General features: G+C 36.7%; 51 protein-coding genes, 2 tRNA genes and 2 rRNA genes. 54 read left to right on the forward strand and 1 reads right to left on the reverse strand.

The window, feature by feature from the left end:
• Window positions 1–8: 8 nt before the first annotated feature.
• The 10 genes from rrf (at window position 9) to rsmI (ending at window position 6,948) form a co-directional block, all read left to right on the forward strand.
• Window positions 9–124, forward strand: a 5S ribosomal RNA gene (gene rrf, locus WAX78_RS24415).
• Window positions 125–449: 325 nt separating this feature from the next.
• Window positions 450–599 (forward strand): sigma factor G inhibitor Gin, encoded by a 150-nt coding sequence (locus WAX78_RS24420; RefSeq protein ID WP_413789237.1) that lies wholly within the window; start codon window positions 450–452, stop codon window positions 597–599.
• Window positions 600–681: 82 nt separating this feature from the next.
• On the forward strand, window positions 682–2,091 hold the full coding sequence (locus WAX78_RS24425) for an aminotransferase class I/II-fold pyridoxal phosphate-dependent enzyme (RefSeq protein ID WP_336484590.1): 1,410 nt from the start codon (window positions 682–684) through the stop codon (window positions 2,089–2,091).
• Between the two features lie 18 nt (window positions 2,092–2,109).
• Window positions 2,110–2,736 carry a dTMP kinase gene (gene tmk, locus WAX78_RS24430; protein ID WP_336484591.1) on the forward strand — a complete coding sequence of 209 codons (627 nt, stop codon included), beginning with the start codon at window positions 2,110–2,112 and terminating at the stop codon, window positions 2,734–2,736.
• 32 nt (window positions 2,737–2,768) lie between these two features.
• Window positions 2,769–3,752, forward strand: coding sequence for a DNA polymerase III subunit delta' (gene holB / locus WAX78_RS24435; protein ID WP_336484592.1), 984 nt, complete (start codon window positions 2,769–2,771; stop codon window positions 3,750–3,752).
• Between the two features lie 4 nt (window positions 3,753–3,756).
• Window positions 3,757–4,584, forward strand: a complete 828-nt coding sequence (locus tag WAX78_RS24440; protein ID WP_336484593.1) for a PSP1 domain-containing protein — start codon at window positions 3,757–3,759, stop codon at window positions 4,582–4,584.
• 14 nt (window positions 4,585–4,598) lie between these two features.
• A complete protein-coding gene (gene yabA / locus WAX78_RS24445) occupies window positions 4,599–4,949 on the forward strand; it encodes a DNA replication initiation control protein YabA (RefSeq protein ID WP_336484594.1) in 351 nt (116 codons plus the stop codon).
• A 146-nt stretch (window positions 4,950–5,095) separates the two neighbouring features.
• On the forward strand, window positions 5,096–5,836 hold the full coding sequence (locus WAX78_RS24450; RefSeq protein ID WP_336484595.1) for a tRNA1(Val) (adenine(37)-N6)-methyltransferase: 741 nt from the start codon (window positions 5,096–5,098) through the stop codon (window positions 5,834–5,836).
• Window positions 5,823–6,113 (forward strand): GIY-YIG nuclease family protein, encoded by a 291-nt coding sequence (locus tag WAX78_RS24455; RefSeq protein WP_336484596.1) that lies wholly within the window; start codon window positions 5,823–5,825, stop codon window positions 6,111–6,113. Before WAX78_RS24450 ends, WAX78_RS24455 begins: the two co-directional genes overlap by 14 nt.
• On the forward strand, window positions 6,082–6,948 hold the full coding sequence (gene rsmI / locus WAX78_RS24460; RefSeq protein WP_336484597.1) for a 16S rRNA (cytidine(1402)-2'-O)-methyltransferase: 867 nt from the start codon (window positions 6,082–6,084) through the stop codon (window positions 6,946–6,948). The genes WAX78_RS24455 and rsmI overlap by 32 nt, the downstream gene beginning before the upstream one ends.
• 28 nt (window positions 6,949–6,976) lie before the next feature.
• On the opposite strand, the gene WAX78_RS24465 is transcribed toward rsmI, so the two are convergent.
• The gene (locus WAX78_RS24465) at window positions 6,977–7,261 is read right to left on the reverse strand and encodes an AbrB/MazE/SpoVT family DNA-binding domain-containing protein (protein ID WP_098305010.1); all 285 of its coding nucleotides are present in this window, start codon (window positions 7,259–7,261) and stop codon (window positions 6,977–6,979) included.
• A 368-nt stretch (window positions 7,262–7,629) separates the two neighbouring features.
• On the opposite strand from WAX78_RS24465, the gene metG reads away from it, so the two are divergent.
• From metG to WAX78_RS24685, 44 genes are all read left to right on the forward strand, one after another.
• Complete coding sequence (gene metG / locus WAX78_RS24470) at window positions 7,630–9,618, forward strand: methionine--tRNA ligase (RefSeq protein ID WP_413789238.1); 1,989 nt, start codon at window positions 7,630–7,632, stop codon at window positions 9,616–9,618.
• A 178-nt stretch (window positions 9,619–9,796) separates the two neighbouring features.
• Window positions 9,797–10,564, forward strand: a complete 768-nt coding sequence (locus tag WAX78_RS24475; protein WP_336484599.1) for a TatD family hydrolase — start codon at window positions 9,797–9,799, stop codon at window positions 10,562–10,564.
• Between the two features lie 132 nt (window positions 10,565–10,696).
• Entirely contained in the window at window positions 10,697–11,893 is a 1,197-nt protein-coding gene (locus WAX78_RS24480) for a ubiquitin-like domain-containing protein (protein ID WP_336484600.1), read from the forward strand.
• Between the two features lie 125 nt (window positions 11,894–12,018).
• A complete protein-coding gene (gene rnmV / locus WAX78_RS24485; RefSeq protein ID WP_336484601.1) occupies window positions 12,019–12,576 on the forward strand; it encodes a ribonuclease M5 in 558 nt (185 codons plus the stop codon).
• Window positions 12,573–13,448: a 16S rRNA (adenine(1518)-N(6)/adenine(1519)-N(6))-dimethyltransferase RsmA gene (gene rsmA, locus WAX78_RS24490; protein WP_336484602.1), complete on the forward strand. Its 876-nt coding sequence runs from the start codon at window positions 12,573–12,575 to the stop codon at window positions 13,446–13,448. Before rnmV ends, rsmA begins: the two co-directional genes overlap by 4 nt.
• A gap of 108 nt (window positions 13,449–13,556) precedes the next feature.
• Window positions 13,557–14,420, forward strand: coding sequence for a sporulation peptidase YabG (gene yabG, locus WAX78_RS24495; protein ID WP_336484603.1), 864 nt, complete (start codon window positions 13,557–13,559; stop codon window positions 14,418–14,420).
• A 139-nt stretch (window positions 14,421–14,559) separates the two neighbouring features.
• Window positions 14,560–14,835, forward strand: a complete 276-nt coding sequence (veg, locus tag WAX78_RS24500; RefSeq protein ID WP_336484604.1) for a biofilm formation stimulator Veg — start codon at window positions 14,560–14,562, stop codon at window positions 14,833–14,835.
• Window positions 14,836–14,930: 95 nt separating this feature from the next.
• Entirely contained in the window at window positions 14,931–15,110 is a 180-nt protein-coding gene (sspF, locus tag WAX78_RS24505) for an acid-soluble spore protein SspF (protein WP_001985066.1), read from the forward strand.
• Window positions 15,111–15,295: 185 nt separating this feature from the next.
• Entirely contained in the window at window positions 15,296–16,165 is an 870-nt protein-coding gene (ispE, locus tag WAX78_RS24510; RefSeq protein ID WP_336484605.1) for a 4-(cytidine 5'-diphospho)-2-C-methyl-D-erythritol kinase, read from the forward strand.
• Window positions 16,166–16,219: 54 nt separating this feature from the next.
• Window positions 16,220–17,068 carry a pur operon repressor gene (purR, locus tag WAX78_RS24515; RefSeq protein WP_154712997.1) on the forward strand — a complete coding sequence of 283 codons (849 nt, stop codon included), beginning with the start codon at window positions 16,220–16,222 and terminating at the stop codon, window positions 17,066–17,068.
• A 374-nt stretch (window positions 17,069–17,442) separates the two neighbouring features.
• Window positions 17,443–17,817 carry a RidA family protein gene (locus tag WAX78_RS24520; RefSeq protein WP_098304990.1) on the forward strand — a complete coding sequence of 125 codons (375 nt, stop codon included), beginning with the start codon at window positions 17,443–17,445 and terminating at the stop codon, window positions 17,815–17,817.
• 153 nt (window positions 17,818–17,970) lie between these two features.
• Window positions 17,971–18,264: a septation regulator SpoVG gene (gene spoVG, locus WAX78_RS24525; protein WP_000454042.1), complete on the forward strand. Its 294-nt coding sequence runs from the start codon at window positions 17,971–17,973 to the stop codon at window positions 18,262–18,264.
• A 359-nt stretch (window positions 18,265–18,623) separates the two neighbouring features.
• Window positions 18,624–20,003, forward strand: a complete 1,380-nt coding sequence (glmU, locus tag WAX78_RS24530) for a bifunctional UDP-N-acetylglucosamine diphosphorylase/glucosamine-1-phosphate N-acetyltransferase GlmU (RefSeq protein WP_336484606.1) — start codon at window positions 18,624–18,626, stop codon at window positions 20,001–20,003.
• An 18-nt stretch (window positions 20,004–20,021) separates the two neighbouring features.
• Window positions 20,022–20,975: a ribose-phosphate diphosphokinase gene (locus WAX78_RS24535; protein ID WP_336484607.1), complete on the forward strand. Its 954-nt coding sequence runs from the start codon at window positions 20,022–20,024 to the stop codon at window positions 20,973–20,975.
• A 69-nt stretch (window positions 20,976–21,044) separates the two neighbouring features.
• A complete protein-coding gene (pth, locus tag WAX78_RS24540) occupies window positions 21,045–21,605 on the forward strand; it encodes an aminoacyl-tRNA hydrolase (protein WP_336484608.1) in 561 nt (186 codons plus the stop codon).
• 71 nt (window positions 21,606–21,676) lie between these two features.
• Window positions 21,677–21,901 carry an anti-sigma-F factor Fin family protein gene (locus WAX78_RS24545; protein ID WP_154713001.1) on the forward strand — a complete coding sequence of 75 codons (225 nt, stop codon included), beginning with the start codon at window positions 21,677–21,679 and terminating at the stop codon, window positions 21,899–21,901.
• A 231-nt stretch (window positions 21,902–22,132) separates the two neighbouring features.
• The gene (mfd, locus tag WAX78_RS24550) at window positions 22,133–25,663 is read left to right on the forward strand and encodes a transcription-repair coupling factor (RefSeq protein ID WP_336484609.1); all 3,531 of its coding nucleotides are present in this window, start codon (window positions 22,133–22,135) and stop codon (window positions 25,661–25,663) included.
• A gap of 135 nt (window positions 25,664–25,798) precedes the next feature.
• Window positions 25,799–26,335, forward strand: coding sequence for a stage V sporulation protein T (spoVT, locus tag WAX78_RS24555; protein WP_336484610.1), 537 nt, complete (start codon window positions 25,799–25,801; stop codon window positions 26,333–26,335).
• Window positions 26,336–26,560: 225 nt separating this feature from the next.
• Window positions 26,561–28,162 carry a putative polysaccharide biosynthesis protein gene (locus tag WAX78_RS24560; protein WP_336484611.1) on the forward strand — a complete coding sequence of 534 codons (1,602 nt, stop codon included), beginning with the start codon at window positions 26,561–26,563 and terminating at the stop codon, window positions 28,160–28,162.
• A gap of 11 nt (window positions 28,163–28,173) precedes the next feature.
• Window positions 28,174–29,637, forward strand: coding sequence for a bifunctional methyltransferase/pyrophosphohydrolase YabN (gene yabN, locus WAX78_RS24565; protein ID WP_336484612.1), 1,464 nt, complete (start codon window positions 28,174–28,176; stop codon window positions 29,635–29,637).
• Between the two features lie 12 nt (window positions 29,638–29,649).
• A complete protein-coding gene (locus WAX78_RS24570; protein ID WP_336484613.1) occupies window positions 29,650–29,931 on the forward strand; it encodes an RNA-binding S4 domain-containing protein in 282 nt (93 codons plus the stop codon).
• A 54-nt stretch (window positions 29,932–29,985) separates the two neighbouring features.
• Window positions 29,986–30,294 carry a sporulation protein YabP gene (gene yabP / locus WAX78_RS24575; RefSeq protein ID WP_098304970.1) on the forward strand — a complete coding sequence of 103 codons (309 nt, stop codon included), beginning with the start codon at window positions 29,986–29,988 and terminating at the stop codon, window positions 30,292–30,294.
• Complete coding sequence (yabQ, locus tag WAX78_RS24580) at window positions 30,291–30,944, forward strand: spore cortex biosynthesis protein YabQ (protein ID WP_336484614.1); 654 nt, start codon at window positions 30,291–30,293, stop codon at window positions 30,942–30,944. The genes yabP and yabQ overlap by 4 nt, the downstream gene beginning before the upstream one ends.
• A complete protein-coding gene (gene divIC / locus WAX78_RS24585; RefSeq protein WP_336484615.1) occupies window positions 30,941–31,300 on the forward strand; it encodes a cell division protein DivIC in 360 nt (119 codons plus the stop codon). Before yabQ ends, divIC begins: the two co-directional genes overlap by 4 nt.
• An 87-nt stretch (window positions 31,301–31,387) precedes the next feature.
• Window positions 31,388–31,885, forward strand: coding sequence for a S1 domain-containing RNA-binding protein (locus WAX78_RS24590; RefSeq protein ID WP_336484616.1), 498 nt, complete (start codon window positions 31,388–31,390; stop codon window positions 31,883–31,885).
• A 166-nt stretch (window positions 31,886–32,051) separates the two neighbouring features.
• Window positions 32,052–32,125 (forward strand) — tRNA-Met (locus WAX78_RS24595).
• Between the two features lie 10 nt (window positions 32,126–32,135).
• Window positions 32,136–32,207: transfer RNA gene (locus WAX78_RS24600), tRNA-Glu, on the forward strand.
• 265 nt (window positions 32,208–32,472) lie between these two features.
• Window positions 32,473–34,950: a stage II sporulation protein E gene (spoIIE, locus tag WAX78_RS24605; protein WP_336484617.1), complete on the forward strand. Its 2,478-nt coding sequence runs from the start codon at window positions 32,473–32,475 to the stop codon at window positions 34,948–34,950.
• A 326-nt stretch (window positions 34,951–35,276) separates the two neighbouring features.
• Window positions 35,277–36,707, forward strand: a complete 1,431-nt coding sequence (gene tilS, locus WAX78_RS24610) for a tRNA lysidine(34) synthetase TilS (RefSeq protein WP_336484618.1) — start codon at window positions 35,277–35,279, stop codon at window positions 36,705–36,707.
• Window positions 36,704–37,246, forward strand: coding sequence for a hypoxanthine phosphoribosyltransferase (gene hpt, locus WAX78_RS24615; protein ID WP_098304960.1), 543 nt, complete (start codon window positions 36,704–36,706; stop codon window positions 37,244–37,246). Before tilS ends, hpt begins: the two co-directional genes overlap by 4 nt.
• An 85-nt stretch (window positions 37,247–37,331) precedes the next feature.
• A complete protein-coding gene (ftsH, locus tag WAX78_RS24620) occupies window positions 37,332–39,251 on the forward strand; it encodes an ATP-dependent zinc metalloprotease FtsH (RefSeq protein WP_336484619.1) in 1,920 nt (639 codons plus the stop codon).
• 280 nt (window positions 39,252–39,531) lie between these two features.
• Window positions 39,532–40,320: a type III pantothenate kinase gene (locus WAX78_RS24625; RefSeq protein WP_336484620.1), complete on the forward strand. Its 789-nt coding sequence runs from the start codon at window positions 39,532–39,534 to the stop codon at window positions 40,318–40,320.
• Between the two features lie 6 nt (window positions 40,321–40,326).
• The gene (gene hslO / locus WAX78_RS24630) at window positions 40,327–41,202 is read left to right on the forward strand and encodes an Hsp33 family molecular chaperone HslO (protein WP_336484621.1); all 876 of its coding nucleotides are present in this window, start codon (window positions 40,327–40,329) and stop codon (window positions 41,200–41,202) included.
• A gap of 116 nt (window positions 41,203–41,318) precedes the next feature.
• The gene (gene cysK / locus WAX78_RS24635; protein ID WP_230576381.1) at window positions 41,319–42,242 is read left to right on the forward strand and encodes a cysteine synthase A; all 924 of its coding nucleotides are present in this window, start codon (window positions 41,319–41,321) and stop codon (window positions 42,240–42,242) included.
• A 338-nt stretch (window positions 42,243–42,580) separates the two neighbouring features.
• A complete protein-coding gene (trpE, locus tag WAX78_RS24640) occupies window positions 42,581–43,978 on the forward strand; it encodes an anthranilate synthase component I (RefSeq protein WP_336484622.1) in 1,398 nt (465 codons plus the stop codon).
• A gap of 5 nt (window positions 43,979–43,983) precedes the next feature.
• Window positions 43,984–44,571, forward strand: coding sequence for an aminodeoxychorismate/anthranilate synthase component II (gene pabA, locus WAX78_RS24645; RefSeq protein ID WP_336484623.1), 588 nt, complete (start codon window positions 43,984–43,986; stop codon window positions 44,569–44,571).
• Window positions 44,565–45,437, forward strand: a complete 873-nt coding sequence (pabC, locus tag WAX78_RS24650; protein ID WP_336484624.1) for an aminodeoxychorismate lyase — start codon at window positions 44,565–44,567, stop codon at window positions 45,435–45,437. Before pabA ends, pabC begins: the two co-directional genes overlap by 7 nt.
• A gap of 1 nt (window position 45,438) precedes the next feature.
• Window positions 45,439–46,263, forward strand: coding sequence for a dihydropteroate synthase (folP, locus tag WAX78_RS24655; RefSeq protein WP_413789239.1), 825 nt, complete (start codon window positions 45,439–45,441; stop codon window positions 46,261–46,263).
• A gap of 5 nt (window positions 46,264–46,268) precedes the next feature.
• Complete coding sequence (gene folB / locus WAX78_RS24660) at window positions 46,269–46,631, forward strand: dihydroneopterin aldolase (RefSeq protein ID WP_336484626.1); 363 nt, start codon at window positions 46,269–46,271, stop codon at window positions 46,629–46,631.
• Window positions 46,628–47,143, forward strand: coding sequence for a 2-amino-4-hydroxy-6-hydroxymethyldihydropteridine diphosphokinase (gene folK / locus WAX78_RS24665; RefSeq protein WP_336484627.1), 516 nt, complete (start codon window positions 46,628–46,630; stop codon window positions 47,141–47,143). Before folB ends, folK begins: the two co-directional genes overlap by 4 nt.
• Window positions 47,095–47,298: a helix-turn-helix domain-containing protein gene (locus WAX78_RS24670; protein WP_154713024.1), complete on the forward strand. Its 204-nt coding sequence runs from the start codon at window positions 47,095–47,097 to the stop codon at window positions 47,296–47,298. The genes folK and WAX78_RS24670 overlap by 49 nt, the downstream gene beginning before the upstream one ends.
• A 23-nt stretch (window positions 47,299–47,321) precedes the next feature.
• Window positions 47,322–48,320, forward strand: a complete 999-nt coding sequence (gene dusB, locus WAX78_RS24675) for a tRNA dihydrouridine synthase DusB (protein ID WP_336484628.1) — start codon at window positions 47,322–47,324, stop codon at window positions 48,318–48,320.
• A 164-nt stretch (window positions 48,321–48,484) separates the two neighbouring features.
• A complete protein-coding gene (lysS, locus tag WAX78_RS24680; protein ID WP_336484629.1) occupies window positions 48,485–49,984 on the forward strand; it encodes a lysine--tRNA ligase in 1,500 nt (499 codons plus the stop codon).
• Between the two features lie 288 nt (window positions 49,985–50,272).
• Window positions 50,273–50,396 (forward strand): 16S ribosomal RNA (locus WAX78_RS24685); the annotation flags it as partial.

Genomic DNA, 50,396 nt, shown 5'->3' on the forward strand with positions numbered 1-50,396 from the left:
TTCATAAGTCTGGTAATGATGGCAGAGAGGTCACACCCGTTCCCATACCGAACACGGAAGTTAAGCTCTCTAGCGCCGATGGTAGTTGGGACTTTGTCCCTGTGAGAGTAGGACGTTGCCAGGCAAACGAAAGACGAGTCATTGGACTCGTCTTTTTATTTTTACCCTGCTATTCTTGACGTAAGATGTACTCTTTAAGAAACAACTGGGAGATTCAACTATTTCTCAGACAGACACTTCGCCTAGAAATGATTCATACAATAAAAGTATAAAAGGACGTATATATTTTTAAAAAGTGTTAACGCTTATAAATGTATTGTTTCATTTCATATAGAGGGGAGGGAAAGCTTAATTATCGTTTGTCTAGTTTTATATAATGATGGTTAGATAGACTACGATAAATAGGCGAACATATGGGGCATGCTACAATAAAAGAAGAGGTTTGTATTGTGTGTGAACATAAGAAGGATAGTGGCATTCATTTGTATACGAGTTTTATATGTGAATCATGCGAGCGAGAAATGATAGAAACAAATACAAATGATCCGAAGTATATGTTTTATTTACAGCAATTGCGGAAGATACAAGTATCAAGTTAGAAAATAGGCATATTTGCCTATTATTTTTTTTGTACAAAACTCGGTATAATGTAGAGAGAATGAATAATAAGGAAGAGTGAGTATGGATCAAAGAAAAATGCCCTTATATGAAGCGTTAAAGACTTTTGCAAATAAGAAGCCAATATCCTTTCATGTTCCAGGTCATAAAAATGGAACAAATTTTCCACATGAGGCACAGAAGTATTTTCATGATATACTTTCTATTGATGTAACAGAGCTTAATGGACTTGATGATCTTCATAGTCCATTTGAATGTATAGAAGAAGCACAGCAATTATTAGCAGAGTTATATGAAGTGCAAAAAAGTTATTTTTTAATTAATGGTTCAACCGTTGGAAATTTAGCTATGCTATTGGCATGCTGTAATGAGCATGATACGGTTCTTGTACAACGAAATGCTCATAAATCCATTATGAATGGTCTTAAATTAGCTGGAGCATCCCCTGTTTTTCTAGAGCCATGGATTGACGAAGAATATGGTGTACCCGTTGGTGTTCCTCATGAAGTGATTGAAGCTGCAATTCAAAAATATCCGCAAGCAAAAGCTCTTATTTTAACACATCCAAATTATTATGGTATGGGTGTAGATTTAGAAAAGAGCATTGCGTTAGCACATGCATATCGTATTCCTGTTTTAGTAGACGAGGCACATGGAGCTCATTTTTGTGTTGGAGATCCTTTTCCAATATCAGCGCTTGTGTATGGAGCTGATATTGTTGTTCATTCTGCACATAAAACATTACCAGCAATGACAATGGGTTCATACCTACATGTAAATAGCACTCTCGTTGACGAAGAAAAAATTTCTTCTTATTTAAGTATGTTGCAATCTAGTAGTCCGTCTTATCCAATAATGGCTTCATTAGATATAGCTCGTTTTACATTAGCGAAAATAAAAGAAGAAGGTTGTAAGGAGATTTCTACATTTACTCAGCAATTTCGTAAAGCATTAAGTCGTATTCCACAATTTGCTGTTTTAGATTATCCAATACAAGATGCATTAAAAGTAACTGTACAAACACGTTGTAAACTTTCTGGATATGAATTACAACGCGTATTTGAAGAGATTGGTATCTATGTTGAAATGGCAGATCCATATAATGTTTTACTTATTTTACCGCTCCAAGTAGATGAGGAATATATAAAGATAATCGATAAGCTAGAGGTTGCACTAAGCTCATATGATGTAGAAAATAGTAAACCATGTATTCGCTATCCTTATAAAGAAAGTTTGTCTTCTTTATCATTTACATATAAGCAACTGGAGAAGTATAAGAAAAAAATTGTACCGTTAGAAGAGGCGGTAGGCATGATTACGGCTGATATGATTATACCGTATCCACCAGGGATTCCATTGCTCATGTATGGAGAAGAAATTACGTTAGAGCATATAAATCAAATTTCTTATTTAGAAGAGACGGGTGCACGTTTTCAAGGAAATACAAAAAATATTACTGTATATGATATATAAAGAAAGAAGGTTTTGCAGATGAAGGGATTGTTTGTAACAATTGAAGGACCTGAAGGATCAGGAAAATCTACATTAATTACAAAATTACTGCCGTACTTTGAGAAGAAGGAACAAAAGGTAATGGCAACACGTGAACCAGGTGGTATTAAGATTTCAGAAGAAATTCGTACCATTTTACATAAAAAAGAGCATACAATGATGGAAGCACGTACAGAAGCTTTATTATATGCTGCGGCACGAAGACAACACTTAGTAGAAAAAGTTATACCAGCTTTAACAGATAATTATATTGTAATATGCGATCGTTTTATTGATAGCTCTCTTGCTTATCAAGGATATGCAAGGGGGCTTGGCGTTGATAAAGTATTTGCAATTAATCGTTTTGCGACAGAAGATTGTATGCCGGATATTACTATTTATTTAGATATTGAGCCAGAGGTTGGACTAGCTCGTATTAGAAAAGATGGTAATAGGGAAGTAAATCGCTTAGATTTAGAAAGTATGGAATTTCATAAACGTGTTCGTGAAGGATACTTACAATTAGTAGATCGCTTTGCAGATCGCATCATCGTTGTAAATGCAGATCAACCAATAGACAGTGTTATAGAAGAAGTTACTCAGATTATTGAACAAAAGTTGTTATAATAGAAGAAAGTATAAAAAGTGAGGTATAAAACATGACGAAGACGTGGGAACAACTGTCTCTTATACAACCCATTGTTGTAAAAATGTTAATGAATAGTATTGCAAAAGAGCGGATATCCCACGCTTATTTGTTAGAAGGGCCAAAAGGAACAGGAAAGATTGAAACAGCTATGCAAATGGCGAAAAGCTTTCTTTGTTTGCAGCGAAATGGGGTAGAGCCCTGTCATACATGTACGAATTGCCGGCGTATTCATTCGGGCAATCACCCAAACGTATATACCGTTACACCAGATGGATTATCAATTAAGAAACAGCAAATCCATGAATTACAAGAAGAATTTTCTAAAACGGGTCTAGAAGCAACTAAAAAAATATATATTATTGAGCATGCAGATAAGATGACGCCAAATGCTGCAAATACATTACTTAAATTTTTAGAGGAACCGAGCAGTGACACAACGGCTATTTTGTTAACTGAGCAAAGTCATCAAATTTTAAGTACCATTTTATCACGATGTCAAATTGTTACGTTTCGATCTCTTCCAAAAGATGCACTGATAAATCGTTTACAAAAGGAAGAAGTAAGTATCTCTTTAGGGAATCTTGCGGCTGAACTTACAAATAGTTTTGATGAAGTGTTATCGTTTTGCAGTGATGAATGGTTTGCACAAGCACGAACTTTAGTGATAAAATTATGTGAAGCCCTAGAGAAAGATACCACGTCTCTTTTTTTTGTACAGGAGAAGTGGATAAAGCATTTTGGAGAGAAAGAACAATTACAGTTAGGATTAGATATGTTGCTCCTTATTTATAAGGATTTATTATATGTTCAATTGGGAGAAGAAGATCGTCTCGTTTTTCAGGACCAAAAAGGGTTATTCCAATCTTTTTCCTATTCTCAAAAGCGCATTGTATCGGCTCTTTTCAATATATTAGAAGCAAAAAATAGAATCAACGCTAATGTAAATGCGCAGCTTGTGTTCGAACAGTTAGTGTTGCGGTTGCAGGAGGGATGACCGTTTGTATGATGTAGTAGGTGTTCGTTTTAAGAAGGCCGGAAAAGTGTATTACTTTGACCCAAATCAATTTGATATCTCAGAAAATGAATTTGCGATCGTGGAAACAGTACGGGGAATCGAATATGGGAAAGTTGTCATCACAAAGAAGCAAGTCGATGAAAATGATGTTGTACTACCATTAAAGAAAGTCATTCGTATAGCAGATGAAAATGATCGTACAATTGTTGAGGAAAATAAACGTGCAGCAAAGGAAGCATATCAGGTTTGTCAGCAGAAAGTAATCGAGCATGAGCTTGATATGAAACTTGTTGACGTGGAATATACATTTGATCGCAATAAGGTTATTTTTTATTTTACGGCGGACGGCCGTATTGATTTTCGTGATCTTGTAAAAGACTTAGCGGCTATTTTTCGGACAAGAATCGAGTTAAGACAGATTGGTGTTCGGGATGAAGCAAAAATGCTTGGCGGTATTGGTCCATGCGGTCGAATGCTGTGCTGTTCTACTTTTTTAGGGGATTTTGAACCTGTATCCATTAAAATGGCAAAAGATCAAAATTTATCGTTAAATCCTGCGAAAATCTCTGGGTTATGTGGTCGACTGATGTGTTGTTTAAAGTATGAAAATGATGAATATGAAGCAGCAAAAGAGCAGCTTCCAGATTTAGATGAAAAGATACAAACACCGCATGGTCTTGGTCGTGTAATCGGATTAAATATTTTAGAAAGATTAATTCAAGTGGAATTAGTAGACAAGGAACGGATAGTAGAATATACGTTAGATGAATTAATAAATAAAGGGGTCGTTTCGAGTCAAACCACAGATTAATGAGGTGGGTGCTTGTGGAGAAAAAAGATATTTTTGCAGCGGTTTCCAGTATGGAAGAGCAAATTGGACATCTCTATAAACAGTTGGGAGAGTTAAAGCAGCATCTCGCAGAGCTACTTGAAGAAAACCAACATATTAAAATGGAAAATGAAAATTTGCGAAAGCGTTTTGAAGAAGTTCAGAATAAACAGAAACAAAAGTCGAATAAACGAAAAGAGATAAAACCTAAAATAGATATTGGTGAAGGATATGATAATTTGGCGCGCCTGTATCAAGAGGGTTTTCATATTTGCAATTTGCATTATGGAAGTGTACGTAAAGAAGGGGATTGTTTATTCTGTTTATCGTTTTTAAATAAAAAATAAAGTTACCTTTCCAATAAATTGGAAAGGTAATTTTTTGTACATATAAACAAAATATAAGTAAAGCAGATTAGGCTGTTATGAACATGACATAGATTGTCTTAACGTCTGTTAAAATAAGTTTAAATGATAAGGAAGGAAAGAAATATATGCAGTTGTATGGAGATGAACGTTTAGATTATTTACTATCAAAAGATATGAAAATTATTCAAAGTCCGTCAGTATTTAATTTTTCATTAGATGCAGTGTTACTGGCGAATTTTGCGTGGGTGCCAATTCAGAAAGGAAATATATTAGATTTGTGCACAGGAAATGCAGTGATTCCTCTTTTATTAAGTTCTCGTACAAAAGGGAAGATTACGGGGGTTGAAATACAAGAGCGCATTTACAACATGGGTGTTAGAAGTGTTCAATATAATGATTTAGAAGGGAGAATACAGCTTATTCATGGTGATTTAAAGCATATGCCTGAGCAAATAGGGCGACATCAGTTTGATGTTGTTACATGTAATCCACCATACTTTCAAACACCAAAACCATCTGAACAGAATTTAAATGAGCATTTAGCGATTGCTCGTCACGAAATTATGTGTACGTTAGAGGACGTTGTACGCGTTAGCAGCCAGCTTGTTAAACAAGGGGGAAAGGTTGCCTTTGTACATCGTCCTGGTCGTTTGCTTGATATTGTAACGCTTATGAGAAAATATAAAATTGAACCAAAACGCCTCCAATTTGTATATCCAAAAGTAGGTAAAGAGGCCAATACGTTATTAATTGAAGGTATTAAAGATGGGAATGCCGATTTGAAAATTTTGCCGCCTCTTTTTGTATATGAAGATAATAACGAATATACGAAAGAAATGAATGCGATTTTATATGGAGCAGAATAAGCATTATTTTTATGTAGTTGAATGCGCTGATGGGAGCTACTATGCAGGATATACAAACCATTTAGAGAAGCGAATTAAAGCTCATAATAGCGGAAAAGGAGCACGCTATACAAGAGCAAGGCGTCCTGTTATGTTAAAATACTTTGAAACTTATGAAGAAAAAAGGACTGCAATGCAGGCAGAATATCGTTTTAAGCAGTTAAAAAGGAAACAAAAAGATGAGTATATACAAAAAGGAGACTATTATGTGGCAGCAAAAAAGCTTTCAAATGAATGAGAGAGGCATATTATATTTAGTTCCAACTCCAATTGGAAATTTAGAAGATATGACATTTCGTGCGATTCGTATATTAAAAGAGGCAGACTTTATTGCAGCAGAAGATACAAGGCAAACGAAAAAACTATGTAATTATTTTGAAATTGAAACACCGGTAATGAGTTATCATGAACATAATAAAGAAGTGAGCGGGCGAAAGATTTTAGATATGTTAGAACAAGGAAAAACAGTGGCGATTGTCAGTGATGCAGGTATGCCGTGTATCTCAGATCCTGGTTATGACATCGTTGTACAAGCAGTAGATCAGCAGTATTCAGTTGTGCCTCTTCCTGGTCCAAATGCTGCGCTTACAGCATTAATTGCATCTGGATTAGAGACAAAGCACTTTTATTTCTATGGATTTTTACAGAGACATAAAAAAGAGCGTAAAGCAGAATTAGAGAAGTTGCGTTATATTCAAAATACAATGATGTTTTACGAAGCGCCACATCGATTAGGAGAAACATTAATTTCTATGAAAGATGTATTAGGGAATAGAAATGTTGTATTATGTCGCGAGCTTACGAAGAAATTTGAAGAATTTATTCGTGGCTCCTTAGAGGAAGTCATTCATTGGGCAAAGGAAAATGAAGTACGCGGAGAATTTTGTGTTCTAGTAGAAGGTTCTACGGAAGAAGAGACAGATGAAGAAATGTGGTGGGAAACATTAACGGTTGAGGGACATGTCGAATACTACATAGAGGAGAAAGGTCTTTCTTCTAAAGAAGCAATTAAAATGGTTGCAAAAGATCGAAATATGTCGAAACGAGATGTATATCAAGCATACCATGTTTAAAAATAAAGCTTCTCTTTTAGAGAAGCTTTTATTTTGCTGCTGCGATGAATTGTTGTAACTCTTTTAAGATTTGTTCTGCGCCTTCTGGGCTTAAAATGATTTTACCTTCAGCTAATGAAAGGTTGCTATCAGAAACCTCACCTGTTACTTGGCAAGTCATGTTTGGCTTATATTTTTTTAAGATGATCTTCTCATCGTCAACGTAGATTTCAAGAGCATCCTTTTCTGCAATACCTAGTGTGCGACGTAATTCAATTGGAATTACAACGCGGCCTAACTCATCAACTTTACGAACGATACCAGTAGATTTCATATTTGTTTCTCCTCCTCATATTCTGCAAGTTTGTAAGTCTATTTCAATTCGTCATTTTTCGACAAAATACCCTATGCACATATGATACCAATCATTGACATTTCCGTCAATTCTTTAATTATAAAATTTATAAAAGTTTTGTAGATTTTCGCATCTATTTATTATATATACTAAAAAATAATAGATGTATAGAGAGATTTACTTTATTATCTTAATTTTATTGATAATTCTGAAGTGTTAAAACGTATATTTTTTCTTAATATGAGTAATAGATGATAAAAGATATAGAGCATTCACTCGTTTTTATACGTAAGTTTTTGATATACTGTTTATAAATACATATGAGGTCATTTGGGAGGTTCAAAACGATGACAGAGGAAAATAAGACCTTTTACATTACAACTCCGATTTATTATCCAAGTGGAAAACTTCACATCGGACATGCTTATACGACGGTAGCGGGAGATGCGATGGCACGCTATAAGCGTATGCAAGGATATGATGTCTACTATTTAACAGGCACTGATGAACATGGACAAAAGATTCAAAAGAAAGCAGAAGAATTAAATGTTACACCACAAGCGTATGTTGATAACATTGTAGCAGGAATTAAAGAATTGTGGAGTAAAATGGATATTTCTTATGATGATTTTATCCGTACAACAGAAGATCGTCATAAAGAAGTTGTAGAAAAAATCTTTAAGCAACTTGTTGATCAAGGTGATATTTATCTTGATGAATATGAAGGCTGGTATTCTGTACAAGATGAAACATTCTATACAGAGCATCAACTTGTTGACCCAGTGATGGAAAATGGAAAAGTAATTGGTGGAAAGAGTCCAGATAGTGGTCACCAAGTAGAACTTGTTCGTGAAGAATCATATTTCTTTAGAATGGGGAAATATGTAGATCGACTATTAAAGTTCTATGAAGATAATCCACACTTCATTCAACCGGAATCACGCAAAAATGAAATGATTAATAATTTCATTAAACCAGGATTAGAAGATTTAGCTGTTTCTCGTACTTCTTTTGACTGGGGTGTCCGTGTACCGGGTAATCCGAAGCATGTCATTTATGTATGGGTAGATGCATTATCTAACTATATTACGGCATTAGGTTATGGAACAGCGAATGAAGAAAAGTATAAAAAATACTGGCCAGCAGATGTTCATTTAGTAGGAAAAGAAATTGTTCGTTTCCATACAATTTATTGGCCAATCATTTTAATGGCCCTTGATTTACCACTTCCGAAAAAAGTATTTGCACATGGTTGGATTTTAATGAAAGACGGAAAAATGAGTAAATCAAAAGGAAATGTAGTAGATCCTGTCACGTTAATTAATCGTTATGGTTTAGATGCACTTCGTTACTACTTACTTCGTGAAGTACCATTTGGATCAGATGGCGTATTTACACCAGAAGGATTCGTTGAGCGCATTAACTTTGATCTTGCGAATGATTTAGGAAACCTATTAAATCGTACAGTAGCAATGATTGATAAATATTTTGGCGGAGAAATTCCAGCTTATAAAGCAAATGTAACAGAATTTGATGAAGCTTTAGTAACATTTGCAAAAGATACATTGCAAAAAGTAGAAGCTTCAATGGAAAACATGGAGTTTTCAGTGGCACTAAGCACAATTTGGCAATTTGTTAGTCGTACAAATAAATATATCGATGAAACACAACCTTGGGTATTAGCAAAAGATGAAAGTGATCGTGAGAAACTCGCTTCTGTTATGGCGCATCTCGCAGAAGCGCTTCGTCAAACAGCGATTATGTTAATGCCATTTTTAACAGAAACACCAGGAAAAATCTTTGAACAAATTGGGATTGCAGATGAAGAGTATAAAACTTGGAATAGCCTTTCTGCAATTGGCTGCATTCCAACTGGTACCAAAGTTGCCAAGGGTCAGCCTGTATTCCCGCGTTTAGAAGTAGAAGTAGAAGTAGAATATATTAAAGAACAAATGAAAGGTTCTGCTCCAAAAGTAGAAGAAAAGAAAGAAGCGGAGCCAGAGGCAGAAGCAGAAGAAATTACAATTGACGATTTCTTTAAAGTAGATCTGCGTGTAGCAGAAGTGTTAGAGGCAGAACCTGTGAAAAAGGCAGACAAGCTGTTAAAGATACAACTTGATTTAGGCACAGAAAAAAGACAAGTCGTATCTGGAATTGCCAAATTTTATTCTCCAGAAGAATTAAAAGGGAAAAAGGTTATTTGTGTTACAAACTTAAAACCGGTAAAACTACGTGGTGAACTATCACAAGGTATGATTTTGGCAGGTGAAGAAAACGGAAAATTATCGTTAGCAACAGTTGACCAAAACTTACCAAATGGTACAAAAATTAAGTAATAACGACAAAATGAGAGATGTTTCACGTGTAACATTCGTGAAACATCTTTTTTCTTGTCGAAAATCTTTCTAAAATTTCCTTTTTTGTATCAAAATTGTAATATGGTTGTTATTACGTTGTTAGGAAAGTAATTTTTACCTATGATAGAATTTATTTCAAATAAAAGGAGTTATTGTTATGTTGTTTGATACACATTCACATTTAAATGCAGAACAATTTGAAGAGGATTTACAGGAAGTAATTGCAAGAATGAAAGAAGCAGGTGTTTCTTATACAGTTGTAGTTGGCTTTGATGAAGTGACAATCAAAAAAGCAATCGAATTAGCAGAAACATATGACTTTATTTATGCAGCTGTTGGTTGGCATCCTGTTGATGCAATTGATATGACAGAAGAGCATCTAAAATGGTTAGAAGAGTTAGCAAATCATCCGAAAGTTGTTGCACTTGGTGAGATGGGCTTAGATTATCACTGGGACAAGTCTCCGAAAGATGTGCAAAAGGAAGTATTTCGTAAACAGATTAGGCTAGCGAGAAAGGTAAAATTACCAATCATCATACATAATCGCGATGCAACGCAAGACATCGTAGATATTTTAAAAGAGGAAAACGCATCTGAAGTAGGGGGAATTATGCATTGTTTTAGCGGTAGCGTTGAAGTAGCAAAACATTGTATTGATATGAATTTCCTTATTTCATTAGGTGGGCCAGTAACCTTTAAAAATGCAAAGAAACCAAAAGAGGTTGCAATGGAAATTCCAATGGAGCAACTTTTAATCGAAACAGATTGTCCGTATTTAACTCCTCACCCGTTTCGTGGAAAACGAAATGAACCGAGCTACGTAAAGCTTGTTGCGGAGGAAATTGCAAATTTAAAAGGACTATCTTATGAAGAAGTAGCAGCAAAAACAACAGAAAATGCAAAAAAACTATTTGGCATTCAATAATGAGAAATAGAGGAGGAATTCCTCCTCTATTTCTTCCTTCACCTATGTTTACCTTCAGATAAGTAACACTACTAGAAATAGTAGGAGAATGAGAGTTAATAATTCTGATCTAGACAGGGAGGGCGCTTTATTGTGATTGTAAATGCAAGAAACTTATTATCGAGGTTAGAAGCAAGCAAAAAATTAGTAGTAAAAATTACGAGTGCATTAATCATTTCGGGGTCTGTTGGAACTGTAGCTTATGCAGGGACAACGGATAAAATAGTTGTTGAAGTAGATGGAAAGAAACAAGAAATTTATACGCATGCAAATACTGTAAGCGAGTTGTTGCAAGAAGAAAAGATTCAAGTAACAGAAAAAGATCATATATATCCAGCACCTTCTACAAAAATTAAGGGTGAAATGAAGGTGGTTGTAGAAAAGGCGAAGCCATTTATGATTATGGTAGATGGAAAAGAGAAACAAGTACAATCAACAGCAAAGACAGTACAGGATTTGTTAATAGAAGAACATATTGAAATTAGTGAACATGACAAGGTGTATCCTAGTTTACATACAAATTTAGAGAATAATCGAAAGGTCATCGTTCAAAAAGCATTCCCAGTTACATTATATGTTGGCGGTCAAGAGCAGCAAGTATGGTCAACTTCGACTACTGTCGCTGACTTTTTGAAAGAACAGCAAGTATCACTAAGTGAAATGGATAAAACAGAACCTGCTTTACAGGAAGTGATGCAAAAAAATATGAAGGTCAAAGTGATTCGAGTAGAAAAAGTCAGCGATGCAGTGGAAGAACCAATTCCTTTTACAGAAGTAAGACAAGAGGATTCTTCACTCTTAAAGGGAACTGAAAAAGTGATTCAAGAAGGAATAGACGGAAAAAAGAAGAAAATATTTGAAGTTGTAAAAGAGAACGGAAATGAAGTCTCAAGAAACTTGCAGAAAGAAGAAGTGGTGCAAGAAGTAAAAAATCGTATTGTAGCTGTTGGTACAAAACAAGAAGAGGAGCATACTTCAGGTGATGAAGAAGGTGTAGCCGTCAAAGAATTCTATGTACAAGCAACAGCATATTCTCCGTACTGTGGGGGCTGCGAAGGTGTAAGTGCAGGAGGTTATAATTATAAGGAAAATCCCAATATGAAACTAATTGCAGTAGATCCGAGTGTTATTGCTCTTGGAACAAGGGTATGGGTAGAAGGATACGGGTATGCAGTTGCTGGTGATACGGGCGGAGCGATTAAAGGAAATCGTATCGATGTTCTTATGCCAACGGAATCACAAGCAGAATCATGGGGAAGAAAACAGGTAAAAATTAAGGTGTTACAATAAGATTGTAAGCAGAGGAATTTTTTCTCCTCTGCTTTTTAAATTGCATTAATAGGAAAATAATAATGGAAAAGTAGGCGTTTTTTTGTTTTACTAATTAGAGATGTGAAATGAGTGTGGAGGAAGTTATGAAGATTAAAGAAATAATTGTTGTAGAAGGTAAGGATGATACAGTTGCCATTAAGCGTGCAGTAGATGCAGATACAATTGAAACGAACGGTTCGGCAATTGGAGATCATGTTATTGAACAGGTGAAATTGGCACAGCAAACACGAGGTGTGATTATTTTTACAGATCCTGATTACCCAGGAGAGCGTATTCGTAAAATTATTTCTGAGAAAGTGCCGGGGTGCAAACACGCCTTTTTACCGAAAGAAGAAGCGTTAGCGAAGCGAAAGAAGGGTGTTGGAATTGAACATGCCTCTAATGAATCTATTCGACGCGCCTTAGAAAATTTACACGGAGAGATGGAAGCATACACGAGCGAAATTGATTGGATTGATTTAGTAGAAGCCGGACTCGTTGGTGGAGAAAAAGCAAAAAGTCGCAGAGAACGAATGGGTAAGCTATTAAAGATTGGCTATACAAACGCCAAACAGTTACATAAACGTTTGCAAATGTTCCAAATTTCAAAGCAGGATTTTGCAAAAGCGTATGAGCAAGTATTACAGGAGGAAAAGAAATGAAAGATATCGCAACGCCAAATCGTACGAAAGATATTGTTGAGAAGTATGGATTTTCATTTAAAAAGAGTTTAGGGCAAAACTTTTTAATTGATACAAATGTGTTAAATCGTATTGTGGATTACGCGGAAATTGGACCTGAGAGTGGAGCAATTGAGGTTGGGCCTGGTATTGGAGCGTTAACAGAACAATTGGCAAAACGTGCTAAGAAAGTTGTAGCGTTTGAAATTGATCAACGTCTTTTACCTATTTTGGAAGAGACATTAGCTCCTTATAATCACGTGACGGTAATTAATAAGGATATTTTAAAAGCCGATGTAAATGGAGTATTTGAAGAGCAGTTTACCGAAGGTCAAGATGTAATGGTTGTAGCAAATTTACCTTACTATGTGACAACACCGATTTTATTTAAGCTATTAGAAGAGCAATTACCAGTGCGTGGTTTTGTGGTTATGATGCAAAAAGAAGTAGCAGATCGCTTAGCGGCTCGCCCGGGAACAAAAGATTATGGTTCGTTATCAATTGCCATTCAATATTATACAGAACCTGAAACGGTGATGACAGTTCCGCGTACAGTATTTGTACCACAACCCAATGTAGATTCAGCAGTTATTCGTTTATTAAGACGTCCAAAGCCGCTTGTAGAAGTAAAAGATGAAGCATTCTTCTTTGAAGTGGTGAGAGCTAGCTTTGCGCAGCGACGTAAAACATTAATGAATAACTTATCTAATAATTTAAGTGGTTTTCCAAAGGATAAAGTATTATTTGAGCGTATATTAGCGGAAGTTGAAATTGACCCGAAACGAAGAGGGGAAACATTATCAATTGAAGAGTTTGCAAAACTAAGCAACGCTTTATTTTCATATAAAATGTAAAAGGTAGCTCGTTCTGAGCTACCTTTTTTGTCACCTTTTTTCTATAAGTTCATAGGCTAAAACAGAACGTAGTGAGTTATATGTCCCTACGAGTTTGGAGGTAGAAGAATGGCTGTACACGTTGGAGATTTAGTGGAGAGGAAGTCTTATCAGCGCGACCTTCTTTTTCGAGTAACAGAAATAAAAGATACGATAGCAATTTTGTTTGGGGAAGAATTTCGGCTCGTAGCAGATGCACCAATAGAAGATTTAGTTCTTGTTGATCAACGAGATTATACGAAAAGAGTGAAGCAGGAACGGGAAACAATGGAAAAGACATATCGTTTATTTCAACAGGATTACGTATTAATGAGGCAGCGTAATGAATATCAATCAACAGGTGGTTATACAAATGAAGTAAATTACTTTCAAATGCCAGGCAAAGTGCTTCACCTTGATGGGGACCCTTTGTATTTAAGAAAATGTTTAGATCTATATGCGAAAATCGGTGTGCCAGTACAGGGTATTCATTGTAAAGAAACAGAGATGCACGAGAAGGTTCTAGATTTAATTGAACATGTTCGTCCTGATATCTTAGTGATTACTGGGCATGATGCCTATACAAAGTCAAAAGGAGAAATGGGAGAGTTAGCAGCTTACCGTCATTCTAAGCACTTTGTACAGGCTGTACGTACAGTACGAAAGAAGTATCCCTCATTAGATCATCCTGTTATTTTTGCTGGGGCGTGTCAATCGCATTTTGAAGCTCTTATTCGAGCTGGAGCCAATTTTGCCAGTTCTCCGTCTCGGATTAATATTCATGCATTAGATCCGGTATATGTTGTAGCAAAAGTGAGCTTTACTTCTTTTATGGAACGGGTCAATGTATGGGATGTTATACGCAATACAGTAACTGGTGAGAAGGGGCTTGGCGGAATTGAGACGAAAGGGATTTTACGAACAGGATTGCCGTTTCAATATTATGACGAATAAGCAAGGTAAGCATTTACCTTGCTTTTCATATGCCTGCTTTTGGGAATTTGGATAAAAAAGTATAAGAACGTACAGACTATACATATATGATTTATATTTTTATACTTTCTATCCCAATTACAGCGAGGTGTAGCATGATATGTCGAAACGTTTAGATGAAATCAAAATTGCACTGGACCATCATCTTGGTCAGAGGCTTATGCTAAAAGCGAATAGTGGACGAAGAAAAACGATCGAACGATCTGGTGTGTTAGCAGAAACATATCGTTCTGTTTTTGTAGTTCAACTTGACCAGCAAGAAGATACATTTCAACGTGTTTCTTATAGTTATGCAGACGTATTAACAGAAACAGTTGAGCTTACGTTTTATGATGCACAAGATAATGAAATCATGTTAGGAGAACAGTCTGTTTAAGAATAGTCTTTGTTTGATTACATATATTTTCCGGAATTGAAGAAAGTGGTAGTGTCACATACTAAATGTACCGTAGCTATAAAGGGGGGCTTGCGTTGAGTAGACGAAGAGGAGTCATGTCAAATCAATTTAAAGAAGAGCTTGCAAAAGAGCTTGGATTTTATGATGTCGTGCAAAAAGAAGGATGGGGCGGAATTCGTGCGAAAGATGCTGGTAACATGGTCAAGCGTGCAATTGAAATTGCAGAGCAGCAATTAATGAAACAAAACCAGTAACGGTAAGATACTTCTATGCTACGGTGGCCGAGGAGATGCTCCTCGGCTTTTTGCACGCGAAAAAGTGGTATAAGTAGTTTCATTCTTGATGCTTTTCGTTATAATTAGGGAAGTGTCATCGTTCTACTATAAATTTATGGTAAAATAAACGATAAAAGATTGAGTACATAGAGTAGGTGAATAGATTGAAGCTACTAGTTAAAGCACCAGCAAAAATTAATTTGTCGTTAGATGTACTAGGAAAAAGGCCAGACGGTTATCATGAAGTTAAAATGATTATGACAACAATTGATTTAGCGGATCGGTTAGAACTAACAGATTTATCTGAAGACCGGATTGAAATCGTGTCTCATAATCGTTATGTCCCAGACGACCAAAGAAATTTAGCTTATCAAGCGGCAAAGCTGTTAAAGGAACGATTCCAAATACAAAGAGGAGTATCCATTGCAATTGAAAAAGTAATTCCAGTTGCAGCGGGACTTGCAGGTGGGAGCAGTGATGCGGCTGCAGCGTTGCGAGGTCTGAATCAACTATGGAATCTTGGACTTACAATTGATGAACTTGCAGAATTAGGTGCCGAAATTGGATCAGATGTATCATTTTGTGTATATGGTGGAACTGCCATTGCAACAGGCCGTGGAGAGAAAATTGAACATATTAAGACACCGCCTTCTTTCTGGGTTATTTTAGCAAAGCCGCATATTGGTGTATCAACAGCGGACGTATATGGAAATTTACGATTAGATCGTGTAACACACCCAGATGTAGATCGTATGGTGGAAGTGATTCAAAATGGTGACTATGAAGGAATTTGTCATACAGTCGGTAATGTATTAGAAGATGTAACATTTTCAATGCACCCTGAGGTTGCACATATTAAAGCACAGATGAAACGTTTCGGTGCAGATGCAGTCTTAATGAGTGGTAGTGGACCAACAGTTTTTGGTTTAGTTCGTCACGATTCACGCATGCACCGTATTTATAACGGATTAAAAGGATTTTGTGATCAAGTATATGCAGTACGTTTATTAGGAGAGCGAGAAAGTCTTGAATAAAGACGTATAATAAGTTATGATTTGTTTAAAATATTCGTAATTTGAGGTGAGAGCGTGAAAATCAGACGAAGTACAAGGTTGGTCGATATGACTTATTATTTGCTTCAAAATCCTCGTCAGTTAGTTTCTCTCACTTTTTTTGCTGAACGGTATCAATCTGCTAAATCTTCGATTAGTGAAGACTTAGTCATCATTAAACAAACGTTTGAACAACAAGGAGTCGGCACATTACAAACGGTACCAGGTGCAGCAGGAGGAGTGAAATATATCCCATATATAAGTCAGGAGGAAGCGACGCAAATTATTAATGAGCTTTGTAAATTATTTGAGAATCCTGATCGCATCCTTCCAGGCGGTTATTTATATATGACGGATCTTTTAAGTAACCCGCGCTACATTAATGGTGCAGGGAGACTCTTTGCTTCTGTATTTGCAAGACAGTCAATTGACGCTGTTATGACGGTTGCAACGAAAGGAATTCCTTTGGCATATGCAGTAGCCAATTACCTAGATGTCCCAGTTGTGATTGCTAGAAAAGATAATAAAGTAACAGAGGGTCCAACGGTAAGTATTAATTATGTATCAGGTTCTTCTAAGCGTATACAAACAATGACATTAGCGAAGCGCAGTCTTCCAGAAGGCGCGAATGTATTAATCATTGATGATTTTATGAAGGCTGGCGGAACTGTACAAGGTATGATGAGTATGCTTGAGGAGTTTAATGCAAATGTAGTGGGTATTGGTGTGTTAGTGGAATCAAGTGATATTGAGGAAAGACTTGTTGATAACTTTGTTTCATTAATTCGCTTGTCTGAAGTAGATGTGAAAGAAAAGACGATTCAAGTGGAAAAAGGGAATTACTCTTTGAGTCCGTTTGCTGATATGATTGTAGATACTGAGTGAGGTAAAGTGAAACTTTTATTAGTAGAGGGTTTTTAGCCCTCACTGGCGAAAAACTCTTACCAATCGGGTGGCAAGTAGCAGGATAAATAATCTTCTTAATAGAGTGGTTTAAAAAAGATGCTATGCGCTAGAGTAGGGAAAAGATAAAGCAACTGCTTTATCTTTTTTTATAAAGTGAAGATAGTTTTTCTTTATTGATAATAAGCCCCTACCTAATTTTTTTGTTTTGGGTATTCCTGATGCATTTCAATAGATATGTTTTAGCAGACGGTAGGCTCCCGATTTTTAGGGGGGTTACCGCCTGCTAAAACTACAGTTTCCCTGTTGGGATTAGTTTGCGAAAGTGGGAAAAAAATATAAAAGGGTGAAAAAGGATGAAAGTAGTTCAAACAAATGAAGCACCGCAAGCAATCGGCCCATATTCACAAGGTATGATTGTAAATAATATGTTTTACAGTTCAGGACAAATTCCTTTAACAGTAGCTGGTGAACTTTTGACTGGTGATGTAAAGGAACAAACAGAGCAAGTATTTCGAAACTTACAGGCAGTATTAACAGAAGCTGGAGCATCGTTTGAGACAGTTGTAAAAACCACTGTATTTTTAAAAGATATGAATGATTTTGATGCAGTAAATGAAGTATACAGTACATATTTTTCTGTACATAAACCGGCACGTTCTTGTGTACAAGTAGCAAAATTACCGAAAGATGTATCAGTTGAAATCGAAGTCATTGCCCTTGTGAAATAAGAATTTGTAAGCGATAACGTCTATTTATTTCCATATTCAATTAAATTAAAAATTTTTATCTTAAAAATTTTTAAAAAATTGAAGGAGAAATAGAAAATTTGTGGAATTTATAGAAATATATCGCTTATTTAGAAAAAGGGTGGTGAACACAAGATGGAAGTGACTGACGTAAGATTACGCCGCGTAAACACAGAGGGACGCATGCGAGCGATTGCTTCTATTACACTAGACCATGAGTTTGTTGTTCATGATATTCGTGTAATTGATGGCAATAATGGATTATTTGTAGCAATGCCAAGTAAACGTACTCCAGATGGAGAATTCCGTGATATTGCTCATCCGATTAATTCTAATACTCGTTCTAAAATTCAAGATGCAGTTTTAACTGAGTATCACCGTTTAGGCGAGTTAGAAGAAGTTGAGTTTGAAGAAGCTGGAGCTTCGTAAAATTCGAATAAGAAGGGCTCTATAATAAGGGCTCTATAATTTTGGCAAACTCCTGTAAGTATTTACGGGAGTTTGTTTTTGTTTACCCCGCTATTCGCAGACGATAAGACTTCGATTGGCTTAACCATTAGTGGGTGGTGAAAAAACTCCTATTAATGGAAATTTCACGTTATATACTTTCTTCCTCAATCTTCCTTTAAAAAGAAATAGTATAGCTTATTTCATAAAAAAGATACTAAATACTAAAACATTACATAAAAGTTATGGTAAAATTTAATAGTTATGCAGTGTTTCTTGAAATATATAATTATTTAAGATAATATCTTTAATGGATAAATAGGTTGCGATGGAGGGTCTATATGTCAAAAAGATTTGCAGTGATTCTTGCTGCAGGAAAAGGTACGCGTATGAAGTCAAGTTTATACAAAGTACTTCATCCTGTATGTGGGAAACCGATGGTGCAGCATGTAGTTGATCAAGTCTCTCAGCTAGAAGTACAGAAACTTGTTACGGTTGTTGGACACGGCGCTGAAAAGGTACAAGATCAATTAGGAAGTGCAAGTGAATTTGCATTGCAAACAGAGCAGCTAGGAACAGCGCATGCCGTTATGCAAGCAGCTGATGCACTGGGGAACGAAGAAGGAACAACATTAGTAATTTGTGGTGATACGCCTCTTATTACAGCAGAAACAATGGAAGCTCTGTTAAAACAGCATGAAGAAGCAGGTGCAAAGGCAACAGTACTAACGGCCTGCATAGAGGAACCAACTGGTTATGGACGAATTGTTCGTAATGAAAATGGTCATGTTGAAAAAATTGTCGAACATAAAGATGCAAATGAAGTAGAGAGAGCTATTAAAGAAATTAATACAGGTACGTATTGTTTTGATAATAAAGCGCTATTTTCTTCTCTTTCTAAAGTTTCTAATGAAAATGTGCAAGGGGAATATTACCTTCCAGATGTAATTGAGATTTTGAAAAATGAAGGTCATATTGTATCTGCCTACCAAACGGAGCATTTTGATGAAACGTTAGGAGTTAACGACAGAGTCGCTCTATCGCAAGCGGAAGACATTATGAAAAAACGTATTAACCGTAAACACATGGTGAATGGTGTTACAATTATTGATCCGAACAACACGTATATTTCTGTCGATGCAAAAATCGGTAATGATACGGTTATTTATCCGGGGACAATTATTGAAGGTTATACTGTTATTGGGTCAAATTGTGAAGTTGGACCGCATACAGTAATCCGTGATAGTGAAGTGGGAGATAATACAACAATTCGCCAGTCTACAGTTCATGATAGTAAGATTGGTACTGATGTTGCAATTGGGCCATTTGCTCATATCCGCCCGCAATCTGTTATTGGTAATGAAGTACGCGTTGGAAACTTCGTAGAAATTAAAAAGACTGTTTTCGGAAACGGAAGTAAAGCTTCTCACTTAAGTTATATTGGCGATGCACAAATTGGAGAAGGTGTAAACCTTGGTTGTGGTTCTATTACGGTAAACTACGATGGCCAGAATAAGTTTAAAACTGTGATCGGAGACGGCGTATTTATTGGTTGTAATTCAAACCTTGTTGCTCCTGTAACAGTTGGAGATGGTGCTTATGTTGCGGCGGGTTCTACAATCACAGAAGATGTACCAGCAAAAGCATTATCAATTGCACGTACACGTCAAACAAACAAAGAAGACTATGTTGATCAATTGCTGAACAAGAAAAATTCATAATGTGGAGGGTTAATCTAGATGTCTAATCAATATCTAAATTCTAATTTGAAAGTGTTTTCTTTAAACTCTAATACGGGGCTCGCTGAGCAAATTGCAAAGCACATTGGAGTAGAATTAGGAAAATGTTCTGTTGCGCGTTTTAGTGATGGAGAAATTCAAATTAACATTGAAGAAAGTATCCGTGGTTGCGATGTATTTATTATCCAATCTACAAGTTTCCCAGTAAACGAGCATATTATGGAATTACTTATTATGATTGATGCATTAAAACGTGCATCTGCGAAAACAATTAACATTGTTATTCCTTATTATGGCTATGCACGTCAAGATCGTAAAGCGCGTTCTCGTGAGCCGATTACAGCGAAGCTTGTTGCGAACTTACTTGAAACAGCGGGTGCTACTCGTGTAATTACTCTAGATTTACATGCTCCACAAATTCAAGGATTCTTTGACATTCCAATCGACCATTTAATGGGTGTACCTATTCTTTCTGATTACTTTGAGAAGAAAGGTCTTAAGGATATCGTAATTGTATCTCCTGACCATGGCGGTGTAACACGCGCGAGAAAAATGGCAGATCGTTTAAAAGCACCAATTGCTATTATTGATAAACGCCGTCCGCGTCCAAACGTAGCAGAAGTAATGAATATCGTAGGTAATATCGAAGGTAAAACAGCAATTTTAATTGATGACATCATTGATACAGCTGGTACAATTACATTAGCAGCAAACGCTCTTGTAGAGAACGGTGCTTCTGAAGTATATGCTTGCTGTACACACCCAGTTTTATCTGGTCCAGCAATTGAACGTATTCAAAATTCAAACATTAAAGAGTTAGTTGTAACAAACTCTATCGTATTACCAGAAGAGAAGAAAATTGATAAAGTACAAGAACTTTCTGTTGCTCCATTAATTGGAGAAGCAATTATTCGTGTTTACGAAGAAGAATCTGTAAGTGTACTATTTAATTAATTGGATAGAATGAGGCGTAACCAATTTTGGTTACGTCTTTTCGTATCGAAAAAAGAAAGTGGTGTTACAATGAAATTAATAGTAGGACTTGGTAACCCAGGGAGAGAATATGAATTAACAAGGCATAACATTGGGTTCATGGCTATCGATGAATTGTCTAAACGCTGGAATATCCCGTTAAATGAACAGAAATTTAAAGGATTATTTGGTGCGGGTTTTGTAAATGGAGAGAAAGTTATTTTATTAAAGCCCCTTACATATATGAATTTATCTGGAGAAAGTATTTGTCCACTTATGGATTACTATAAAATTGATATTGAAGATTTTGTAGTGATGTACGATGATTTAGATATTCCAGTTGGCAAATTACGACTTCGTATGAAAGGTAGCGCTGGAGGGCATAACGGTGTAAAATCAACGATTGCACATTTAGGAACGCAGGAATTTCAACGTATTCGTATGGGGATCGATCGTCCTAAAAATGGGATGAAGGTAGTTGATTATGTGTTAGGTCGTTTTACAGTAGATGAGATGCCAGAAGTAGAGCGAGCAATTGAAAAAAGTGCAGATGCATGTGAAGAATGGCTGAAAACTCCATTTTTACAGGTTATGAATACTTTTAATAATTAACGTTTGGGAAATGGAATATTTTCCTGTACTTATATCCATAATAGTAATAGTTGTACGGCTAGGAGGAATATATGGACGGACATTATCACTGCAGACATTGTGGATGTAAGATAGGTAGTATTACGGCAGAAAAAGTATATGGCTTTGTATTGGGTCAACTAACAGAGCAAGAGCGATTAGAAATGATTCATTTTGATGAAAACGGAAATATATATATAAAAACAATTTGTGAATCGTGTCAAAAAACGCTCGCATCCTATCCTGAGTACTATGAATATGAATTGTTCTTACAATAGAGTGAAACTTCCATCAGTGGTTCTTCCCCCCACTGATGGTTAGTTGAACGATTATGAGTAAACTTCTATCCTCCTTTTTAAAAATATGGAGATGGAAGGCCTATTGCTTATAGAGGATGGGATGCAATGTTTTCGCTTTGGCTTGTCCAAAGCATTTTTCTGTTTTCTTTTTCCAAAATATTTGCATAAAATATAGTAGCTTGCTCTTTATGTTGAGAGGAGTTTTGAAAAATGATAGGTTTACTAGAGCAGTTTTACGAAAATAAAGAAATACAATCGATTATAGATGGGTTAGAAGAAGGATTAAAAGAACAGCTTATCTCGGGTATGGCAGCCTCTTCTCGTTCATTATTAATAGCTAGTTTATATAAAAAAACACAGCAGTCACAACTTGTCGTAACACATAATTTATACCAAGCGCAAAAAGTATATGAAGATTTAGTTTCATTAATTGGAGAGCAGAATGTTTGGTTATATCCTGTAAATGAATCTATTGCATCAGAAATCGGTGTTGCAAGTCCAGAACTGAAGGCGCAGCGTATTGAAGTATTGAATCGTTTAGCGGCTGGAGAAAAGGGGATTATTGTGGCTCCTGTTGCTGGTTTGCGTCGTTTTCTACCAACAAAAGAGATGTGGAAGAAACAGCAAATTGAATTGAAAATGGGACAAGAAATTGATCTTGATGAATTGCTTCATGTGTTAACGACTATGGGATATGAACGTAAATCTATGGTAGAAGCACCTGGAGAATTCAGTGTTCGTGGTGGGATATTAGATATTTATCCATTAACGGAAGAATTGCCAATTCGTATTGAATTTTTTGATACAGAAGTAGATTCTATCCGTTCCTTTACTGTAGAAGAGCAGCGTTCGCAAGAGAAGATAGAGAGCGTATCATTTGGCCCAGCTACGGAATTTGTATTTTCTAAAGAAGAACTTGAACTTGGTGTGCAGAAGCTAGAATCAAGCTTAGCTAATACACTAAAAAAAGTATCTGATGAGAAATTAAAAACAACCATATTAGAAACGGTAACATATGAGCTGGAATTACTGAAAAATGGACAGACTATCGAGCAGATGTTTAAATATTTATCTTTATTTTATAATGAACCTGCTAGTCTAATAGAATATTTACCGGAAAATGGTGTTGTCATTCTAGATGAGATTTCTCGAATTCAAGAAACAGCAGATCATTTAGAAGCAGAAGAAGCAGAGTGGTATATATCACTTCTTGGAGATGGTGCAATTGTTCAAGATTTATCTTTTTCTCATGATTTTGCGCAATTTTTACATCATAAAAAACGAAGTTTCTTATACTTGAATCTGTTTTTACGCCATATTCCGAACACGCATCCGCAAAATATTGTGAATTTGACATGTAAAACAATGCAAGATTTTCATGGCCAAATGAATTTATTAAAAACAGAAATTGATAGATGGACGAAAAGTCGCTTCACAACGGTTGTACTAGGCGCAAATGAAGAGCGAACGAAGAAATTGCAACATATTTTAAATGATTATGATATTGAAGCAGATATAATTGAAGGAACGGATGTATTGCTTCCGGGGCGTGTCCAGATTGCGGTAGGTGACTTACATGCAGGTTTTGAAATGCCGATGCAAAAGCTTGCGATTATTACCGAAAAAGAGTTATTTAATAAAAAGGTAAAAAAATCACAGCGTAAACAAAAACTTTCAAATGCAGAGAGAATTAAAAGTTACTCTGAATTAAAAGTTGGTGATTATGTTGTTCATGTAAATCATGGTATTGGTAAATTTTTAGGAATTGAAACACTAGAAATTAATCGTGTTCATAAAGATTATTTGCATATCAAATATCAAGGAAACGATAAATTATACGTCCCAATTGAGCAAATTGACCAAGTCCAAAAGTATGTAGGATCTGAAGGGAAAGATCCGAAAGTCTACAAACTTGGTGGAAATGACTGGAAAAAAGTTAAGACAAAGGTAGAAAAATCTGTTCAAGATATTGCGGATGATTTAATTAAATTGTATGCAGAGCGTGAGGCTTCAAAAGGATATGCCTTTACTCCGGATACTTCTGAGCAACAGGAATTTGAATCATCTTTCCCTTATCAAGAAACAGAAGATCAGCTGCGTTCGATTACGGAAATTAAAAAGGATATGGAGCGCGGTCGCCCAATGGATCGCCTACTTTGCGGTGACGTTGGTTACGGAAAAACAGAAGTGGCAATTCGTGCTGCTTTTAAAGCAATTATGGATGAAAAGCAAGTTGCAATTTTAGTACCAACGACAATTTTAGCGCAGCAGCATTATGAAACAATTCGAGAGCGTTTTCAAGACTATCCAATTAATATTGGATTATTAAGTCGCTTCCGTACGAGAAAGCAGCAAAATGAAACAATTAAGGGATTAAAAGATGGTACTGTTGATATTGTTATCGGCACACATCGCCTTCTATCAAAAGATGTCATATATAAAGATTTGGGATTACTTATTATTGATGAAGAACAACGATTTGGTGTAACACATAAAGAAAAAATTAAACAACTAAAGGCTAATATCGATGTACTAACATTAACAGCAACGCCAATTCCACGTACGCTTCATATGTCTATGTTAGGTGTTCGTGATTTATCCGTTATTGAAACACCGCCAGAAAATCGTTTTCCAGTGCAAACGTACGTTGTAGAATATAATCCAGCGTTAATGCGTGAAGCGATTGAACGTGAGCTTGCACGAGGTGGTCAAATATACTTTTTATATAATCGCGTTGAAGATATTGAGCGAAAAGCAGATGAAATTTCGATGCTTGTCCCTGATGCACGGGTAACCTTTGCGCATGGAAAGATGAATGAAAGTGAATTAGAATCTGTTATGCTTTCCTTCTTAGAAGGGCAACATGATGTACTTGTAAGTACAACGATTATTGAAACGGGTGTTGATATTCCGAATGTAAATACATTAATCGTATTTGATGCAGATCGTATGGGATTATCGCAGTTGTATCAATTGCGTGGTCGGGTAGGACGCTCAAATCGCGTTGCCTATGCATATTTCACTTATAAACGCGATAAAGTGCTATCTGAAGTTGCAGAAAAACGTTTGCAAGCCATTAAGGAATTTACAGAGCTCGGGTCTGGATTTAAAATTGCAATGCGCGATTTATCTATCCGTGGGGCTGGTAATCTATTAGGTGCAGAGCAGCATGGCTTTATTGATTCTGTTGGTTTTGATTTATATTCACAAATGTTAAAAGATGCAATCGAGCAGCGTAGAGGTACAAACATGGAAGAGCAAGTGCTTGATATTGAAATTGATCTAGAAGTAGATGCATACTTACCAGATGCGTATATTTCTGATAGCAAGCAGAAAATTATGATGTATAAGCAATTTAGGGGCGTTTCTACTATTGAGGATATTGAGGAATTACAAGAAGAAATGATTGATCGCTTCGGTGATTATCCGCAAGAAGTTGGGTACTTACTTCAAATTGCAAATATTAAAGTGTTAGCGATGCAAGAGAAAATTGAATTAATTAAACAAACGAAACAAGAAGTTACGATGCTATTCTCTGAAAAGGCTAGTCAAAATATTGATGGTGGAAAATTATTTATGCTTGGTAGCAGTTTTGGACGTATGATTGGTCTTGGTATGGAAGGTTCTCGTTTGAAAATTGTGATGAACGTTCGTGAAATAGAAACATCAAGGTGGCTCACAATTGCCGAAAATTTACTAAAAGGCTTAAAAGATGTGAAAAAAGAAGAGATAAATGCCTAAATGAGGATAAAAAATACAATTCCACGTGTATAGAAGAACTAATGTGTAAAATACTATGTTTAATAGTTGGTGATTTTTACATGAACAGGTAAAATCACGACTTTTATCATCAGTAGAAAGTGAGGCAGCATTAGAATGAAAGCAACTGGAATTGTACGTCGAATTGATGATTTAGGAAGGGTTGTTATCCCGAAAGAAATTCGTAGAACTCTCCGTATTCGGGAAGGTGATCCGTTAGAAATTTTTGTTGATCGCGATGGAGAAGTTATTTTAAAGAAATATTCTCCGATTAGCGAATTAGGTGATTTTGCTAAAGAATATGCAGATGCTTTATACGATAGCTTAGGACATAACGTGCTTGTTTGTGACCGTGATTCAATTATTGCTGTCGCCGGCGTGTCAAAAAAAGAATACTTAAATAAAAGTGTTGGCGATCTAATTGAGAAAGCAATGGAAGATCGCAAATCAGTCGTAATGACAGATGAAAGTGAAATTTCCATTATCGATGGAGTAACAGAAAAGGTACAATCTTATACAATTGGTCCAATTATCGCAAATGGTGATCCAATTGGAGCAGTTATCATTTTTTCAAAAGAAGCAGTCATTAGTGATGTAGAACACAAATCTGTTGATACAGCAGCAAGCTTTCTAGCGAAACAGATGGAGCAATAAAGTGACGTTCTTCTTACTGAAAGTTAGTCCGCAAATTGGGCTCATACAGGCGGCCGTGCTTTGTGATACATCTAAACATACCGCCTGTTGAAATGAAATTATATATTTTTGTAAAGGTAGCATTTTGCTACCTTTTTTACGTGATAGCTTTTAATGTCGCAAGCTGCTTTTTTCTTTGTGATATAATACGTAGGATGAGTATAGAAAAAGGGAGATTGCATGGTCATGGAGACGAAGAAGTATCACGCTTTTTGGCGCGGCGCGATTATATTAACAATTGCAAGTTTTGTTACAAAAGTATTAAGCGCTTTTTACCGTATTCCATATCAAAATATAGCTGGTGATATTGGCTTTTATATTTATCAGCAAATTTACCCGTTTTACGGGTTTTGTTTAATTTTAGCGACATATGGTTTCCCAATCATTATTTCAAAAATGATTGCAGAACGCTTAGAACGAGGAGAACATAAAGAAGCAGAGTCCGTTATATGTGTTTCTTTTTGGTTTTTATTAGTTATTGGGAGCATGGGCTGTATTGTGTTGTTTTTTGGCGCGCATACAATAGCGTCTTTAATGGGAGATGCTCATTTGGATAAGTTAATTCGTGTTATTGCATTCTCTTTTTTATTAATGCCTTTTCTCTCTGTAGCGCGTGGTTATTTTCAAGGATTTGGGAATATGATACCAACAGCTATATCACAAGTAATAGAACAGACTATTCGTGTATCCATTATTGTATTTTTATCATTATTCCTTATAAAAAAGGGGTTTGATTTGTATACGGTGGGAGCAGGCGCTATGTTTGGTTCTATAGCAGGAAGTTTTATTGGTGTGATTGTATTGTTTTTGTATTTACGAAAAGACTTTCGCTCCATTTTTTTACAAGGTTTTAAAGGGATTTATAATAAAAAGAGAATTATTGGTACGTTGTTTTGGCAAGGAATTGCGATTTGCGTTAGTAACTTAGTGTTAATTTTTATACAAATGGCAGATTCTGTTTCACTGTATAGCTTACTTGTTCAGAATGGGGAACCAGTAGAAATAGCAAAAATGTTAAAGGGTATATACGATCGCAGCATTCCTCTTATGCAGCTTGGTACGGTCGTGACAACCTCATTTTCACTTTCTTTAATTCCGATGATTACAGCTGCAAAAGAGAGAGGAGATTATGCATTTATTCGCGAAAAAGTACAGCTAGCAATTAAAATTACATTTGTAATTGGGCTTGCTGCATCGTTAGGACTCGCGAGCATCATTCGTCCAACAAATATTATGCTATTTGCAAATGACGATGGTTCTGGTGTGCTAGGGATTTTATCTATTTCTATCTTATTTAGTTCATTAGCGATTACCACTGCATCTATTTTGCAAGGAGTAGGACAAACAGTAAAACCAGCTATATTTGTTGTAATTGGTGCATGTGTAAAATTATTATTCAATTATATGTTCGTTCCACATTTTGGTGTGATCGGCGCAGCGATTGCCACTGTAATTGCATTGCTGTGCATTGCTTTATTGAATAGCGTATTGTTGATTCGAGTTGTTAATGAGCCGCTTATGCAGAGAAAAACTATTATAGGCGTGACAATTGGAGCGTTAAGCATGGTAGTAGTGCTTGCTGGATTTACGTATATGTTTGAATGGTTTGGCGTGCAAGTTAACGAGGAACATAGAGAAATTGCGATGATTCAAGCTTTACTAGGTGTGAGTGTTGGTGGTTTACTATATGTATTTTTAATTTTAAAGCTGCGTGTATTTACAGCAAAGGAACTTGGTGCAGTTATGAAACATGAAAAAGTACAAAGTTCGTTGAAGAAGAGTGGATAGAGGTGGGCGTTATGAGAAGAACAATTACAATTTTAGGATTAGGGGCTGGTGAATTAGATCAGCTTACAATGGGCGTATATCGCAAAGTGAAAGAAGCAGTGCATATGTATGTTCGAACAAAAGAGCATCCAGTTATAACAGAACTTGAGAAAGAAGGTGTATTATACACATCTTTTGACGATATATATGAAGCGTATGATACGTTTGATGAAGTATATGAAACAATTTCTAACACATTGATTGAGAAAGCTAAGGATGCTGATGTTTTATATGCAGTTCCAGGGCATCCACTTGTAGCAGAGCGTACTGTACAGCTTTTGTTACAAAAAGGGGAAAAAGAGAATATTGATGTGCGTATCGAAGGTGGACAAAGCTTTTTAGATCCAATGTTTGCAAGTTTGAAAATTGATCCAATTGAAGGATTTCAGTTGATTGATGCAACGTCATTCGAACGAGGACAATTAGAGCTTCGTCAGCACTTGATCTTTTGCCAAGTGTACGATGCATTTATTGCATCTGAAGTCAAACTAACGTTAATGGAAATGCTTCCAGATGATTATGAAGTATATATTGTAACTGCAGCTGGAACGTCGTTCGAACAAGTGAAAAAAGTACAGCTTTATTTATTAGATCATGAGGCAGAGCTTAACAATTTAACGAGTGTGTACGTGCCGCCTGTACTAAATCGACAATCGTTATACCAGCAATTTGATGTATTGCGTAATATTATTGCAGAGTTACGCGGACCAAATGGATGTCCGTGGGATAAAAAACAAACGCATCAATCGTTAAAGAAATATTTAATTGAGGAAGCGTATGAAGTGTTAGAGGCTATTGATGAGGAAGATGATGATCATCTTGTTGAAGAGCTAGGTGATGTTCTTTTACAGGTGATGCTTCATGCACAAATTGGTGAAGACGAAGGTTGGTTTTCGATTGATGATGTAATTCGTACGTTGTCTGAAAAAATGGTACGTCGTCATCCTCATGTATTCGGAGATGTTAATGTAGAAACTGCTGCTGATGTTGTTGTGAATTGGGAGGAAATTAAGAAACAGGAAAAAGGAAATATAAAAGAGTCTATTTTATCAGGCATTCCTAAAAGTTTACCTCAACTAATGCGCGCTTATGAAATCCAAAAAGAAGCAGCGAAAGTTGGTTTTGATTGGGATGATGTCGAGCCGATGATGGAAAAAGTGGGAGAAGAGTGGGAAGAATTTCAACGTGAAGTGACAGCTATGGATGAAGAGAAGATGTTAGCGGAATTTGGTGACTTAGTATTTGCATTTATAAATATTGCCCGCTACTATAAAATCAATCCAGAAGAAGCGCTTCATAAAACAAATGAAAAATTTATGAGTCGTTTTTTATACATGGAAGCAAAGGTTGCTAGTATGGAGAAAGAAATGAAAGGTCTTTCTTTAAAAGAGCTCGATGCACTATGGGAAGAGGCAAAACGAATAGAGAACGAATAAGGGGGAGTCGTCATGCGTTTAGATAAATTTCTAAAAGTATCTCGTCTTATCAAAAGAAGAACGTTAGCAAAAGAAGTTGCGGATCAAGGCCGCATTATGATTAATGGCCAGGCTGCAAAAGCCAGTTCAACTGTAAAGGTAGAAGACGAATTAACAATTCGTTTCGGCCAAAAAGTTGTTACTGTGAAAATTAATGAATTAAAAGAAACGACAAAAAAAGAAGATGCTGCAAATTTATACACTATTGTTCGTGAAGAGAAAGTTGAAGTAAAAGCAGAAGATAGCTTGTTCTAAAAAAATTTGTCTCCTCATACATTGGTACTAGTATAAAGTTATGGGGGGATGGACGTGAACAAAGGTTATTCAATGTCGTCTTCTAATCAGCAAAATGTTACTGTAGAACATGATGTCGTAATGAGAGGAAGGCGCATTCTCGATATTACAGGAGTCAAGCAAGTAGAAAGTTTTGATAGCGAAGAATTTTTATTAGAAACAGTTATGGGATTTTTAACAATACGCGGTCAAAATCTGCAAATGAAAAACCTTGATGTTGAAAAAGGACTTGTATCCATTAAGGGGAAAATATACGAGATGGCTTACATTGATGAGCATCAAGGGGAGAAAGCTAAAGGATTCTTTAGCAAGTTGTTTAAATGAGCTTAACTGTTCAATTATATACAATGCTTTCGATGATTGGGATGGGCGCTTCGCTTGGAGCGGCTTTAGATACGTATCATCGTTTTTTGAAGCGCAGCGAGCGAAAGCGTTGGCTTGTATTTATTTATGATATTTTATTTTGGATTGTCCAAGCCCTTTTTGTATTTTATGTGCTATTGCTTGTAAATGAAGCAGAGTTACGTATGTACGTATTTTTAGCATTGCTCTGTGGATTTGCTGCATATCAAAGTTTGTTAAAGTCATTGTACATGAAAGTGTTAAATTTTCTGATTCACATTTTTGTTCAAACATTTTATTTTTGTGTTCGTGTTTTTCAATTATTTCTTGTTAAGCCGGTTACAATTTTGATCCATTTAATTATAGCGCTTGCATTATTTTTATTTCGTTTTTTGGTTGGATTTGGAATGGGATTGTGGCGGTTTATTATAGCAATATTACGTTTAATATGGAAATTTATTTTCATCCCTGTTCGATTTGTTTTCTTTGTTATATGGAAACTTCTCCCTAACCGTGTTAAAATTTTTATAAAGAGACAAGCAGGATTTTTGAAATATGTCAAGAAAATGAAGAAGCATATATTTCTAATCTGGGAACGTATAAAAAAGAAGTTAGGGGGACCTCGAAAATGAGGGAACTAAGGCAAAGATATGTATCGGAACAGAATCCAATTTCTGCTAAAGAACATATAATACAATCGAACGAAAGTAGGAAGCGCTTGTATCGTCGATTAGCTTTATTTTTCGTGTTTGCTTTTGTAATTATTGTAAGTGTCAGTGTGACGTTCTATAAACAAAATAGTTTGATTAACGCTAAAGAAGCGAAAGTGAAAGAGCTAAAAAAAGAAACGGATACGTTAACGACGAAAGAAAAGAAGCTGAAAGATGAGGTCCAAAAGTTACATGACGAGGACTACGTTTTAGAGATTGCTAGAAGAGATTATTACTTCTCAAAGCCTGAAGAGATAATTTTTCCTATTTCTAAGTAGTGGGTGTTGTATTGACACTATATTTTAAGATTATATATAATGAAGTAAAATTTGACTTTTTAACCACTAAGGAGGAGCGTTTTTTTTATGTCAATCGAGGTAGGCAGCAAGTTACAGGGTAAAGTAACAGGTATTACGAATTTTGGGGCTTTTGTAGAGCTGCCAGAAGGATTAACAGGTCTTGTTCATATTAGTGAAGTTGCTGATAATTATGTAAAAGATATTAATGATCACTTAAAAGTAGGTGATCAAGTAGAAGTAAAAGTTATTAACGTTGAGAAAGACGGTAAAATTGGTTTATCTATTAAAAAAGCGAAAGAACGTGAAAGAGCTGAAGGTGAGCAACGCGATAATCAACGCGATAATCAACGCGATAATCAACGCGATAATCAACGCGCTGGACGCCCTGGTGGACGTAATCGCTCTTTTAACAGAGATAATCGTGGTGGCAATGATAACCGCAACCAAAAAGAAACATTTGAGCAAAAGATGGCTCGCTTTTTAAAAGACAGTGAAGACCGTTTAACTTCTTTAAAGCGTAATACGGAGTCAAAACGTGGCGGCCGTGGCGCTCGTCGCGGATAAAACTTGCTGTTTATTTTAAAATAAAGAGAAGCACCCGGAGTGTTTACTTAGGGTGCTTTTTTATGGTGAAAACAGTGTGTAGAAAAAAAGAATAAAAAATACTTAAAACATGTTGACTTAAAATGATATTTAAGATATTATATTAATTGTCCGTTAAATACGACATGGCGGTGTAGCTCAGCTGGCTAGAGCGTACGGTTCATACCCGTGAGGTCGGGGGTTCGATCCCCTCCGCCGCTATATTTTTGACGGCCCGTTGGTCAAGTGGTTAAGACACCGCCCTTTCACGGCGGTAACACGGGTTCGAATCCCGTACGGGTCATAGACGAAAAGATCATGCAAATATGCATGATCTTTTTTTGTGTTAAGGAAATGTAAATGTATGAGCTTCTTCTACAAAAACAACTATTATTTTCTGAAAATTCAATCACTACGTAAAGTCTTTGGGTGTAAGTCTGTATATATATGGTGCTATTTTGTATAAAAAGTCGAACAATTATTTTACTACAAACTGTTATTTTGACAAAAATTCCGCAAAATGCCTTTTATAATTACAAGTAATAAAATATGCAGGTGGTGTTCAAAATATGCCAAGAGCGGGAAGGAATACTGTCAATCCGAATTCTAGTACGCTTGCTATAGGTCGTGGGCAAATGACAACTGTGAAGTGGACAAGCAAATTAAGATTGAAACTGGAACAAATTTTCTTTCGATGGGGATTTGTGGTTGCGTTGGTTGGTTTTCTTTTAGGAAGAGCATATATTTTAACGAACATTTTACCTTTTGCTTTGCCGTTTTTCGCTGCTGTATATGTGATGAAACGCGATAAAATGGCTCTTGCATTTCTTGCTGTAATGGCTGGTGCGTTTTCGGTTTCATTAGAAAATTTATTCTTTGCTTTTGCATCTATATTTACATTCTTCATCTATAATATCTTCTTTAGTCGTTTTACAAGTAAGACGATTGGGCTTGTACCATTTCAAGTATTTATTTCTGCATTAACGGCCCATCTTATCGTTGTCTATTTCGCACAAGGTGCAATTGGTATGTACGATTTGCTAGTTAGTACAATTGAGGCAGGATTAAGCTTCGTACTAACGATGATTTTCTTGCAAAGTGTTCCACTTTTAATAGAACGAAAAGGAAAACAACAATCATTAGAAACAGAAGAAATTGTTTGTTTAATTATATTACTGGCATCTGTACTAACGGGTACAACAGATTGGTTTATTTATGATTTATCAGTTCAACACATTTTTACGAGATTTTTAGTATTAGTATTTGCCTTTGTGGCAGGAGCAGCAACAGGTTCTACGGTGGGTGTTGTAACAGGGTTAATTTTAAGTTTAGCAAATGTAGCGAGCTTATATCAATTGAGTTTATTGGCGTTTTCTGGGTTGTTAGGGGGGTTATTGAAAGAAGGAAGGCGGATAGGTGTAAGTTTAGGTTTGTTAATTGGTACGAGCTTAATTACGTTGTACGTAGATAAACAAACAAGTATTGTGACAACTTTGTTAGAGTCGGGTGTAGCAATTGCTTTATTCTTATTAATGCCTAAATTCATTATTGAACGTCTTTCTAAGTATATGCCGGGAACACAGGAACATTCTAATGACCAACAGCAATATTTGCGAAGAATGCGTGATGTAACGGCAAATAAAATTAATCAATTTGCAAATGTGTTTGAAGCATTATCTAATAGCTTTTCTGTATACGGATATGTAGAAGACGAGGATAAGGATACGGAGACGGATTTATTTTTAAGTACAATTACTGCCAAGACATGCCAAACGTGCTTTAAGAAAGATCAATGCTGGGTTGTGAATTTTGATAAAACATATGATTATATGAGGCAACTTATGGATGAAACAGAGGAAGGTACATTGCAGCATAACCGTAAACTGCTTCGTGATTTTGAAAAATATTGTGTGAGAGGAACAAAAGTAACAGGTTTAATAGAAGGTGAATTAGGGCATTTTTATGAAGGACAAAAGCTAAGGAAACAAATGCGAGATAATCGTAGAATTGTTGCGGAACAACTTATGGGTGTTTCGAAAGTAATGGCGGATTTTTCTAAAGAGATTCAAAAGGAAAGGGAGAATCATCAAGTACAAGAGGAACAAATTTTACAGGCATTTCGGGACTTCGGAGTAGAGGTTGAACATGTTGATATTTATTGTTTAGATCGAGGGAACGTTGACATCGAAATGCTGATTCCTGCTGCATGTAATCAGCATGGAGAATGCGAAAAGCTGGTTGCTCCGATGTTGTCTGATATTTTACGAGAAACAGTTGTTGTGAAACATGAAGAACAATCGGCATATCCGAATGGTTACAGTACAATATCGTTTGGTTCAGCAAAAACATTCTCTGTAGATACAGGGCTTGCTACGGCGGCTAAAGGTGGGGGATTTGTATCCGGTGATTCCTATGCCATGATGGAATTAAGTGTAGGGAAGTATGCGCTTGCTATTAGCGATGGGATGGGAAATGGAAAGCGGGCGCATATGGAAAGTAAAGAAACGGTTAAGTTACTGCAAAAAATATTACAATCAGGTATTGATGAGGAAATCGCGATTAAATCGATTAATTCTATTCTTTCATTGCGAACGACGGAAGAAATGTTTACAACATTAGATTTAGCGATGATTGATTTACGTGATGCAAATGCTAAGTTTTTAAAGATTGGTTCTACTCCAAGTTTTATAAAACGTGGCAATCAGGTATTTAAAATAGAAGCAAGTAATTTACCGATGGGAATTATTGAAGATTTTGAAGTGGACGTTGTCGGTGAACAATTGAAATCCGGTGATATTTTAGTAATGATGAGTGATGGGATTTTTGAAGGTGCAAAACATGTAGAGAATCATGAAGTATGGATGAAGCGGAAGATTAAAGAATTGGAAACGGAAGACCCACAAGAGATTGCTGATATTATTATGGAGGACGTAATTCGCACCGACAATGGATATATTAATGATGATATGACAATTGTAGTAGCGAAGATAAAAAAGAATATGCCGAAATGGGCAACGATTCCTATTATTAGTAAACAAGCACAATAAAGTGAAACTTCCATCAATAGGGGGATTCCTACTGGTTAGTTGAACCAATTGGGTACATGTCAGCAGCTATCTCCTTCGATTTCCCATAATCTTGAGGCGGAGATGTTTTATTGTCTATTGGAAACAGGGCTCAGGAATATACCTGAGCCCTGTTTGTTGTATATTCGTATGTTTAACTTTACTTATTTTTGAATCCGAAGAAAAAAATTATATGTAAGATAAATTGTGAAATTTATACATCTTTGTTTTGCAGAAAGTTTGTAAAAGTTGTACCATTATAATTAAGGTGTGCTATCGTTTTAGCTCGATGAAAGGTGATTGCAGCATTGAAAGATGAATTTGTTAAAAAGGTAGATGCTTTTGTAGAAAGGCATGATCTATTAGAGGCGTATTCTACAGTTGTTGTCGGTGTATCAGGAGGACCAGATTCTTTAGCGCTTCTCTTTTATTTGTTGGAGAAGTGTGAAGAGAAGAAGTTGCAAATTGTAGTTGCTCACGTAGATCATATGTTTCGCGGCGAGGAATCACAGCAAGATTTAACATTTGTAAAACAGCTTTGTGACAATCTTAATGTTACTTGTGAAACAACGCAAATTGATGTAACGAGATATCAAAAACAAAACCGAATGAGTGCACAAGTTGCAGCAAGAGAATGTCGATATGCATTTTTGGAAAGAATAATGAGTGAATATAATGCACAGTATTTAGCTCTTGGTCATCATGGTGATGATCAGATTGAGACAATTTTAATGCGTCTTATTCGTGGAAGTACTTCGAAAGGCTATGCAGGAATTCTTGCAAAGCGTGCTTTTAATAAAGGTTTTTTGATCCGACCTTTGTTGGCAGTAACGAAAGAAGAGACTCTTGATTATTGTAAGAGAAAGAATGTTGAACCTCGCATTGACCCGAGTAATACAAAGGAAACATATACAAGGAATCGATTGCGGAAGCACGTTCTTCCTTATTTAAAGCAAGAGAATCCCCATGTTCATGAACGTTTTCAAACTTTTAGTACGTTTATACAAGAGGATGAAGCGTATTTGCAGGAATTAGCATTTGAAAAAATGAATAAAATAATTAAGAAAAAAGACCCAAAAAGAATTGTCTTATCAATTCCTTCGTTTGAATCTATGCCTATACCTTTACAAAGGAGAGGGATTCAACTAATATTAAACTATCTTTATGAATATAAGATTCCATCTTCGCTTTCTTCTGTACATATTGACAAGGTGATTGAGTTTTTCAAACGAGCCCATCCTTCTGGTGTGCTTCATTTTCCTGATGGATTGGAGATTGTTCGTACATATGAAGAATGTATTTTCCGCTTTGGAGAAGAAAAGGTTACGCTCTCTCCTCGCGAGTTACAAGTACCAGGAAAGATAACATTAGTAAATGGTGATGAGCTCGAAGTGGAAATCAGTAATTGTGTACCTAATACGGTGAATGATATGATGTTTGTTGCAAAACATAATGAAATAGCATATCCACTTACTGTTCGTTCGAGAGAAAACGGGGATCGAATGTCAATGCAAGGTATGAATGGTACGAAGAAGATAAAGTCCATTTTTATTGAAGCGAAAGTACCGAAGGAAAAAAGAGCGGACTGGCCAATTGTTTGTGATGCCAGTGGGAATATTATTTGGGTTCCATTGTTGAAACGATCTGCATTTGCTATTTCGCAAGAAAAAGCAGATAAGGATACATATATTATTATTCATTACAAAAGCAAGGAGTCTTCCAGGAGGATAATCAAATGATGAATCAAGATATTGAAAAAGTATTAATTTCTGAAGAGCAAATACAAGACAAAGTAAGAGAATTAGGTGCAATTCTTGCAGAGGATTATAAAAATACAGTGCCTCTTGCAATCGGTGTATTAAAAGGTGCAATGCCATTTATGGCGGATTTATTAAAGCGAACAGATACATATCTTGAAATGGATTTTATGGCTGTATCTAGCTATGGTCATTCTACTGTTTCAACTGGTGAAGTGAAAATTTTAAAAGATCTAGATACTTCTGTAGAAGGACGCGACATTTTAATCGTAGAAGATATTATCGATAGCGGTCTTACATTAAGCTACTTAGTGGATTTGTTTAAATATCGTAAAGCAAAATCTGTGAAGATTGTAACATTATTAGATAAGCCGTCTGGTCGAAAAGTTGATCTTCAAGCAGACTATGTTGGATTTACTGTTCCACATGAATTTGTTGTAGGATATGGATTAGACTATAAGGAGCAATATCGTAACCTTCCTTATGTTGGTGTATTAAAACCAAGCGTATATTCAAATTAATAATATAAGCTTACGATTGGATAGGAAAGTTTTTCTATGGTACTATTTACTATTATAGTTTGTATGCTGTGAGAGGAGGTTAGGGATGAATCGGATCTTCCGTAATACCATCTTTTATTTACTTATATTTTTAGTGGTAATTGGTATTGTGAGTTATTTTAATGGTTCAACGCAAAAAACAAAACCAATTAGCTACGATAAATTCATTGCTAAACTTGAAAAGGGTGAAGTTCGTAATGTGCAACTTCAACCAAAAAATGGTGTATTTGAAGTAAAAGGACAATTCAGTACTGATAGTCAAGGACAACAATTTGTAACTTATGCACCTAATACTGAAGAATTACAAAAGAAAATCAATGACAAAGCACAAGGCACAGAAGTGAAATATCAACCAGCAGAAGAAACAAGTGCTTGGGTAACATTCTTCACTTCCATCATTCCTTTTGTGATTATCTTCATTCTATTCTTCTTCCTACTTAACCAGGCACAAGGCGGTGGTAGCCGTGTTATGAACTTCGGTAAAAGTAAGGCGAAGTTATACAATGATGATAAGAAAAAAGTCCGTTTTAGAGATGTAGCTGGAGCGGATGAAGAGAAGCAAGAACTTGTTGAGGTTGTAGAGTTCCTAAAAGACCCTCGTAAGTTTGCGGAGGTTGGTGCTCGTATTCCGAAGGGGGTTTTATTAGTTGGACCTCCAGGGACAGGTAAAACATTGCTCGCGCGTGCTGTTGCAGGTGAAGCTGGTGTTCCATTCTTCTCTATTAGTGGTTCTGACTTCGTAGAGATGTTCGTCGGTGTTGGTGCTTCTCGTGTGCGTGACTTATTTGAAAATGCAAAGAAAAACGCACCTTGTATCATTTTCATTGATGAAATTGATGCGGTAGGTCGTCAACGTGGGGCAGGTCTTGGTGGTGGTCACGATGAGCGTGAACAAACATTAAACCAATTGCTTGTAGAAATGGATGGTTTCGGAGCAAATGAAGGTATTATTATCATTGCTGCAACAAACCGCCCTGATATTCTTGACCCAGCGTTATTACGTCCAGGACGTTTTGACCGTCAAATTACAGTAGATCGTCCGGATGTAAACGGTCGTGAAGCGGTGCTTAAAGTACACGCTCGCAACAAACCGCTTGATGAAAATATTGATTTACGTGCTATAGCAACGCGTACACCAGGTTTCTCTGGTGCTGATCTTGAAAACTTATTAAACGAAGCAGCTCTTGTAGCAGCACGACAAGATAAGAAGAAAATTGATATGAGTGACATTGATGAAGCGACTGACCGCGTTATTGCAGGTCCAGCTAAGAAAAGTCGTGTTATCTCTGAGAAAGAACGCAATATCGTTGCATTCCATGAAGCAGGACATACTGTAATTGGTGTAGTACTTGATGAAGCAGATGTAGTTCATAAAGTAACAATTGTGCCACGTGGTCAAGCTGGTGGATATGCAGTAATGCTTCCGAAAGAAGATCGTTACTTCATGACAAAACCAGAATTGCTTGATAAAATTACTGGTCTACTTGGTGGACGAGTGGCTGAGGAAATTGTATTTGGAGAAGTAAGTACAGGCGCTCATAATGACTTCCAACGTGCGACAGGAATAGCTAGACGCATGGTAACAGAGTTCGGTATGAGTGATAAGCTTGGACCAATGCAATTTGGTAGCTCACAGGGTGGTCAAGTATTCTTAGGAAGAGACTTCCATTCTGAGCAAAACTACAGTGATGCAATTGCGCATGAAATTGATATGGAAATGCAAAGCATTATGAAAGAATGTTATGCTCGTGCAAAACAAATTCTTACTGAAAACCGTGATAAGCTTGATATTGTTGCAAAAACGTTACTTGAAGTGGAAACGTTAGATGCAGAGCAAATCAATCATTTATGTGAACATGGTACATTACCGGAGCGTAAAACATCTTCTGAAAGTGATGTAAAAGTGAACATCTCAATGAAAAAAGAAGATGAAGTGCCAGAAGATAAAGAAGAAACGAAGGAGTGACAATTGTCACTCCTTTTTTCTTTGTTATCCCGCTATTTGCGGGCAGTAAGACCCGCGCCCTAAACGTAAGAGAAAAACGAGGAAGATAGGTGGGGGGAAGCCCCCCACTAATGGAAGTTTCACTTTATGTAATTGAACTTAAAAATTGAAAAAGGGAAATAGATTTTTGTAAAATGGTGAGGATAGGAAAGCTGAACATGTGTATAAATATGGTATGATGAGATTATAAGTTCTGTACATATTGTGTAAATATACATTAAATAAGATAAGTGGTGAGAATATGATTTTCGTATTGGATGTAGGGAATACAAATGCAGTACTAGGTGTGTTTGAAAATGGTAAGCTTCTTCAACATTGGCGTATGGAAACAGATCGTCATAAAACGGAAGATGAATATGGGATGCTCGTGAAACAATTACTTGAACACGAAGGAATTGCTTTTCATGATATAAAAGGAATTATTATTTCTTCTGTTGTACCTCCTATTATGTTTGCTTTAGAGCGTATGTGTGAAAAGTATTTTAAAATTAAGCCTCTTGTAGTGGGACCTGGTATTAAAACTGGTTTAAATATTAAGTATGAAAATCCGCGCGAAGTAGGTGCTGACCGCATTGTAAATGCGGTAGCTGGTATTCAACTGTATGGAAGTCCGCTTATTATAGTCGACTTTGGAACAGCGACAACATATTGTTATATTGATGAACATAAACAGTATATGGGTGGTGTCATTACACCTGGTATTATGATTTCAGCTGAAGCTTTATATAATAGAGCAGCAAAACTACCGCGTATTGAAATTACAAGACCAAGTAGTATCATTGGGAAGAATACAGTAAGTGCAATGCAAGCTGGTATTTTATATGGTTATGTTGGACAAGTAGAAGGTATTGTAAAGCGGATGAAAGAAGAAGCTAAACAAGAACCGACTGTTATCGCGACAGGTGGATTAGCAAAATTGATTGCAGAGGAATCGAATGTTATTGATATTGTCGATCCATTTTTAACGCTTAAAGGTCTATATATGTTATATGAGCGTAATGCAAATTTACAACACGAGAAAGGTGAATAAATGCGAATGAAAGATTATTTAGTAAAGGCGCTAGCGTTTAATGGAGAAGTTCGTGCTTATAGTGTGCACACAACAAATACGGTGAGTGAAGCGCAAAGACGTCACGATACATGGAGAACCGCTTCTGCGGCACTTGGTCGTTCTTTAACGGCAGGTACAATGATGGGTGCAATGCTTAAAGGTAATCAGAAACTTACGATTAAAGTAGAGGGTAATGGTCCTCTTGGTCCGATTTTAGTAGACGCACATGCGAATGGAGATGTACGTGGTTATGTAACGAATCCGCATGTTGATTTTGAAGCGACAGAGCAAGGGAAACTGCGTGTATACCAAGCTGTAGGAACAGAGGGTTTTTTAACGGTTATTAAAGATATTGGTATGCGTGAACCATTTATTGGTCAAGTTCCGCTTGTTTCTGGTGAGTTAGGAGAAGATTTCACGTATTATTTCGCTGTTTCTGAACAAACGCCTTCTTCTGTTGGTGTTGGAGTTCTTGTTAATGGCGATGATAGTATTTTAGCTGCAGGTGGATTTGTTTTACAAATCATGCCTGATGCGCAAGAAGAGACAATTTCAGTTCTTGAAGAGCGCCTGCAAAAAATTCCGCCTGTTTCTAAGCTTATTGAACAAGGTTTAACTCCAGAAGAGTTGCTATACGAGCTGTTAGGCAAAGATAATGTGAAGATTTTAGAGACGATGGATGTACAATTTAACTGTACATGTTCTCGTGAGCGTATTGAAGGCGTATTAATGAGTTTAGGGAAAACAGAATTAACAGAAGTGCGTGATGAGGAAGAAGAGACAGAAGTACATTGTCATTTTTGTAACGAACGATACAAGTTCTCTAAAGAAGATATAACAAACTTAATAGAAAGTTTGTAAGGGAGAAAAAGGTTATTTGTCTATTTGGAACAATCCAAATAGATTGACAAATAACCTTTTCTTTGACAATATGTATATAAATCCAATAAAAATACTTGGTGTTGGGAGTGACGGAGATGCGAGTGGCACAATCAGTTTCAGATTTAATTGGAAAAACGCCAATTGTTAAATTGAACCGCATCGTAGAAGAAGGCAGTGCAGATATTTATTTAAAACTAGAGTTCATGAATCCTGGAAGCAGTGTAAAAGATCGAATTGCATTAGCAATGATTGAAGATGCTGAAAAAAAAGGACTATTAAAAGAAGGCGATACAATTATTGAACCGACAAGTGGAAACACCGGGATTGGTTTAGCAATGGTAGCGGCGGCCAAAGGATATAAGGCAATTCTGGTTATGCCGGAAACGATGAGTGTTGAACGCCGTAATTTATTGCGTGCTTATGGAGCAGAATTAGTGTTAACGCCAGGATCAGAAGGAATGGGCGGTGCAATTCGCAAGGCAACAGAGTTATCAAAAGAACATGGCTACTTTATACCTCAACAGTTTCAAAACGATGCAAATCCAGAAATCCATCGTTTAACTACAGGTCCAGAAATTGTGGAACAGATGGGTGATCAATTAGATGCATTCATTTCAGGAGTTGGTACAGGCGGAACGATTACGGGTGCTGGTGAAGTATTAAAAGAGAAGTATAAAGATATCAAAGTTTATGCAGTAGAGCCTGCTGATTCCCCAGTACTATCAGGTGGAAAACCAGGTCCTCATAAAATTCAAGGAATTGGTGCTGGATTTGTTCCTGGAACGTTAGATACAGATGTGTATGATGAAGTGATTCAGGTGAAAACAGAACAATCATTTGAATATGCAAGAAGAGTAGCTCGTGAAGAAGGTATTTTAGTGGGTATCTCTTCTGGAGCAGCTATTTATGCAGCGACAGAAGTTGCGAAAAAACTTGGAAAAGGAAAGAAAGTACTTGTTATCATTCCAAGTAATGGTGAGCGTTACTTAAGTACGCCGCTTTATCAATTTGAATCATAAGCTTAATGTATGAAAAGCATCCCTCGAAAAAGGGGTGCTTTTTCTTTTTTCGTTTGAAAATAGGAAAAGAGTGAATGACTAGAAAACTTCATGTAAAATAAGTGTTAGTTGAACTAAATGGGCTTATATGGACGGTTCAATGTTTTTAAACGACCGTTAGAGCGGGATAAAGTGAAACTTCCATCAGTGGGATGGCATTCCCCCCACTGATGGTTAGTTGAACGAATCGGGCTTTTACGGACAGTTGTCCCCCGCCTATCTTCTTCGCTTTTCTCTGAATTTTGAGGTGGGGGTCTTACTGTCCGTTAGAGCGGGATAAAATAAAACGAGGTGTTTGTATGCAGCGACGAAAATCTTTAGCTATTTCAGTTCCGTATCAGTTAGACTTTTTTAAACAGTATAAATTTCTTTCGCAAAATAAACCTCATCATATCATTTTAGAAAGTGGGCGTGGAGGGCGTTATAGTATTGTTGGGCTTGATCCGGTAGCGATCGTTCGTGGGAAAGAGGAAGCCTTACATATATGGGAAAATGGAGAGGGAACAATAGAAAAGGGGAATCCATTGCACCTTATGCAAAGATATATGGAACAATGGAAAACGGAACATAATGACGCATATCCGCCGTTTCAAGGTGGTGCGATTGGTTATTTTAGTTATGATTGCATCCGTTATATAGAGAAAATTCCTTCTCTTGCAGAAGATGATGTGAATGTACCAGATATATTCTTCTTATTGTTCGATGATGTATTTGTTTATGATCAAAAAGAACAAGTGTTATGGATTATTACACATTATATAAATGATGAGAAACAAGCTGAACAACATTTGAATGAATTAAAAGGGCTTTGGTTACAAGAAGTGCCAGAAGTAACGATGCCGTTTATTCGTCCTGAAATAAATAAGGAGGCAGTTTCCTTTACAGAAAAAGAGTTTATGGAAGCTGTTCAAAGAATTCAAGAGTATATTGGTGCGGGAGATGTGTTTCAAGTGAATTTGTCTACAAGACAAGAAAAAACATTGCAAACGCATCCGTTGGAAATTTATACGAAGCTTCGTGAAATTAATCCATCACCATACATGGGTTATTTAGAACTTGGAGATTTCCAAATTGTAAGTGCTTCACCAGAGTTGTTGATTAAAAAACAAGGTAATGAAATGAGTACGCGTCCAATTGCGGGTACGCGCTCTCGCGGGAAAGATGAGCAAGAAGATCAAGAACTTGCAAAAGAGTTAATTGAAAATGAAAAAGAGCGTGCAGAACACGTTATGCTTGTTGATTTAGAGCGAAATGATTTAGGGCGTGTTTGTGAGTATGGAACGGTAGAAGTGGATGAATTCATGGTGATTGAGAAATATTCCCATGTTATGCACATTGTTTCAAATGTACGCGGACAATTGCAGCAAGGAAAAGATGCTTTTGATGGTGTAAAGGCTGTATTTCCGGGTGGGACGATTACCGGAGCACCGAAAATCCGCACGATGGAAATTATTGAAGAGTTAGAGCCGGTTCGCCGTGGTATTTATACAGGTTCAATTGGTTGGATTGGTTATTCAGGGGATATGGAATTAAATATTGTCATTCGTACGTTGCTTGCGAAAGATGGGCAAGCATATGTGCAGGCGGGGGCAGGAATTGTTATTGATTCTAATCCGAAAAACGAGTATAAAGAGTCATTAAAGAAAGCGATAGCTTTATGGCGAGCAAAAGAAAGTAGCGAAGAAACGGTTAGGTGAGATAAATGATATTAATGATTGATAACTATGATTCCTTTACGTTTAATTTAGTGCAATTTCTTGGAGAGCTAGGACAGGAACTTATCGTCAAGCGTAACGACGAAATTACAATTAAAGATATTGAACAAATGCAGCCGGACTTCTTAATGATTTCTCCAGGACCGTGCAGCCCAAATGAAGCTGGGGTAAGTATGGATGTGATTCGCCATTTCGCAGGACAAATCCCGATTTTTGGTGTTTGTTTAGGACATCAATCGATTGCTCAAGTATTTGGGGGAGATGTTGTTCGTGCAGATCGTTTCATGCATGGGAAAACATCTTTAATGCATCATGATGGGAAAACAATCTTTAATGATATTCCCAATCCGTTTACAGCAACGCGTTACCATTCTCTAATTGTCAAAAAAGAAACATTACCAGAGTGCCTGGAAGTAACATCTTGGACAGAAGAAGGAGAAATTATGGCCCTTCGTCATAAAACATTACCGATTGAAGGGGTACAGTTTCATCCGGAATCTATCATGACTTCCCATGGTAAGGAATTGCTGCAAAACTTCATTCGTAATTATAGCCGGAGTGCTGCTACATGCTAATTTATGTGAACGGTTCATTTGTTGAGGCGAGTGAAGCTAAAATTTCTCCGTACGATCATGGATATTTATATGGTCTTGGCGTATTTGAGACATTTCGTATCTACAACGGACATCCGTTCTTATTCGATGATCATTATGAGCGGCTTATGACCGCTCTTTCGTCGTTGCATATTGCATGGGAAATGACAAAAGACGATGTAAAAAGCATCTTAAAAGAGTTAATTGTAAGGAATCATTTGCAAAATGCATATGTTCGTTTGAATGTGTCTGCAGGTAGTGGCGAAATCGGCTTGCAGACGGAGATTTACGAAGAACCTTCTATTATCGTTTTTATAAAGCCTTTACAAGCTCCAGGAGATGTAGTGGAAAAAGAAGGGGTAATTTTAAGGCAAATTCGTAATACACCAGAAGGAGAATTTCGTTTAAAGTCACATCATTATTTAAATAATATTTTAGGGAAACGTGAGATTGGGAATACAACTGCGAAAGAAGGGATTTTTCTTACGAAAGAGGGGTATGTTGCGGAAGGGATTGTTTCGAACCTCTTTTTTGTGAAAAATGACATATTGTATACACCATCATTACAGACTGGAATTTTAAATGGGATCACTCGCGCTTTTATATTAGCTGCCGCTGAAATGTTGGAGCTTGAGGTGAGAGAGGGATTATTCTTAAAAGAAGAGTTACTTTCGGCTGATGAAGTGTTTGTTACAAATTCTATCCAGGAAATTGTGCCGCTTCGTTGTATCGGAGAAGTACATTTTCCAGGTAAAGAGGGATTTGTTACAAACCAGCTTATACGTGTATATGAAACATACCGTGAAAGACTTTGGGGTCGAAATGAGTTGTTAAGAGGAGATGGTTAATATGCAATTGAGTTATGAGATGCAATGTGGTAAACATGTATTGAATTTAAACGAAAAGACATTCATTATGGGGATCTTGAATGTTACACCTGACTCTTTCTCTGATGGTGGTAATTATAATGAAGTGGAAGCGGCTGTCCGCCATGCAAAAGAGATGGTAATCGATGGAGCACATATTATTGATGTTGGCGGAGAGTCTACTCGTCCTGGTTTTGCTAAAGTGTCAGCAGAAGAAGAATTGCGACGTGTTTTACCAATAATCCGAGCTGTATCGGAAGCGGTAGATGTACCCATATCTATTGATACGTATAAAGCGGAGGTTGCAAAACAAGCCATTGAAGCTGGAGCCCATATTATTAATGATATTTGGGGTGCGAAAGCAGAACCGGAAATTGCGGAAGTAGCGGCGCATTACGACGTGCCAATTATTTTAATGCATAATCGTGATAATACAAACTACCGAAATCTCATGGCAGATATGATTGCTGACCTATATGAAAGTGTTACAATCGCGAAACGTGCAGGTGTGCGAGATGAAAATATTATTTTAGATCCAGGCATTGGATTCGCGAAAACATTTGAGCAAAACTTAGAAGTGATGCGGAATCTAGAGCAATTAAAATTGTTGGGATATCCAGTCCTTCTCGGAACATCTCGAAAATCATTTATTGGTCATGCGTTAGATTTGCCAGTAGAAGAACGCTTAGAAGGAACAGGTGCAACAGTTTGTCTTGGCATTCAAAAAGGCTGTGAAATTGTACGTGTGCATGATGTGAAAGAGATGTCCCGTATGGCGAAAATGATGGATGCTATGTTAAGGGGGTAAAAGGTTTGGATAAAATTTTTGTTCATGATATGGAGTTCTACGGTTACCATGGTGTATTCCTTGAAGAAAATAAGTTGGGGCAGCGATTTAAGGTAGATTTAACTGTAGAGTTAGATTTAAAGCGAGCAGGAACAACTGATGACTTAAAGCATTCTGTAAATTATGGAGAGTTATACGAGTTATGTAGAAGTGTTGTAGAAGAGAAAACATATAAGCTTGTGGAAAGTATTGCAGAAAACATTGCGGGGGATATATTAGAACGGTACGATTGCATTATGAATTGTATTGTAAAAGTTATTAAACCAGATCCGCCAATTCCAGGACATTACCGTGCGGTGGCGGTTGAGATTGAGAGAGGGCGCTCATGAATAATGTAGTTTATATTGCTTTGGGTTCGAACATGGATGATCGCCATATGTATTTATCACAAGCGATAGAGTTGTTGCATAAGCATCCGGCTATTGAAGTTGAGGATGTATCATCTGTTTATGAGACGGATCCAGTTGGATATACAGAACAAGAGCAATTTTTAAACTTAGTTATAAAAGTTGCTACCAATTTATTGCCTCAAGAATTATTGATGGTGACGCAAAAAGTGGAGAATGAACTAGGAAGAAAAAGGGAAATTAAATGGGGGCCCCGTACCATTGACCTTGACATTTTGCTCTATAATCACGAAGATATTGAAGCAGAGAATCTTATTGTTCCGCATCCGCGGATGTTTGAAAGAGCTTTTGTTATCGTTCCGTTGATGGAAATTAATCAAGAAATTAACCGAAACATTTCACGTTCACAAGTAGAAGAAATGAAAAGGCGAGAGGGAGTAACGGTATGGAAGCAGAGAAATGGGGAAGACGCATTCGCGCTTTTCGTAAATTAAAAGGCTATACACAAGAAGGATTTGCGAAAGAATTAGGGGTATCTGTATCTGTTTTAGGTGAAGTAGAGAGAGGGAATCGAGTTCCGTCTCAGGATTTCGTTATAGAAGTTGCGAAGACATTGAAAGTTTCGATAGAAGAATTAATGCCGAAGTAGGAATAACGAAGGAAGGTAATCAAGTGTTAAAGATTGCAAACATTGAAATGAAAAATCCGGTTGTGCTAGCGCCAATGGCAGGAGTATGTAACTCTGCATTCCGTTTAACGGTAAAAGAATTTGGTGCAGGATTAGTATGTGCGGAAATGGTAAGTGATAAGGCGATTTTATTTAACAATCAAAAAACGCTGGACATGTTATATATTGATGAGAGAGAAAAGCCATTAAGTCTGCAAATTTTTGGCGGGGAAAAAGAAACGCTTGTAGAAGCGGCGAAATATGTAGATAAAAATACAACGGCAGATATTATTGATATTAATATGGGTTGTCCGGTACCGAAGATCACAAAATGTGATGCGGGTGCAAAGTGGTTGCTTGATCCGAATAAGGTGTACGAAATGGTAGCGGCGGTAGTAGACGCAGTTCAGAAGCCGGTTACAGTAAAAATGCGTATCGGTTGGGATGAAGATCACATTTTTGCGATTGAAAATGCTCAAGCGGTTGAACGTGCAGGTGGTCAGGCAGTCGCAGTTCACGGTCGTACTCGTGTTCAAATGTATGAAGGAAAAGCGGATTGGAATATCATTAAGCAAGTAAAACAAGCTGTCAATATTCCTGTTATCGGAAATGGTGATGTGGAAACGCCGCAAGATGCAAAGCGTATGTTAGATGAAGTTGGTGTAGACGGTGTAATGATTGGCCGTGCAGCACTTGGTAATCCATGGATGATTTATCGTACAGTAAAGTATTTAGAAACTGGTGAATTAATGCCGGAGCCATCTGTGCGTGAAAAGATTGATGTATGTATGCTGCATTTAGATCGTCTTATTGATCTAAAGAATGAAAACATTGCAGTTCGAGAAATGCGTAAACATGCTGCGTGGTATTTAAAGAGTGTTCGTGGTAATGCAAGAGTGCGTAATGAAATTAATAGTTGTGATACTCGTGCAGACCTTGCCTCTTTACTGACAGCATTTGTAGAAGAGGTAGAAGCGAAACAAGAATCTGTTCAGATTGGATAATGATGGTGATTAAAAGGGTGTTTGACATTCCTTTTCTCACTACCTATAATTACGTCTAAGAAATAAGAACTGCCAGCTTGTTGCTGGCAGTTTTTCTAGTTGGATAGAAAATGCTATACTATATATATTATAAAATTTAATAGAGCTGGAGTGATATCAATACCATGGATAACATGAACCACGAAGAATTAAATGACCAATTGCTCGTTCGTCGCGAGAAGCTACATAACTTAAGAGAACAAGGAATGGATCCGTTTGGTAAACGTTTTGAACGTACACATTCAACAAAAGAATTATTAAGCTTGTACGGAGAAATTTCTAAAGAAGAATTAGAAGAGAAAGAAATCCCTGTTTCTATAGCTGGTCGTATTATGACAAAACGCGGTAAAGGAAAAGCTGGTTTTGCGCATATTCAAGATTTACATGGACAAATTCAAATTTACGTTCGTAAAGATACGGTTGGTGATGAGCAGTACGAACTATTTAACACAGCGGATTTAGGTGACCTAGTAGGAATTGAAGGTAAAGTATTTAAGACAAAAGTTGGAGAACTTTCAGTTAAGGTAACTGGCTTTACTTTATTAACGAAATCTCTTCGTCCACTTCCAGATAAATATCATGGATTAAAAGACGTTGAACAACGCTACCGTCAACGTTACTTAGATTTAATTACGAGCATGGAAAGCCGTGAAACGTTTGTAACTCGCAGTAAAATCATTCGTGAGATGAGAAGATATTTAGATAACAATGGTTATCTTGAAGTAGAAACACCGATGTTGCATGCTATTGCAGGTGGAGCATCTGCACGTCCGTTTATTACGCACCATAATGCATTAGATATGGAATTTTACATGCGTATTGCAATTGAGTTGCATTTAAAACGCCTAATTGTAGGTGGATTAGAGAAAGTATACGAAATTGGTCGTGTATTCCGTAATGAAGGTGTATCAACTCGTCATAATCCGGAATTTACGATGATTGAATTATATGAAGCATATGCAGATTATAAAGATATCATGAAGCTAACAGAAAACATGGTTGCTCATATTGCGAAAGAAGTGTTAGGTACAACGACAGTTCAATATGGTGAATATGAAATTAACTTAGAGCCAGAGTGGACAAGACTGCACATGGTAGATGCAATCAAACAATATTCTGGAGCGGATTTCTGGAGCCCGATGAGCGTAGAAGAAGCTCGCGCGTTAGCAAAAGAGCATGGTGTAGAAATTAAGGATACAATGGAAGTTGGTCATATTATTAATGAGTTCTTCGAGCAAAAAGTAGAAGAGCATTTAATTCAACCTACATTTGTTTATGGTCATCCAGTGGAGATTTCTCCTCTTGCGAAAAAGAATGAAGAAGATCCGCGCTTTACAGATCGTTTCGAGTTATTTATTGTGGCTCGTGAACATGCGAATGCATTTACAGAATTAAATGATCCAATTGATCAAAAAGAACGTTTCGAAGCGCAGTTAAAAGAGCGTGAACAAGGTAATGATGAAGCGCATATGATGGATGATGATTATATTGAAGCTCTTGAGTATGGTATGCCTCCTACAGGTGGACTAGGAATCGGTATTGATCGTCTAGTTATGTTATTAACGAATGCTCCATCTATTCGTGATGTATTACTATTCCCGGCGATGAGACATAAACAAGACTAAGCTTTGGAGTTTTCTCCAAAGCTTTTTTTATTATTTTTATACTATTTTATAAGGTGAAAAATTTTATTGAAAAAACTATTGCAATTTAATTCGTGAACTGATATATTTATATTCGTTGTCACGAACGGCAACGAGGAAAACAACTTTGAAAGAAAAAAGTTGTTGACAGAAAAGAAACGAAATGTTATATTATTAAAGTCGCTTCGAGCGGCAGATAAGTTCTTTGAAAACTGAACGAAACAAACAACGTGAAACGTCAATTTTTATTTATGATGCTAGACAAACACTTTATTGGAGAGTTTGATCCTGGCTCAGGATGAACGCTGGCGGCGTGCCTAATACATGCAAGTCGAGCGAACCGATTAAGAGCTTGCTCTTAAGAAGTTAGCGGCGGACGGGTGAGTAACACGTA

The organism is Bacillus yunxiaonensis (assembly GCF_037104695.1).
Classification (GTDB): Bacteria; Bacillota; Bacilli; order Bacillales; family Bacillaceae_G; genus Bacillus_A; species Bacillus_A yunxiaonensis.

What these genes read in the sequence shown, in the direction of transcription:
- glmU (WP_336484606.1), top strand. Translation starts at nt 18,624, where the DNA reads ATGTCAAAAAGATTTGCAGTGATTCTTGCTGCAGGAAAAGGTACGCGT.
- spoVG (WP_000454042.1), top strand. Translation starts at nt 17,971, where the DNA reads ATGGAAGTGACTGACGTAAGATTACGCCGCGTAAACACAGAGGGACGC.
- WAX78_RS24450 (WP_336484595.1), top strand. Translation starts at nt 5,096, where the DNA reads ATGCAGTTGTATGGAGATGAACGTTTAGATTATTTACTATCAAAAGAT.
- trpE (WP_336484622.1), top strand. Translation starts at nt 42,581, where the DNA reads ATGCAGCGACGAAAATCTTTAGCTATTTCAGTTCCGTATCAGTTAGAC.
- WAX78_RS24425 (WP_336484590.1), top strand. Translation starts at nt 682, where the DNA reads ATGGATCAAAGAAAAATGCCCTTATATGAAGCGTTAAAGACTTTTGCA.
- pabC (WP_336484624.1), top strand. Translation starts at nt 44,565, where the DNA reads ATGCTAATTTATGTGAACGGTTCATTTGTTGAGGCGAGTGAAGCTAAA.
- WAX78_RS24590 (WP_336484616.1), top strand. Translation starts at nt 31,388, where the DNA reads ATGTCAATCGAGGTAGGCAGCAAGTTACAGGGTAAAGTAACAGGTATT.
- holB (WP_336484592.1), top strand. Translation starts at nt 2,769, where the DNA reads ATGACGAAGACGTGGGAACAACTGTCTCTTATACAACCCATTGTTGTA.
- spoIIE (WP_336484617.1), top strand. Translation starts at nt 32,473, where the DNA reads ATGCCAAGAGCGGGAAGGAATACTGTCAATCCGAATTCTAGTACGCTT.
- yabG (WP_336484603.1), top strand. Translation starts at nt 13,557, where the DNA reads ATGGCTGTACACGTTGGAGATTTAGTGGAGAGGAAGTCTTATCAGCGC.
- cysK (WP_230576381.1), top strand. Translation starts at nt 41,319, where the DNA reads ATGCGAGTGGCACAATCAGTTTCAGATTTAATTGGAAAAACGCCAATT.
- WAX78_RS24465 (WP_098305010.1), bottom strand. Translation starts at nt 7,261, where the DNA reads ATGAAATCTACTGGTATCGTTCGTAAAGTTGATGAGTTAGGCCGCGTT.
- metG (WP_413789238.1), top strand. Translation starts at nt 7,630, where the DNA reads ATGACAGAGGAAAATAAGACCTTTTACATTACAACTCCGATTTATTAT.
- WAX78_RS24455 (WP_336484596.1), top strand. Translation starts at nt 5,823, where the DNA reads ATGGAGCAGAATAAGCATTATTTTTATGTAGTTGAATGCGCTGATGGG.
- yabN (WP_336484612.1), top strand. Translation starts at nt 28,174, where the DNA reads ATGAGAAGAACAATTACAATTTTAGGATTAGGGGCTGGTGAATTAGAT.
- veg (WP_336484604.1), top strand. Translation starts at nt 14,560, where the DNA reads ATGTCGAAACGTTTAGATGAAATCAAAATTGCACTGGACCATCATCTT.
- WAX78_RS24475 (WP_336484599.1), top strand. Translation starts at nt 9,797, where the DNA reads ATGTTGTTTGATACACATTCACATTTAAATGCAGAACAATTTGAAGAG.
- spoVT (WP_336484610.1), top strand. Translation starts at nt 25,799, where the DNA reads ATGAAAGCAACTGGAATTGTACGTCGAATTGATGATTTAGGAAGGGTT.
- WAX78_RS24520 (WP_098304990.1), top strand. Translation starts at nt 17,443, where the DNA reads ATGAAAGTAGTTCAAACAAATGAAGCACCGCAAGCAATCGGCCCATAT.
- hslO (WP_336484621.1), top strand. Translation starts at nt 40,327, where the DNA reads ATGAAAGATTATTTAGTAAAGGCGCTAGCGTTTAATGGAGAAGTTCGT.
- WAX78_RS24560 (WP_336484611.1), top strand. Translation starts at nt 26,561, where the DNA reads ATGGAGACGAAGAAGTATCACGCTTTTTGGCGCGGCGCGATTATATTA.
- rnmV (WP_336484601.1), top strand. Translation starts at nt 12,019, where the DNA reads ATGAAGATTAAAGAAATAATTGTTGTAGAAGGTAAGGATGATACAGTT.
- WAX78_RS24670 (WP_154713024.1), top strand. Translation starts at nt 47,095, where the DNA reads ATGGAAGCAGAGAAATGGGGAAGACGCATTCGCGCTTTTCGTAAATTA.
- WAX78_RS24625 (WP_336484620.1), top strand. Translation starts at nt 39,532, where the DNA reads ATGATTTTCGTATTGGATGTAGGGAATACAAATGCAGTACTAGGTGTG.
- WAX78_RS24570 (WP_336484613.1), top strand. Translation starts at nt 29,650, where the DNA reads ATGCGTTTAGATAAATTTCTAAAAGTATCTCGTCTTATCAAAAGAAGA.
- yabQ (WP_336484614.1), top strand. Translation starts at nt 30,291, where the DNA reads ATGAGCTTAACTGTTCAATTATATACAATGCTTTCGATGATTGGGATG.
- lysS (WP_336484629.1), top strand. Translation starts at nt 48,485, where the DNA reads ATGGATAACATGAACCACGAAGAATTAAATGACCAATTGCTCGTTCGT.
- mfd (WP_336484609.1), top strand. Translation starts at nt 22,133, where the DNA reads ATGATAGGTTTACTAGAGCAGTTTTACGAAAATAAAGAAATACAATCG.
- pth (WP_336484608.1), top strand. Translation starts at nt 21,045, where the DNA reads ATGAAATTAATAGTAGGACTTGGTAACCCAGGGAGAGAATATGAATTA.
- tmk (WP_336484591.1), top strand. Translation starts at nt 2,110, where the DNA reads ATGAAGGGATTGTTTGTAACAATTGAAGGACCTGAAGGATCAGGAAAA.
- rsmI (WP_336484597.1), top strand. Translation starts at nt 6,082, where the DNA reads ATGTGGCAGCAAAAAAGCTTTCAAATGAATGAGAGAGGCATATTATAT.
- pabA (WP_336484623.1), top strand. Translation starts at nt 43,984, where the DNA reads ATGATATTAATGATTGATAACTATGATTCCTTTACGTTTAATTTAGTG.
- rsmA (WP_336484602.1), top strand. Translation starts at nt 12,573, where the DNA reads ATGAAAGATATCGCAACGCCAAATCGTACGAAAGATATTGTTGAGAAG.
- ftsH (WP_336484619.1), top strand. Translation starts at nt 37,332, where the DNA reads ATGAATCGGATCTTCCGTAATACCATCTTTTATTTACTTATATTTTTA.
- folP (WP_413789239.1), top strand. Translation starts at nt 45,439, where the DNA reads ATGCAATTGAGTTATGAGATGCAATGTGGTAAACATGTATTGAATTTA.
- WAX78_RS24535 (WP_336484607.1), top strand. Translation starts at nt 20,022, where the DNA reads ATGTCTAATCAATATCTAAATTCTAATTTGAAAGTGTTTTCTTTAAAC.
- hpt (WP_098304960.1), top strand. Translation starts at nt 36,704, where the DNA reads ATGATGAATCAAGATATTGAAAAAGTATTAATTTCTGAAGAGCAAATA.
- divIC (WP_336484615.1), top strand. Translation starts at nt 30,941, where the DNA reads ATGAGGGAACTAAGGCAAAGATATGTATCGGAACAGAATCCAATTTCT.
- folK (WP_336484627.1), top strand. Translation starts at nt 46,628, where the DNA reads ATGAATAATGTAGTTTATATTGCTTTGGGTTCGAACATGGATGATCGC.
- WAX78_RS24545 (WP_154713001.1), top strand. Translation starts at nt 21,677, where the DNA reads ATGGACGGACATTATCACTGCAGACATTGTGGATGTAAGATAGGTAGT.